The following is a 57,671-nucleotide window of genomic DNA, read 5'->3' on the forward strand; positions in this document are numbered from 1 at the left end:
TGACCCGGCCAGCATCGTCTGGTACTCCCGCGTGCATGTGCTGTCCTGCGTGGCCTTGTTGCTGATGCTGGTGATGCACATCGGTGCCGTGGTTATGCACGAGCGCCGGGGCAAGCGGGTGATGGTGCGGATGTCGTTCTAGGGCGCTGCGCCTCAAGCCGAGGCCAGCGGCGGCAATTTCGCCAACTTCAACGCCACCAGCAACGCGCCGAGCAACAGCGCGACGATAAACCCGCCAATCCCGTTCCACCCGGCCAAATGCCAGAAGAACCCCCCCGTGGTGCCGGCGACGCTTGACCCCGCGTAGTAGCAGAACAGGTACAGCGACGACGCTTGCCCCTTGGCTTTCACCGCGCGACGGCCGATCCAGCTGCTGGCCACCGAGTGCGCGCCGAAGAAGCCGAAGGTGAACACCAGCATGCCGGGTATCACCAGCCACAGCGGAGTGAACAGGGTCAGGCCGATGCCGCCAAGCATCCACACGATGGTGGCCCACAGCACACGGCGGCGGCCGAGGCGGTCGGCCAGCGCGCCGATTTTCGCCGAGCTGTAGATGCCCGAGAGGTACACCAGCGACAACAGGCCGACCACGGCCTGGCTCAGGTCATACGGGTCGGCCAGCAGGCGATAGCCGATGTAGTTGAACATCGTCACGAACGCGCCCATCAGCAGGAAGGCTTCGAGGAACAACCACGGTAGGCCCGCGTCCTTGAAGTGCATGACGAAGCCGTCCACCAGGCTGCGCGGCTTGAGGCTGCTGGCGCGGAAGTTGCGCGATTCGGGGAGGATTTTCCAGAACACCGTCGCGGCGATCAGGGCCAGGGCGCCGATGATCAGCACGGCGGTGTGCCAGCTGACGAAGTCGATCAATACGCCGATGATCAGGCGCCCGCTCATGCCGCCGATGGCGTTACCGCCGATGTACAGGCCCATGGCCAGGCCGATGTGCTGCGGGTGGATCTCTTCGCTCAGGTAGGTCATCGCCACGGCGGCCAGGCCACTCAGCGACAGCCCCAGCAGCGCGCGCATCAGCAGAATCCCTTCCCAACTTGGCATCAGGCCGCTGGCGATGGTGGACAGGGCGGCACAGAACAACGCGGCGACCATCACCGGCTTGCGCCCCAGGGTGTCGGAAATCGGCCCGGTGATCAGCAGGCCCAGGGCGAGCATCGCCGTGGACACCGACAGCACCAGGCTGCTTTGCGCCGCGTTGATGGAAAATTCGTGGGACAACGCCGGCATCATCGGCTGCACGCAATACAGCAGGGCAAACGTCGCGAAGCCGCCGCAGAACAGCGCCAGCACGGTCCGCATGAACATCGGTGTGCCTTTTTCGATGTACGTGTCAGTGAGCTGCTCCACCCTCTTATCCAGGGCAGTCGGCGGGACTTCTTGAGCGAATGGAGCGACAGCAGATTTCACGGGGACCTCGGGGAGGAAAAGCCTGCCAGGACCGGCAATGCAAAAAAGAATATAGCTGCCTAATGATTCTTTCCAATATATTATTCGACCTGTTTGATAGCTTTAACGACCTAATGAGGCTGCTATGGAATTACGTCACCTGCGGTACTTCATCGCCGTCGCCGAAGAGCTGCATTTTGGCCGGGCCGCGCAGGTGCTGGGCATCTCGCAACCGCCTCTGAGCCAGCAGATCCAGGCGCTGGAGCACGAGGTGGGCGCGCGTTTGTTCGAGCGGACCAACCGTCGGGTCGAACTGAGCGAAGCCGGGCGCTTGTTCCTGCACGAGGCGCGACTGGTGCTGGCGCAAGTCGATAAGGCCGCGGATGTGGCACGCCGGGCGCAGTTGGGTGAGCTGGGCGAACTGAAGATCGGCTTCACGTCGTCGGCGCCGTTCAATTCGAGCATCCCCCAGGCGATCTTTGCGTTTCGCCAGGCGTTCCCGGCGGTCCACCTGAGTTTGCAGGAAATGAGCAGCACCGAGGTGGCCGAGTCGCTGGTGGATGAGTCGATCCAGGTCGGCTTGATGCGCCCGTTGCCGTTGCCGGACTCGCTGAGTGTGGTGGAGTTGATGCGCGAACCTTTGGTGGCGGTGCTCAACGCCGATCATCCCTTGGTGCAAGGCAGCGAGCGGGGCTTGCACCTGGCGCAGTTGGCCGAGGAGCCGTTCGTGTTTTTCCCGCGCAGCTACGGCAGCGGTCTCTACGCGCAACTGCTCAACCTGGCCCGCGACGCCGGCTTCAGCCCGCGCTTTGCCCAGGAGGCCGGGGAGGCGATGACGATCATCGGGTTGGTCGCGGCGGGGTTGGGCGTGTCGGTGCTGCCGGCGTCCTACCAGCGCATCCGCATCGATGGCGTGGTCTATCGCACCCTGCTCGACCAGGAGGCGGTGACGGCGGTGTGGCTGGTGCAGCGCAAGGGCGCGCAAACGCCGATGGCGCAGGCGTTCGTGGAGTTGTTGACGCGTAAGGCGGCGGTTCGCAGCGCGCTAGGGGTGCGGTGAGTTCAGCTGCGTTTTGTCAGCGCTTGCAGAGCCAGGCAGGACGCGGCGATGACAAGCCCAGCGGTTTGTGAAGAGGGCGCCGAACGGCGCCCTTTGTCGTTTCCGGGGTTACTGCATCCCCGCCGAACGCAACCCCGCCATGATGTCCCGATCCAGCATGCTCACCCAACGGTTGTAGTTGCGATGGATCTTGCCGTCCTTGTAGCCCAGGTCGCGGCTGTCGCGGTAGGTGATGGCGTAGCTGTTGCGGGTGTAGCGGATGTCGATGGCGGCGTAGAACTGATTGCGCACGGTGATCTCAGCCTGCACCAGTTGCGGGCTCAGGCGTTGCACGGTCCATTCGCGTTTTTGCAGGGCGGTGACGATCACCTGTTTGACTTGTTCTTCGCTGACCTGGGCACCCGCCGGCAAGTCGTGCTGGGTGTTGAGCACCGGTTTGCTGGTGCAACCGGCGCCGGTCAGCAGGGCCAGGGTGATCAGGGTGGCGCGTAGCAAGGAAGACATTCCGTTTTCTCCAATCGATGTAAAAAGTCAGGACCAGCGGCGGAAGATCAACGAGGTGTTGACGCCGCCGAAGGCAAAATTGTTGTTCATCACGTAGTCGTGGTGCATCTCGCGAAACTCACCTTGCAGGTAATCCAGCTCGCCGCACTGCGGGTCGACGGAATCCAGGTTGAAGGTGTGTACGTACTGGTCGCGGTTCATCATCTCGATGCTGAACCACGACTCCAGCGCCCCGCACGCACCCAGGGTATGGCCGAGGAAGCTCTTCTGCGAACTAATGGGCATGCGGCTGCCGAACAGGCTGTTGGTGGCCAGGGTTTCGGCGATGTCGCCCTGGTCGGTGGCGGTGCCATGGCCGTTCACGTAGCCGATGACCGAGGGCTCGAGCCCGGCGTCTTCCAGGGCCAGCTCCATGGCGCGGCGCATGGTTTTCTGTTCCGGGCGCGTGGTGTGCTGGCCGTCGGCGTTGCTGCCGAAACCGACAATTTCGGCGTGGATATGCGCGCCACGGGCCAGGGCGTGTTCCAGTTCTTCGAGCACCAGCATGCCGCCGCCTTCGCCGATCACCAGGCCGTCGCGGCCGCTGTCGTAGGGGCGCGGGCTGGTCTGTGGCGCATCGTTCTTCAGGCTGGTGGCGTAGAGCGCGTCAAACACCATGGCTTCGGTGGGGCACAGCTCTTCGGCGCCGCCGGCAAGCATCAGCGGCAGGCGTCCGAACTTGATCGCCTCATAGGCATAGCCGATGCCCTGGCTGCCGCTGGTGCAAGCGCTGGACGTGGGAATCAAGCGCCCGGTGAGGCCAAAGAAGATGCTGATATTCGCCGCCGTGGTGTGGGGCATCATGCGGACATAGGAGTTGGCGTTCAGCCCCTCGGCCACCGAGTTGAGCAGCATGTTGCCGAACGCCTTGATCTCGTCGGTGCTGCCGGTGGACGAGCCGCAGGCCACGCCCATGCGCCCGTCCTTGATCGACTCGTCACCGAGCAAGCCGGCGTCTTTCAGCGCCTGCTCCGCCGCCCACACCGCCAGGCGCGATACGCGGCCCATGCTGCGCAGTTGCTTGCGGGTCCAGTGCGCGGGCACGACGAAGTCGTCGATCGGCCCGGCCAGGCGCGTGTTCAATTCGCTGAAACGGTCCCACTCGTCCATGCGCCGGATGCCGCTGCGGTTGGCGCGAAAGTTGGCGGCGATGGTGTTCCAGTCGCTGCCCAGGGAGGTGATGCCGGCCATGCCGGTTACGACCACGCGCTTCATCAACACAGACCTCCGTTCACGGCCAAGACCTGGCGGGTGATATAGCCGGCTTCGGCCGACATCAGGAAATTCACCGCGCCGGCCACTTCTTCCGGCGTGCCCATGCGCTGCGCCGGGATCATTTTCATCAGCTCTTCGACCGGCACGTTTTCATCGAGCATCGCGGTGTCGATCAGGCCCGGTGCGACGCAGTTGACGGTGATCTTGCGCTTGCCCAGCTCGATGGCCAGGGCCTTGGCCGCGCCGATCAGGCCGGCCTTGGAGGCGCTGTAGTTGACCTGGCCGCGATTGCCGATCAGCCCGGACACCGAGGTGATGCACACGATACGCCCGGCCGCGCGACGACGGATCATCGGCATCATCACCGGGTGCAGCACGTTGTAGAAACCGTCGAGGTTGGTACGCATCACCACGTCCCAGTCGTCTTCCGACAAGGCCGGGAACGCGCCGTCGCGGGTCAGGCCGGCGTTGAGCACCACGCCGTAATACGCGCCGTGTCGTTCCACGTCGGCTTCGAGGATTGCCTTGCACTCGGCCCGCTCGGAAACGTCGAATTGCAGCACCCGCGCCTTGCGGCCCAGGGCTTCGATCTCGACCTGCACCGCGTCGGCTTCTGCTCGACCGCTGCGGCAATGCAACACGATGTCGTGCCCGGCCTGCGCCAGGCGCAGGGCAATGGCGCGGCCGATGCCACGGCTGGAGCCGGTGACCAGTACGGATTCAGTCATGGCGTTTCGTCCTTCGATTCATCTAAATAGGTGGCCGCCTGGGGCGGTCGAAATACGTTCAAGCGGGCGCTGGCGTGGATACCGTCGCCGGTCAGGTGGCATTCGAACACACCCATGCCGTTGTCGTCTTCCAGGGAGCGCAGGCCGTGGATGGTCAACTCGGCACCGGCCGGGAAGTGCTCCACGTTGCACTCGAACTTACGCGTGCCCAACAGGAAGCCCAGCTCCACCGCCTGGCCGTTCTGGCGCGCGCGGCAACCGGCATAGGCGGCGACGCTTTGCGCCATCAGCTCGATGCCGACCCAGGCCGGCAGGCTGCCGTCGGGGCGGTTGAACAAGCCACCGGGCTTGACGGTGAGGCGGGTGTGAATCTGCTCTTCGTCGAACGACAGCACCTGGTCGATCAGGATCATGTCGCCCGCGTGGGGCAGCAGTGCGGCGAGTGGCCAATCGATCATGGGGCCTCTGCGATAATCAGGCTGACATTATTGCCGCCGAAGGCAAACGAGTTGCTCATCAGGCAGCGTTTTTTCAAGGCGTCACCACGGCGTGCCCACTGCAAGGCGGGCAGCGCCGGGTCGGCCTGGCCGTCCCATACGTGGGGCGGCAGCCGGCCGTGGGCCAGGCTCAGCCAGCAGAACGCCGCTTCCAGCGCGCCGGCCGCGCCCAGGGTGTGGCCGCTCATCGGTTTGGTCGATGAACAGGCCACGCCGTCGGGGAACAGGTTGGCGACGGCCAGGCTTTCCATGGCGTCGTTGTGTTGGGTGGCGGTGCCGTGCAGGTTCAGGTAGCCGATCTGCTCCGGCTTCAAGCGCGCGCTGGCCAGGGCCTTGCGCATCGCCAGCAACGCGCCTTTGCCAGTGGGCTCCGGCGCGGAAATATGGTGTGCATCGCAACTCGCGCCACTGCCCAGCAGCGCGATGGGGGCGGGCTCGCGAGTCATCAAAAACAACACCGCCGCTTCGCCGATGTTGATGCCGTTGCGGTTCACCGAAAACGGGTTGCAACGCTCGCTCGAGACCGCCTCCAGCGCGGTAAAGCCGTTAAGCGTCAGCTTGCACAGGCTGTCGACGCCGCCGCAGATCACCGCATCGCACAGGCCCAGCTCCAGCAGGCGCCGGGCACTCATCAACGCGCGGGCACTGGAGGTGCAGGCGGTGGAAATCACATAGGCCGGGCCGCTCAGTTGCAGCCAGTCGGCGAGGAAGTTCGCCGGGGCGCTGAGTTCCTGTTGCTGGTAGTCGTAGTCGTCGGGGAAGCGGTGATCGCTCAGGTAACGGGCAATGCCGCGACTGGCTTCGTCGATGCCCGAGGTGCTGGTGCCGAGCACAATGCCGACCCGCGCCGCGCCGTAGCGTTGGATCGCCTGGCGGATCTCGCCGTCGATCTGCAACGCGGCTTCGAGCAGCAACTGGTTATTGCGGCTGCTTTGCTGGCCCAGCTCGGGCGGGATGGTCGCCAGTGCGCCCGGTACGCCGGCAACCGGCAACACCCGCTCCGGCACCCAGCCGCTTTCGGCGCGCATGCCGGAGCAGTCGCCGGCAAACAGGCTGCGGCTGACGTCGGCCTGGCCGCGCCCGAGAGCGCAGATCACGCCGAGGGCATTCAGATACGCGGTCATCGCGCCATTCCCAGCGGGGTGATGCGATAGCTCAGCGGTTGCCCGCGCATGTTCACGCTGAACACCTCGGATGACTGATAGACGATTTGCCAATGGCCCGGCAGGGTGCGTGTCAGGTCCATCGCTTGGGCGTTCGGGTACAGCGCGCGGAGGTCATCCGCCGAAGTCAGTGCAAACAGCAACGCGGCGAACAGCTCGCGCGCCTGGGGATTGGGCGGCAGCAACCCGTCGGCCTGCCACTGGCCGTCGATCAGCTTCTGCCGGGCCTGGGGGATGCCCAGCGGGTCCATCATCGACCAGCGGATCGCGTTGCCTTCGTGCTGGATCACCAGCAACCAGTCCTGGCTCTGGCCGTCCGCCAGACGCTGCACATGCAGTTGCATCGGCAAGGCCAGGGCCGGGTTTTTTGCCGGCAAGGGCGGTTGGCTGGCGCAGGCGCTCAGCAGCAACAGGCAGCCGATCAGCAGCGCACGCATCATGGTGCCGCGCTCGCCAGGGGTTTGCGTGCCACGCAGTTGACCAGGGTTTCTTCGCGCTGGCCCACCGGCGGTGCCTTGCGCAGGCCCCAGCGTTCCAGCAGGCCGAAATCGCTGGCCCGGCTCCACCACAAGTATGGGTAGGAGACGTTCTGCGCGCCGAATTCAAAGCCCTGCTCGTGCAGCATCTGCAGGTACTCTTCGGCGCTTTTCTGCACCTGCATGGGGTGGCGGAACAGCCAGCGAATCACCCAGGTGTCGATATAGGCTTCGGTGGACTCGGCAAACAGCAGATAGCCGCCGGGCTTGAGTACCCGGTAGAACTCTTTCAATGCACGGTGCTGCTCAACCAGATGATGGAAGGTCTGGTGGCAGAACAGGATATCGACGCTGGCGTCGGCGACGTCGAGGGTGGCGCAGTCGCTGCCGATCAGCTCGACGTCCAGCCCTTGGTGCGCGGCTTCCGCCTTGCTCAGCTCAAGGCTGTGCGGGTCGGCGTCCAGCCCGATCAGGCGGGACGGCGCAAACACTTGCTGCAACAGCTTGAAGGATTTGCCCTGGCCGCAGCCGGCGTCCAGCAGTACCGGCGCCACCGGCAACGGTTCGCTGAACAGGCTGCGCAGGTCGTTGATCGCCACGCGCAACACATGGTGCTGCCAGGTGTGGCTGCGCAGGAACCAGAAGCCGAACTTGGTTTCTTCGACGTAGTTCTTACTCAAGTACTGACTGCTCACACGGCATCCCCTGCACAAATTTCCGACAACATCCGCAACCGCCGCTTGGGCTCGCTGACAAACGGGTTGCGCTCGTCCCAGGCGTAGCCGGCGAGGATCGAACTGATCATCCGGCGAATCTCCGGCGAGCTGCCGGCGTGAAAAATAACATCCTGGAACGTCCCGGCGTACCAGCCTTCGACGTAGCAGCGGAAGGTATCGACGCCGCGCTTCAACGGCTCGGCAAACTCGCGCTGCCAGTCCACGGTTTCGCCGTTGAGCTGACGATGCAGCACGCTCGCGGCCATGCTCGCCGAGCGCATGGCGATGGTCACGCCGGAGGAGAACACCGGGTCGAGGAATTCTGCCGCATTGCCCAGCAGCGCAAAGCCCGGGCCGTGCAAGGTTTTGACGTTGGCCGAGTAGCCGCCGATGGTACGCGCGGGGGTGTCCCACACGGCGTTCTGCAGCACGCTGCTGAGGCTTGGGGTTTCGTCGATGAACCCGCGCAGGCACGCGTCCAGGTCGTTGTCGCGGCCGGCGAAATGTTCCTTGGCCGCCACTACGCCCACGGAGCAGCGGCCGTTGCTGAACGGGATGGTCCAGAACCAGATGTCGCGCTGGGTCGGGTGGGTCGTCACGAGGATCTTGGTGCGGTCGAAGCCTGGGTGTTCGATGCGGTCCTCGACATGGCTGAACACCGCCTGGCGCAACGGGAAATCCGACGGCGCTTCCAGGTCCAGCAGGCGCGGCAGGACGCGGCCGTAGCCGCTGGCGTCGAGCACGAACTTGGCTTTGATGTGGTACTCGCTGCCGTTCTCCCGGCGCACATGCAGGTAGTGGGTTTCACCGCTGAAATCCACGCCGACGATGGTTTCGCCGTAACGGATGTCGACGCCTTGCAGCGCCGCCTGATCGGCCAGCAACTTGTCGAACTCGCCGCGCTGCACCTGGAAGGTGGTCGGTTTGCCGTGGCTGAACGTATCGCCGAAATCAAACGCACTGTAGCGCTCGCCCCAGGCGAATGCGGCACCGGTTTTCACCTGGAAACCCGCCGCCTGCACGGCGTCGAGCATGCCGGCCTCTTCGATAAAGTCGATGCAGTGCGACAGCAGGCTTTCACCGATCGAAAAGCGTGGGAAATGCTGGCGCTCGATAATCAATACATCATGCCCTTTACGCTTTAACAGCGCGGCAGCGATGGCACCGGACGGGCCGGCACCGATCACCACCACCTGGCGACGTTCCATTTCAACTATGGGCACGAGGGCTCCTTGCCGCTTTGGCGATAATCACATTCATGAGGCGTGCTTCTGTCGGCCGGCCCAGGGCGCCAGCATAAAGCTGAAGGCCAGGCCCAGGCTGACCGACAGGCCGAAATTACTCACCGCGGGTGTACTCGACAGCGCCAGCAGGCCGAACGACAACCAGGTCGTCAGTGCCGCCAGCAGTGTTCCTAATAAGCTGACCGCAGGCCCGCCGATCTGTTCACGCATCAGGATCGCGTAGTCGACGCTGATGGCGGTGACCAGCAGCAGGCCGAACAGGCTGAACAGCGTCAGCGGCTGGCCCAGCCAACCGAGGCTGGCCAGGCTGCACAGCGCGGCCAGCAACGGCAGGGCGACGATGCGCAGCGCGCCACCAAAGCCGAAGGGCACGATCAGCAACAGCACGATCAGCCCGCACGACATCAACTTCAATTCAGCCGCGCTGATCTGCGTGGCGGCGAACACCCGGTTCAACTCCCCCAGGCGATCCACCAGTTGCACCCCCGGCAAATCCACGGCCTGCACCTGCAGCAGCGCCGGGTCGCTCAAGCCTTGCAGGCTGATCATGGCTGCCACACCGCCGTCGACCGGGCCCAGCCACAGCGTGCGCCAGGGTTCGGCCAGCGGCCCGAGCAGTGCAGCGTCGATGTCTTGGGTAGGCAGCGCTTGCAGTTGAGCGACTTCAGCTTGCAGCGCGCCGACGGGCACGCCGAGGTCCAGCAGCGGTTGCCAGTGCGCGGGAAGTGCATTCAGCGCCCCGCGCAGTTGTTGTTGCTCGGCGGGCAGGTTGACCAGCTGGTTCAGCGCCAGATAACCCTGGAGCTTGTCCATATTCACCAACTGTTCCAGGCGCTGGCCCAGGGCGGCCTGGCGCTCCAGCAACTGCTGCTGATTGTCGGCGCGCACCAGGAAGAACTGGCTGGTGGGTTGGAACCCGGTGATCCGCGCCACCGCCTGGGCTTCCTGCAGTAATTGTGGCGGGGCGCCGATCCACTGGCGCAGATCGTTTTTACTGTTCAACTGCCACAAGCCGCCGGCGCAAAACAGCAGCACCCACACCAGCAGCACCGCGCTCGGCACGCGCTTGATCAACCCGGAACGCATCAGCCACAGGCGCTCGGCGATGTGCAACGGCCATTGCGCCGGGCGCAGGTCGACACCCTGGAGCAGCGCCGGCAACAGGCACACGGCCGACAGGTACGCACCGACCAGGCCGGCAGCGGAGAATACGGCGATCTGGGTCAGCGCCGGGAACGGCGTCCAGGCCAGCGCCAGGTAACCGATGCAACTGGTCGCCAGGCTCAGGCTCAGGCCCGGCAGGGTCAGGCGCAACGCCGGCCAACTGCGCCACGGCTGCAGGCTCCAGCTTTTCGACAAATAGTGCAGCGGGTAGTCCACTGCCACGCCGATCAGGCTGGAGCCGAGCACCAGCGTCATCACATGCATATGCCCGAACAGCGCCACACAGGCCACCGCGCCGAACAGCATGCCCACCAGCACCGGCACGAAGGCCAGCAGCACGCGCCAGCGGCGGAACGCCAGGAGCAACAGCAGCAGAATGCCGAGGGTGGCGCCGCCGCCGACCCAGGTGATTTCGCGGCTGGCTTGCTGTTGCCCGCTGGCAGCGTAGAGCAAACCGCTGGCCGCGAGCAGTTGCGCGCCGTGCTCGGTGGCTTGGGCGCGACTGGCCTGGAGCAGGTCCGCGACCTGCAGCGGCAGTTTCATATCGAAGGCATTGCCGGTGGTGCGCGCACGCAACAGCACCCAGCTCTTGCCGTCGGCATCGGCGATCAATGCGCCGCTGCCGATATCCAATTGCACCGCGCCGCTCTGCGGCTGGCTGTTCTGAATGCGTCCGGTCAGGCCCAGCCAGTCGTCCTGGCTCGGCACCAGGCTGAACCCGGTGAACGGGTCGAACAACGCTTGCACGCGCTGCTGGATGAAGGCGTCGGGGTGGTCGATCAGTTGCTCGCGGTCCTTGGCCGCGAGCATCGACAAGCGCCCGCGCAACAATTGCGCGCGCAGTGCTGGCAGGTCGGCTTGCAGGTTCCATTGGACCTTTTCAAACAGGCCGCTGGCTTGCCAGCGCGCGCCCAGTTGCTCGGCCACGTTGACCGCCTGCTGGCGGTCGGCGTGCCCCACGAGGACCAGGATTTCGCGGTTCAACGGTTCCTGCATGCGCTGTTCGGCTTGCAGTTCGAGGGCGTCCGGCGTGTTGCCCGGCACCAGTTCCATCAGGTTGGCCGACAACGGCGCGCCATGGCGCCATTGCCAGCCGGCCAGGGCCAGCACGGCCACCAGCAGGGTCAGGAACAGGCGCGGCATTAAACGCTCACTGGGCAAAGTCGTGTTGCTCCGCATCGCTCAGGGGAAGGTCGGCGCTGCTGTCCTGCATGCGCAGCACAGTGCTGTCGCCCTGGGTTTCCAGCAGTTCGATGCTGTGGACCAGCGTGCCGCCGTCGATATTGATCTGCTTGAACACTTGCTTGAGCAGCAGCGAGCGCGGGGTCAGCGTCAACTGCCACTGCTCGGCTTCACCCTGCAGTTGCAGGTCGAAGTCACGCTGCAAGCCGCTGCTGTCGCCCTGCAGCACGGCGAGGAACAGGCGGTTCTGCTCGGCCCCGGCGCTCTTGTTCGGCAGCGTCTGCCAGCCGTTGGCGTCACGCCGCGCAATGCCTTGGGTACTGATGCGGTAATCCTGTTGCAGCGGGGTTTTGAGCAGCCACAGCAGGCCGTGGTCTTTGGCCAGGACGAAGGTGCCTTTGCTGACCAAGGGCTGCGGCAGGGCGCGCAGGTGTTTTTCCTGGATGAAGCTGCCGTGGATCACGCTGGGTTTGGCCAACTGATCGCTCAGTTGCTGTAAGTCGAACCCATGGGCCGCCGCCGAAAAACCAAACAACGCGAACACTGTAGGAGCGAGCTTGCTCGCGAAAAACCTGAGGGCGCCGCGGGGTGTCAGGTGGTCAGCGTTATCGTTGACGATCTTCGCGAGCAAGCTCGCTCCTACAGGGGTCAGCATTTCAGGGCCCTTTCGACCGCGTCGATGAAGACGGTAGGGGACGCCAGTTGCATCTCGCGGCTGGCGATTTGTACCGCTACTTGTACCGTGCTGGCACGGGTCAGGCGTTCGCCGCTGGTGCGGTCGGTGATCAGGTAGTTGACCTTCAAACGGTTCTCCCACTCCACCAGGCTGGCGCGCACGTTGAGCGTCTGGCCGAAGGTGGCGCCGCGCACATAGCGCAGTTGCATGTCGATCACCGGCCAGGCGTAGCCCGACTCGAGCATCGCCGCGTAGTTATGGCCGATCTTGTCGAGCAGGGCGCAGCGGGCGATTTCCAGGTACTTCACGTAGTGCCCGTGCCAGACCACGTTCATGGTGTCGATGTCGAAAAACGGCACGAGGATTTCAGTGTCGCAATGCAACACGCCCGGGCTACGCATGCAGCCTCCAGTGTTGCTCGGCGATGCGTTTGAGGCACAGGCGCAGCTCGCCTTCGAGGGCGCGGTCTTCGATCACCGGCGGGAAGTCCTTGGCCAGTTCGCTGTGCATCGCTGCCAACGCCGGCGGCAACGGGCGCGCCTCGGCGGCCTGGGCGCGCAGCCACACGCCCTGGTTGGCGGCGAGCAGGGTGGCGGCGGCGACCTGTTCGGTCAGCTCCAGCACACGGATCGCATCGCGGGCGGCGATGGTGCCCATGCTCACTTTGTCCTGGTTGTGGCACTCGGTGGAGCGTGAAAACACGCTGGCCGGCATGGTGTTCTTCAGCGCTTCGGCGGTCCAGGCGCTGGTGCCGATCTGCACTGCCTTGAAGCCGTGGTTGATCATCGCGCGGTCGGCCGGGGCGCCGGACAGGTTGCTCGGCAGGCCGTGGTTGTAACGCACGTCCACCAGCAGGGCGAGCTGGCGGTCGAGCAGGTCGGCGACGTTGGCCACCAGGGTCTTGAGGCTGTCCATGGCGAAGGCGATGTGCCCGCCGTAGAAGTGCCCGCCGTGCAGCACGCGCTCTGCTTCGGCGTCGATGATCGGGTTGTCGTTGGCGCTGTTGAGTTCGATCTCGATGAACGAGCGCAGCCAGTTCAGGCTGTCGGCCAGCACGCCGAGAACATGGGGCGCGCAACGCAGCGAGTAGCGGTCCTGCAAACGGTGCAGCGGCGCAGTCGGCGCATCGATGGCCAGGTCTTGGCGCAACCACGCGGCGACTTGCATCTGCCCCGGGTGCGGTTTGGCGGCGAACAGGCGCTCGTCGAAGTGTTCCGGGTTGCCTTGCAGCGCCACCACGTTCAGCGCGGTGATGCGCGTGGCCAATTGCAGCAGGTAATCGGCGCGGGCGAAGGCCAGGCAGGCGAGGCCGGTCATCACGGCGGTGCCGTTCATCAGTGCGAGGGCTTCCTTGGGCCGCAGGACCAGCGGCTCCCAGCCCAGTTCGCGGTGGACGTCGATGGCCTGGCGGCGTTCGCCGCGGAACAGCACGTCGCGTTCGCCGGAGAGCGTCGCGGCCACGTAGGACAGCGGCGTCAGGTCGCCGCTGGCGCCCACTGAGCCTTCTTCCGGGATCAGCGGCAGCACGTCGTGTTCGAGGAACGCGTGCAGGCGTTCGAGCAGTTCCACGCGCACCCCGGACACGCCGTGGCACAGCGACTGCAAACGCGCCGCGAGCACGGCGCGGGTGGCTTGCGCGTCGAGCAACTTGCCCAGGCCGCAACCGTGGAAGGTGTACAGGTGTCGCGGCAGGGCTTCGACGTGCTGTAACGGCACCGCCACCACGCACGAGTCGCCATAGCCGGTGGTCACGCCGTAGATCACGCCTTCCTTGTCCAGCAGCGAGTCGAGGAACTGCGCGCCCTTGGCGATGCGCTGGCGATACGCGGCATCATCCTGCAAGTGCGTGGGCGCCTGACGATTGGCCAGGGCCAATACGTCTTCAATGCGCAAAGCGCGTTCGCCAAACGTTACTGGCTCAAGATGCGTCGTCATCGGTCTTCCAGAAAGGGTAAAAGTTGAACCATTGTTGGGGCGCTTCCAGGCAGAACTGGCCCAGGCGTGCGGCGTAGCGTGCGGTCCACAGGGCGATGACCTGCTCGCGGGTGCTGCGTTTCCATTCGATCAGTTGGGCAAACGGTTCGATGCTCAGGCGATAGCGGCCCTGGTGCTTGAGGCACATCAGCAGGTTGACCGGGCATTTCAGCAGGCCGGCCAGCAGCCACGGGCCCTGGGGGAAGGCGGCGTCATGGCCGAGGAACTCCACGCGCACCGTGCGCCCGCCGTGCAGTGGCACGCGGTCGCCGGCAATCGCCAGCCATTCGCCGTCGTCCAGGCGCTGGCTGAGCAGCAGCATGGTGGCCGGGTCCAGCTCGCTGACCTGGATCAGGCGCAAATGGGTCGCGCCGGCTTCGCCCAGCAGGCGGTTGAAGCGTTCGGCGTGCTTGGTGTGGACCAGCACGTTCATGGTGACTTTTTCGCCGATCTCCGCGAGCGCGCGGCACACTTCGAGGTTGCCCAGGTGCGCGCCCACCAGCATCTGCCCGCGCTCGCCGCGCAGTTGGCCGCGCAATTGCGCCGGGTCGTGGATTTCGATCTGCTCGATGCGCAGCTTGCCGTTCCACACGTCGAGCTTGTCCAGCAGCGCATCGGCAAATGCCATGAACTGGCCGAAGACTTTGCGCAGGGTCGGGCGCAGCTCATCGCGGCCGCTCCATTGCGCCAGACGCTGCTGGTATTGCCAGGTGCTCTGGCGCGCGGTGCGGCCGAACAGGAAGAAGTACAGCACGATGCCGTACAGCAGCGGGCTCAACAGCCGGCGCCCGAGCAGCCTGGCGGCGACTGCGGTGAGTTTCATCAGCCAGAAACTGCCACGCTCTTCGCGGTCGGCCCAGTGTTTGCTGCTGTCGCTCATGCCTGCCACCGTCGCCACAGAATCATCGGTGCGCGCACCAACATGCCGAAGAACAGCCGGGTGTGCATGGCCGAGATACGCACGTTGTCGCGGAACAGGCGGAAGTGCGACAGGCCGTCGGCGGGGTAATGCACCTTCGTCGGCAGCCAGCGCATCGGCTGGTTGCGCCAGGCCAGGCGCACCAGGATGTCCGAGTCGAAATCCATGTGGGTGCCGATGTAGGCCGAGTCCATCAGGGCCAGGGTCGGCCCCAGCGGGTACACGCGAAAGCCGCACATCGAATCGCGAATCTGCAGCGACAGGGTGTTGATCCACACCCACACGTGGGTCAGGTAGCGTGCGTACAGGCGGCCCTTGGGCACGCTGTCGTCGTATTCGGGGTAGCCGCAGATCACCGCCGTGGGGTGTCGGCGCGAGGTGTCGATGAAGCTCTCGACTTCGCGCAGGTCATGTTGGCCGTCGGCGTCCACTTGCAGGGCATGGGTGAAGCCCAGGCGCGCCGCTTCGCGAAAGCCGGCCATCACCGCGCTGCCCTTGCCTTGGTTGTTCGGCAGGGTGAGCAGGCTGACGTTGTCGAGGGTCGCCAATTGCGCCAGCACCGCCGCGCACGCCGGGCTGCTGCCATCGTCCACCAACAGGCATGGCAGGCCGCTGTCGAGCAGGCTGTGGACCACGGTCGGCACGGCGGTTTCATGGTTGTAGACCGGGATCAGGGCGCAGGGGTTATGCATGCGCAGGCTCCAGTTGAATCCGGCCACTGGAGCAGGCTGCGACGCCGTTGCGGTAGGCGAAATACAACTTGCTGCGTTGCGGGTCGAAGCGCAGGTGCAGTTCGACGTGGTCGCCGGGGCGCACCAGTTGCTGGAACTTGAGCACTTCCATGCCGGCAAAGGTCGCTGGCAGGTCGAGCAGTTGCTGGCCGAGGTTGAACGCCCACTCGACCTGCACCACGCCCGGCAGCACCGGCGTCACCGGGAAGTGACCGCTGAAGTAGGCCAGGTCCGGCGGGATGCTCAGTTGCAAGGTCCATTCGCCATCGGCTTCGACTTGCTCCAGCACCTCCGGGGCTTTCGGCCGGGGCGCCAGCAGCAGCGCTTCGATCTCGGCCTGGGGCAGCTTGCCTTGGCTGTTCAGCGGCAACTGTCGCAGTAAACGCCAGCGACGCGGCAAGGCCAGGGCTTCGCAGTGCTGGCTCAGGTGTTGGCGCAGGGTTTGCGTGACGGTACGCCGGCCCTGGTTGCGCAGGGCATGCAGGCCGTCGGCGCTCAGCACCACGAGAGCGCCGAGGCTGGCGCGGTTTTCCTGGACCACTCCCAGGCGCGTTTCGGCGACCCAGGGGTGCGCCATCAGGGCCTGTTCGAGCATGGGCAGGGAGATACGTTTTTCTTCCAGTTTGACGATGCGATCCAGGCGCCCGAGCAGTTCGAAGCGGCCGTCGGCATGCAGGCGGGCGGCGTCGGCGGTCTGTTCGATATGCCCGGCGGGCAGGTACGGCGAGGCAATGCGCAGGGCACCGTCGGCGTCCTGGCTCAGTTCTACCCCGGCGAACGGCTGCCACGGCTGCGCGCCTTGGCGCCAGGCAATGCCGCCGGTTTCCGAGCTGCCGAGGATTTCCGTCGGCCATTGTTGCAAGCGTTCGTACAGGCTGGCGGCCGCGTCGATGGGCAGGGCGCCGCCGGAGGAGAACACCCGCGACACTCGGCTCAGGGCCGGCCAGTCGAGGTTGTCACCCATCCGCTTGAGCAGCGCCGGGCTGGCAACCCAGGCGAACCGTGGGTGCTCGCGGCTGGCGCGCTGCAAGTCCTCCGGGAAGGCCAGCTGGCGGCGCACGAAGCTGCGGCCGGCGCACAACGGCCACAGCACGCGGAACAACAAGCCGTAGATGTGTTGGGTGGCGACGCTGCCGATGATGCAGGCGTCGTTGAGGTCCGCGCCCCACAGCGTTTCCAGGGCCTGCACCTCGTTGGCCAGCTGGCGCAGGGTCTTGTCGATGCGCTTGGGTTCGCCGCTGGAGCCGGAGGTACACAGGCTCAATTGGCACGCATCCAGGTCGAGGGCTGCAGGGCTCAACGGCGCCTGATACAACGCGTCCAGGTCCGCGGCGTCGGTCAGCCAGGTGTCGACGGCGTCGGCCCAGCGTTGGCGAGTCTGCGGTTGCAGGTCGGCGGGCAGCAACACGCCGACCCCGGCGCGCCAGGCCCCCAGCAGGGCGATCGCCAGCAGGCCGGCGTCTTCCAGATGCACCGCCACGCGCTGGATACCGCGCGCGTGCAGGCCTGCCGCCAGGCGCAGAGATTGCTCCCACAGCTGGGCGTGATTCATCGCAGGCTCGGTGGTGACCAAGCGCTGTTCCAACGGCTCAAGCAGCAGGTGCTCAAGTTTCAACCCATTCATACGCGGCCTCGAACCCTTTGTCGTACCAGCCATTCCACGGCAAACAACAGCCCCATCAGCCCGTAGGCGATCAGGCCGTTGTACAACGTCCACCAGCTCAGCGGCGCCCACAGGGTGAGGGCGGCGGCCAGCAGGCCATTACACAGAAAAAACACGCTCCACACCACGGTGACCTGGCGCGTATACACAATGGCTTTCGGCGGCAGTTGCGGGTCGGTCATGCGTGCCAGGCGCTCAACCATCGGCGGGCCGTATTTCAGGCTCAGGCCGAACAGCGCCAACATGAACGCGCTGACCAGGCTCGGGTACCAGCGCAGCAGGTGCGGGTTGTCGAACCAGGCCAGGGCCAAGCAGAACAGGATGATCGCCACCGCCATCCAGCGGCTGCCGGGGCGCCGCGCACCCGTGAGCGCGCGCAGCAACCACAGGCTGCCGAGCAGCAGGCCGAATTGCCACGGTGCAAAGTGCTCGGTGCCGTAATACACCGCGAAAGGGTACAGCAACCCCGCCAGCAACAGGCCAAGGCCGATCAGCCGGCTCATGCGGCCGGTTGGACCAGACGGTACACCGCCTCAACCACGTCGTTCACGGTACGCACAGCCTTGAACTCTTCGGCGGCGATTTTTTTGCCGGTCTGGCGTTTGATGTGGTCGATCAGGTCCACGGCGTCGATGCTGTCGATTTCCAGGTCCTGGTACAGGTTGGCTTCGAGGGTGATGCGTTCAGGTTCCAGTTCAAACAGTTCCACCAAGGCAGCGCGCAGGGTGTTGAAAATATCGTCACGAGTTTGCATGGTACGGTCTCAAGCTGCCTGTTTGGCCGTGACGAACGCCGCAAGGCTGGCCACGTTGGTGAAGTGATTGCGGGTGTCCTTGGCGTCGGCATCGATCTTGATGCCGTACTTTTTCTGGATCGCCAGGCCCAGTTCCAGGGCGTCGACTGAGTCCAGGCCGAGGCCTTCGCCAAACAGGGTTTGGTCGCTGTTGATGTCGTCGACGCTGATGTCTTCCAGGCCCAGGGCCTCGATGATCAGCGTCTTTATGTCGTGCTCAAGGCTGTTTGAGTTGCTCATCTTCGGCGAGCTCCTTAATAAAATAGTGATGCAGGTAATCGTTGAGCTTGCGTGAGGCCTGGGGCGCGGGGCCGAGTGCGGCGAACGCTTGTGGTTCTATATCGGCACCCACCCGTAAACTGAAGTGAAAGCGGCGTTTGGGAATGCGATACCAGGGTTCGGCCTTGGTCAGGGTGGTCGGGCTGACCTTGATTACCACGGGGGTGATGATTGTCGCACCACGCAACGCAATCGCGGCGCCGCCGCGATGAAAGGCAGGCGCCGCGCCGGGTGTGGTGCGGGTGCCTTCTGGAAAGATGATCAGGGTCTGACCTTCGCGCAGCGCATCGGCGGCGGCGTCGAGCATGTCCGCGCTGCCGTCATTGCTGATGTAGCCGGCATCGCGCACCGGCCCACGGGTGAACGGGTTTTGAAACAGGCTCTGCTTGACTACGCAGTTGGTCTGGCGCATCAGGCCGATCAGGAACACCACGTCGATCAGTGACGGGTGGTTGGCGACGATCATCTGGCCGGGGCGCCCGAGTTTGTCGGCACCGTCGACGCTGAACGTGAGAATGCCCAGGCGCTGCATCCACCGAATGAACAACCAGAACAGGCGACTGATGGTATGCCGCGCGCGCCGTTGGTGCTGCTTGGCAGTCCCCGGCAGGCAATTGAGCAACGGAAACACCAGTAAGCGCAGGCACAGCCCGCCGACGCCAAACAGCGCGAAGCTGGCGGCGGTGGCGAACAGGCGCCAGTAGTAGGCGTCCCGTGGCTTGTCGTTCAGGGCTTGCGTTGCCAGTTCCATACGCGGTTCTTCCAGGCGTGTTGGCAGGCGCCCTGTTCGGTCAACAGGGTGCGTAGCAGGTTCAGGGCATGAGGCCACTGGGTGTGAGTGTGTTGGACAGTGCCGGTGCGCAGTTCCAGTTGCCACTCGTCGCCCGGCGTCAGTAACAGGCCGAGGGCGTAGGGGAAGGGCACGTCGTGGATCCAGTTGGCGTAGGCCTCGGGTGGCTGTTCCTCGCTGATCACCAGCAATACCGCCGGGGCGCCTTCGTTGAGCAGGGCCGCCGCTTCGAGCATGCCGTGTTCCAGGCCATCGCCGGCGGCGGCGAGGGCGGTCATTTCGCTGGTTTCATTGCGCAGGATCGACCACAGGCCAATCACCGCGTTATGCACCGACAGGCTGAACTGGGTCGGCGACAGCGGCTGGTCGTTGGCCAGGTCGCTGAGGATGTCGAGGGTGCGCGGGGTTTCGCCGTGGCGGGAAACGAACACCAGCGGCAGGTCTTGCAGGCCCTCGGCCAGCGGCCAGCCCACGCTGAAAGCCATGCGCGCCAGACGGCTCAGGCGGCGGCGCTGCATGGCCGGTAAAAACGAGACGTCGGGGGAGGCTTCGCTGGCGGGTAGCAACACTGGCGCCTGGCACCAGGCGCGCCAGTCGTCCGCACTTTCGAGGCCCGGAGCCCAGGCGCGCCATTGGCTGATATTGAAATTGATCACTGAGAAGATATCCCGCCCCTGCGGGCTTCCATGCGCGGCCACTGGCCCCGAATACCGGGACAGGGAGCAGCAGCCGAGTGGCGCGCATTATCCCGGTGCTGTGGGGTTCTAGCAAACTTTGGTAAATATTTGTTCACGGCCGATTACAATTTGCTGGGGAAGATTTACAGATTGTCCTTCACTGAGAACCGAGCTGGATTGTCGGACTGTTCCTTTTCATTTGTACGTTAGATGCTAGCCCGGACCATTAATGCAGCAGTGCATGGATGAACGAGGTAGCTAACCGGCGCTTTTGCCCTCTACACTCGGGCATTCATTGGTACACGGAGGTTTTTCCATGCGGCGCGTGGTGTTCAATCAAAAAGGCGGGGTTGGCAAGTCCAGCATCGCCTGCAACCTGGCGGCGGTCAGCGCCAGTGAAGGTTATCGAACCCTGTTGGTGGACCTCGATGCACAAGCCAACTCTACTCAGTACCTCACCGGGCTGACCGGCGACGATATACCGATGGGTATTGCCGAGTTCTTCAAGCAAACCCTGTCTTCCGGGCCGTTCGCCAAGAAAAACCGGGTGGATATCTACGAAACGCCCTTCGACAACCTGCACGTGATCACCGCCACCGCTGAGCTGGCGGACTTGCAGCCCAAGCTCGAAGCCAAGCACAAGATCAACAAGCTGCGAAAGCTGCTGGATGAACTGAGCGAAGACTACGACCGGATTTACCTGGATACCCCGCCAGCGTTGAATTTTTATGCGGTTTCGGCGCTGATTGCTGCTGATCGTGTGTTGATCCCCTTCGATTGCGACAGTTTCTCGCGCCAGGCGCTGTATGGCCTGCTGGCGGAAATCGAAGAATTGAAGGAAGACCACAACGAAGGCCTGGAAGTCGAAGGCATCGTGGTCAACCAGTTCCAGGCGCGGGCGAGCTTGCCGCAGCAGATGCTCGATGAGTTGATTGCCGAAGGCTTGCCGGTGCTGCCGGTGTATCTGGCGAGTTCGGTACGCATGCGTGAGTCGCACCAGCAGAACAAGCCGCTGATCCACCTGGACCCACGGCACAAGCTGACGCAGCAGTTTGTGGAGTTGCATAACCTGCTGGAAAACGCCTGACCTAAAGCACTACACAAAACCGATGTGGGAAGGGACTTGCTCCCGATGGCGGTGGGTCAGGCGCAACATAAGCTGATTGATACACCGTCATCGGGAGCGAGCTCCCTCCCACACTAGACCCCTTGGCTGCGCAACCAGCTCATCAACTGCGGCAACGGAAACGCCCCACTCTGACGCGCCACTTCGCGGCCGTTCTTGAACAGAATCAAACTGGGAATCGAGCGAATCCCCAACTGCGCCGACAACTGCTGATTGGCCTCGCTGTCGAGCTTGGCCAGCCGGCACTTGCCTTCCAGCTGCGCGGCGGCCTGTTCGAAGATGGGCGCGAACGACTTACACGGCCCGCACCAATCGGCCCACACATCCACCAGCAACGGCAGGTCGCCCTTGATCTGGCTGGTGTAGTCGCCCTGTTTCAGTTCAAAAGGTTTGTTCAGCAGCACCGGCTGCTTGCAGCGCCCGCACTTCGGCGCATCGCCCAGGCGTTCGCCGGGGATGCGATTGAGGCCGTTGCAGTGCGGGCAGGGAATGACGAGAGGGTTGGACATGGTGGCGCTCCTTTGAGACTGGCCAATAGATCCTATTTGGAGTCAGGTCTGGGGTTTATCAAGGCGTGGGAGCGGTGACTCATCCGTTCACAGTTTCTGCCATGTCGATGTGAAGCCGCTTATCTAGGCTGTTGGAGCGCGTTCTGTTTCCCGCCATCTGTCTGTTTGCGGTTATAGCAAATTGCGATAGTTTGAGTTCGGGTTTAACCTTCATAGCAAGATGCGATAAGGATGTTGCATGCGAGTGATTAGTGAGAAAAGGATCTGGGAAGCAAAGGAAAAGTGCCGCGCTCAGCGAGTGCTTTGGATGAGTGGTACCGACGGATAAAGCGCAATAGCCCAGGAGATTTCGCGTCAATGAAAGGCATTTTTCCTGCGACGGATAAAGTCGGGCAGTTCCATGTGTTCGACATAGGTGGCAATAAACTGAGGTTAATTGCTTTTGTGCGGTACCCAGCACAACGAATTTACATCAAGCATCTGCTCGATCACCGCGAATACGAACAAGACAAGTGGAAGGAGACAATCAGATGAGCGCACTCATTCAGCTCGCCGCTGAACATTGGCAATTTGTTTCACCGTTACTGCGCAAGCCAAAAAACGAGGCGGATTACGATGCACTGGTTACTGCCCTCGACGAGTTGCTGGATTTGGTCGGGGAGGACGAATCAAATCCGCTTATGAGTTTGGTGGATATTCTCAGTGACTGGATCGAAGCCTACGATCACGAGCATCGTCCGATGCCCATCGTCAGTGGTGTTGACGTGTTGCGCGCGATGATGCGCGAACACGGCTTGAATCAAAGTGATCTGCCAGGCTTAGGCACACAGTCAGTCGTTTCCGAGATTCTGAGCGGTAAGCGTAAGCTCAATCTGCGACAGATTAAATGGTTGGCCGAACGCTTTGGGGTTTCCGTGGAGACGTTCATCTAGCCGACTCTACGAAGAACAACTGATCTCCAAATGCTTGCCCCAATCCGGCGGCCGCTGCGCGTACTGCTCCATCCCGGCCTGCTCCTCGAACGGTTTGCGCAACACCTCGTGCAGCCGCCGCACTTCGCTGTAATCCCCCGACTCGGCGGCGCTGATGGCGTTCTGTGCGAGGTAGTTGCGCAGGATGTACAGCGGGTTGACCGCATGCATCCGCGCTCGGCGCTGTTCTTCGCTGTACTCGCCATCGCGCGCCACGCGGGCCTTGTACGCGTCTGCCCAGGCATCGAAGCCGTTCCTGTCGACAAACTCGTCACGCAACCGCGCCACTGCGAGCGCCGCCGGTTCATCGCCCAGGCGGCGGAAGAACAGCGTGTAGTCCACGCCGCTGTTCTGCATCAATTGCAGCAGGCGCTCCAGCAGTTTCTGGTCATCGTCTTCGGCGCTGGTCAGCCCCAACCGGCGGCGCATCAGGTCCAGGTAGTGCGCCTGGTACAGCGGCAGGTACAGACCGAGGGTTTCCTTCAAGGCGTCGACGCTGATAAACGGTGTGAGCGCCTGCGCCAGCGCGCTGAGGTTCCACTGCCCGATCGGCACCTGATTGCTGAAGGAGTAGCGCCCTTCATGATCGGAATGGTTGCAGACGAAGTGCGCGTCAAAATCGTCGAGAAACGCAAACGGCCCGAAATCGAAGGTGATGCCGAGGATCGACATGTTGTCGGTGTTCATCACCCCGTGGCAGAAGCCATAGGCCTGCCATTTGGCGATCAGTGCGGCGTTGCGTTCGACGACTTCGCGGAACATCGCCAGGTACGGTTCGGGCTGTTCCCGGCACTCGGGGAAGTGCAGCTTCAACACATGCTCGGCCAGTGCCGCCTGCTGCTCGGGCTTCTGGGTGTAGTAGAAGTATTCGAAATGGCCGAAGCGGACATGGCTACGGGCCAGGCGCAACACCATCGCCCCGCGTTCCTGCTTCTCGCGCCAAACCGGCGTGCTTGAGCCGATCACACACAGCGCCCGGCTGCTAGGGATGTTCAATGCGTGCAGGGCTTCTGATGCCAGAAACTCCCGAATCGAAGAGCGCAGCACGGCGCGGCCATCGCCCATCCGCGAGTACGGCGTCTGCCCGGCGCCCTTGAGGTGCAAGTCCCAGTGTTCGCCGGCGCGGTTATACACCTCGCCGAGCAGCAAGCCACGGCCATCGCCCAACTGCGGGTTGTAGGAGCCGAACTGATGCCCGGAATACACCATCGCCCGCGGTTCGGCTTCGGCCCACAGCTTGTGGCCGCCGAACAGTTCGGCGAACACTGGCGTTTCGGCCACGGCTGGGTCGAGGTCGAGCAGGGCCATGGCGGCGTCGCTCGCCACGACCAGGCGCGGTTCGTCGAGGGGCTCGGGCAGGACGTGGGTTGAGAACGCGTCGCCCAGGCGTGCGAAGCGATTGTCGAAGGTCAGTTCGTCGAGGGCTTTCACCGGCCATCTCCAGCAGAATGTCCGAGCATTCTGCTGGGGATAGGCGTTTTAGTCGAGCTTGGAGGGTGGCGGCTCGGGGGCGTCCACCACTTTGCCCGGCGGCGGTTCCGGTGCGTCGTGCGTCTCGGCCGGGTTGGCGATGGTGCGTTTTTCGTCTTCTACCGGCACCAGCTTGTACTCCTGGCCGTGCAGGTTTTTCAGGTAAACCTCCATCTGCCGGAACGAGATGTTGATGTGGTTGTTCTTGAACTCGCGGTTGATAAAACGGTTCACCTCGTCGATCACCGGGTTGCGGTCACCGAGGTCGCGCACGTGCATGCGCAGTTCGTGGTCGAGGGTGCTTTCGCCGAAGTTGAGGAAGTACACGTGGGGTTCGGGTTCTTTCAGCACCCGCGGGTTTTCGCGCGCGGCCTGGAGCAGCAGGGCTTTCACCAGGTCGAGGTCGGAGCCGTAGTCCACGCCGAGCTTGAGGGTGACCCGAGTGATGGTGTCGGTCAGCGACCAGTTGATCAGTTGCCCGGTGATGAACGTCTTGTTCGGGACAATGATGTCCTTGCGGTCGAAGTCGGTGATGGTGGTGGCGCGGATGCGGATCTTGCTCACCGTGCCCGACAGGTTGCCGATGGTGATGGTGTCGCCGATCCGCACCGGGCGCTCGAACAGGATCATGATGCCGGAGATAAAGTTGGCGAAGATCTCCTGCATACCGAAGCCCAGGCCCACCGATAGCGCCGCCACCAGCCATTGCAACTTGTCCCAGCTCACGCCGAGGGTCGATAGGGTCGCCACAAACCCCACGCCGGCAATCACGTAGGACAGCAACGTGGTGGTGGCGTAGGCGCTGCCCTGGGCCAGGTCCAGCTTGGACAGCACCAGCACTTCCAGCAAGCCGGGCAGGTTGCGCGCCAGGGCGAAGGTGATGCCGATGATGATCAGCGCGCCGAGCATGTCGCCGATGCTGATCGGCACCATGCTGATATTGGCCCCGGTGCCGCTGGTGTATTCGTAGAGGGTGACGTTGTCGAGGTAGGAGAACACCGAGATCAGGTCCGACCACACCCAGTACAGCGCCGCGATGAAGCCGCCGAGCAGGGCCAGGCGGATCAGGCGCATGGATTGTTCGTTGACCTGTTCGATGTCCAGGGTCGGCTCTTCGATCACCGCTTCGCCTTCGCCGGCTTCCTTGGCGGCCTGGCGTTTTGCCAATGCCCGCGAATAGGCCAGGCGCCGGGCGGCGACGCCCAGGCCGCGGGCGAATGTGGCTTCGATCACCAGCCAGAACATCAACAGGTACAGGGTGTTGATCAACCGGTCGCTGAGCTTCAGCGCGGTGTAGTAATAGCCGAAGCACACGGCGATAAACAGTGCGATGGGCAGCGCGGTAAACAACAGGCCCGCGGTTTTGCGGAACAGTGAGGCTTTCTCGTGGGTCGTGCTGTGCAACAGCAGACGACCCAGCAGCCAGGCCATCAGCGCATAGCAGGTCAGCACCACGCCGATGCCCAGCACGTCGTCGGCCAGGGCTGCCGGCTGGTGCTCGGCAATGGCCACCACGGCCACCAGCGCCAGCACCACCAGCCCGAGCTTGCGTACCCAACCTTGCAGGAATGCGACCTGCGGTCGTTCCCAGCGGAAGTGCAATTCGGCGACGCCGCCTGGCGCGAGGATTCGGTAGGCGGTGTAGAACACCAACCACGCCTGAGCGATCTGCAACAGCGCGGCACCCAGGTTGGCGTTTTGCCCGCGGGCGTCGATCTGCAACGCATAACCGCATAACGCCAGGCCCAAGGCCACGGGCATGGCCAGCAGGATATTCACCAGGATCGCCTGGGGCGTGTGCCATTGGCTGTCACGCTTGAAGTGGCCGATGTCCATGTGAACCTTTTTCAGCCGCGCGTACAAGGCATTGCGCCGCCACAACAGTGCGCCGATCAACAGCAGCAACGGCAAGAACAGCAGCGGGCGCTGGGTCAGGCCGTCGTACAGTTCGCTGACGCTGGAGGCCCAGGGCAGGGAGGTGACTTGCTTGCTCAGGTGATCCGGGACGGTTTCCAGCCACTCGGTGTCCAGCGGCTTGTTGCTGGGAATCCAGAACATCTGCTCATCGAGGGTCGCACGCAGGGTGGTGGCGGTGCTCAGCAGTTGTTTCTGGTTCAGTTGCAGGGTGATCGATTCATTGAGCAGCGCGCTCAGCTCGCGGCTCAGGCGCTCGAGCAGGTCGCTGCGGGTGATCGCCAGTTCCAGCAGAGTGCGCCGCAATTGCGGGGTGACCTCATCCGGCGGCTGGTTGGCCAGCAGGTTATCCACATAGGTGCTGGGCGAGCTGATCAGTTCGCGCTGCTGGTTGACCTCGAACTGGTACAGGCGAATGTTGGCGATGTCGTCGGCGAGGTTGCGGTCGACCGTGAGGCGCGGCAAGGCCTGTTTCTGTTTGTACAGAATCTTCGACAGCAGCAGGCTGCCCTTGAGCACGTTGATCTGTTCGTCCAGCGCCGAGTCGCTCTGGGTCACGGTGTCCAGTTGCTGCTTGGTCTGCAGGTTCTTCTGGGTCAGGTCGTTGAGGCGGTCGGTGCTTTTGAGCAGGTAGTCGGACAGCTTCAGGTTGGCCGCGCTTTCCGTGGCCAACAGGCTGCTGCTGCCGGCTTTCTGCGCTTCGATGGACTGTTGGGTCACCGTCTGCTGGGACTGGGCCAGGCGTTTCTGGTTGATCAGGGTTTGCAGGTCCTGGATCTCTTGTTCCAAGCGCGCGGTTTTTTCCACCACCAGGTCATGCTGGCTGTTGCCCAGGTCTTGCAGTTGGCTGTTGCCGGCCAGTTCCTGGCGGCGCAGTGGGATCAGTGCATTCAGTGACGCCAGTTCGGCGTTCAACTGGTTGCGCTGGTCGGCGCTGAGGGTTTTGCCATTGTCCTTGCCGGCCTTGAGGGTCGCGTTGATCTGTTGGATGCGCGTCTGGCTGCTGCTGATTTCGGTCTGCGCGCGTTCGGGGCGGGTCTGGGCGGCGATGGTCAGGCTGTTGGCGTCGGCCAGGTCTTTTTGCAGGTCGCCTTGCTGGGTGGTGCGCTGCACCAGCAGTTGTTCCAGTTGCGGCACCGGCAAGGTGGCGTAGCGCTGGGCCACCGGGACGACTTTGGTGGCCTTGAGCCGGGTCAGTTCGCGCTGGTTTTCGCTGGTCTGGCGCGGGGCGTCTTGCAGCTGGCGCTTGAGATCGGCCAGGCGCTGCTCGTAATCCTGCTTGTTGCCCAGGTGGGTCAGCGTCTGCTGCAGGATCGCCTGCAGCGCCTTCATGTCGGCGTCGGGTAGCTTGCGGTCGGGCAGCTTGTCCAGGGTTTGCTGGATAGCGTCGGCGCTGGGCGGGTCGGCGGCGTATACGCTGCCGACACAAAGGGTCAGGCCCAGCAGGGCAGTGGCGAGAAAAGTGCGCAGGGTTGGCATAGAGACCGGTCGAGCAAGGTGAAGAATCGGGGCAGTATTGCCCCGCAGTTTAGAGGAAGAGTCCGGGGCCCGGGCGACTTCCTTCGGGGAATCTGACGCCGACTTTGCCAATCTTGTTCCCGTCCATGACTGCGACGGTCCAGATCGTGTTGTTCCACTCCACCTGGTCGCCGACCACCGGCGCGCCGCCGACTTTCTGGGTGATGAAGTGGCTCAAAGGCATGTCCGGGTCGATGCCTTCGAGCTGCAGGCCGTACAGCGCCGAGACCGCGCCCAGCTGGGCGTCGCCTTCGAGGACGAAGTCGCCGAAGAAGCGCAAATCCAAACCGCGTTGCGGCGCTTGGCTGAACAGTTTGCCCAGGGCCGGCAGGTTGTGTTCGTGACCGATCACGCAGAGCAGATCGTCGGCTTCCAGCACCGTACTACCCGACGGATGGAGCAGTTGTTGGCCACGGAACAGCGCCGCGATACGTGTGCCTTCGGGCATTTTCAGCTCGCGCAGGGCTGCGCCGATGCACCATTTTTCCGCGCCCAGGCGGTAGACGAACAGCTCCCATTCACTGGTGACGTGAACTTCCAGGGCGGCGCGGGAAATCGGTGCCGGCTCCGGTGGCACGGTCACTTTCAGCAGCTTGGCCACCCACGGCAGGCTGGTGCCTTGCACCAGCAGCGAGACCAGCACGATAAAGAACGCCAGGTTGAAGTACAGCTGTGCATGGGGCAGGCCGGCCATCAGCGGGAACACCGCAAGAATGATCGGCACCGCGCCGCGCAGGCCGACCCAGGCGATAAAGGCTTTTTCGCGGCCGTGGAACGCCTTGAACGGCAGCAGGCCGACCATCACCGACAGCGGCCGCGCAAACAGGATCATCCACAGCGCCAGGCCCAGGGCGGGCAGCGCAATCGGCAGCAGGTCGTGGGGCGTGACCAGCAGGCCGAGCACCAGGAACATGCCGATCTGGGCGAGCCAGGCCATGCCGTCGAGCATATGCAAAATGCCATGACGGCTGCGCACCGGGCGGTTGCCGATCACCAGCCCGCACAGGTACACGGCGAGGAAGCCGCTGCCGTGCAGGGCGTTGGTCAGGGCGAAGACGAACAGGCCGCCGGCGATCACCAGGATCGGGTACAGGCCGTTGGCCAGGTTGATGCGGTTGACCATCTGCAGCATCAGCCAGCCGCCGCCGAGGCCGATAAGGCCGCCGATGCCGAACTCGCGCACCAGGTGCAACAGCAGGTTCCAGTGCAGGCCGGTCTGGCCGCTGGCGAGCATGTCGATCAGGGTGACGGTGAGGAACACCGCCATCGGGTCGTTGCTGCCGGATTCGATTTCCAGGCTGGCGGAGACCCGTTCGTTGAGCCCTTTGCCGCCGAGCAGCGAGAACACCGCGGCGGCGTCGGTGGAGCCGACAATCGCGCCGATCAGCAAGCCTTGAATGATGTTGAGGTCAAACAGCCAGGCCGCGGCCATGCCAGTGAGGCCGGTGGTAATCAACACCCCCACCGTGGCCAGCGACAACGCCGGCCAGAGTGCCACGCGAAAACTCGCCACCCGGGTGCGCAAGCCGCCGTCGAGCAGGATCACGGCCAGGGCGAGGTTGCCCACCAGGTAGGCGGTCGGGTAGTTATCGAAGATGATGCCGCCGCCGTCGACGCCGGCGACCATGCCCACGGCCAGGATGATCACCAGGATCGGAATGCCCAGGCGGGACGAAAGAGAGCTCACCAGAATGCTCGCACTCACCAGCAACGCGCCGATCAAGAACAGGCTGTTGATGGTGGTCGCATTCAAAGGCAGTACTCCATGGGCAAAATAAGACGGACGCATTCTGACCATGCAGTCTGCGTGCCAGCGATTCTAACCTGTTGAATTGCCGCGCTGTCAAAAAGGTTTTAGCGACGGGCGCCGATCTAAATGTGGGAGGGGCTTGCCCCCGATTGCGATTTGTCAGCTAGCTTATCTACAGCTGACCCACCGCTATCGGGGGCAAGTCGAATCGTCGCACCGCCCCTCCCACATTCTTAGAGGCGAAACCGCCCGACCATCCCGTTCAAGTCCACCGCCAGGCGCGACAACTCGCTGCTCGCGGCACTGGTCTGGCCGGCGCCGGTTGCCGATTGCACCGACAGATCACGAATGTTCACCAGGTTGCGGTCCACTTCCCGTGCCACCTGCGCTTGTTCCTCCGCCGCGCTGGCGATCACCAGGTTGCGTTCATTGATCTCGACAATCGCCGTGTTGATCGTATCCAGCGACATCCCCGCGCCTTTGGCGATGTTCAGCGTCGATTCCGCGCGCTCGGTGCTGTTGCGCATCGAATCCACGGCATGCTCGGTGCCGGCCTGGATACTGCCGATCATCCGTTCGATCTCGCTGGTCGACTGCTGGGTGCGATGCGCCAGCGCACGCACTTCGTCGGCCACTACGGCAAAGCCACGGCCGGCTTCCCCGGCACGCGCCGCTTCAATCGCCGCGTTCAGGGCCAGCAGGTTGGTCTGGTCGGCGAGGCCGCGAATCACGTCGAGCACCTTGCCGATGTCGCGGGACTCATTGGCCAGGTCGCCGATCAGCGTCGCGGTGGCTTGCACGTCGCCGCTCATGCGCTCGATGGCGCTGACGGTTTCCTGCACCAGGTCGCGGCCGTCACCGGCGGAGGTGGTGGCGTTGCGCGAGGCCTCGGAGGTGCTCACCGCATTGCGCGCGACTTCCTCGACGGCGCTGGTCATCTCGTTGACCGCGGTGGCGGCCTGTTCGATTTCGTTGTTTTGTTGGGTCAGGCCACGGGCGCTTTCGTCGGTCACGGCGTTGAGCTCTTCGGCGGCAGAAGCCAACTGAGTGGCCGAGCCGGCGATGCGTTGCAGGGTGTCACGCAGCTTGTCCTGCATCTTGGCCATGGCGGCCAGCAGACGGCCGGCTTCGTCGTCGCCATCGACCTTGATCGGGCGTGTCAGGTTGCCTTCGGCGATTTCTTCAGCCGCGTCCAGGGCCTGGGCGATCGGCAGGGTGATGCTGCGGGTCAGCAGCCAGGCGAACAACAGGGTCAGCGTCGTGGCGATGACCAGCAGCCCAACCACCAGGTCGAAGGCCAGGTTGTATTGGTCTTTGGCCTGCTGATTGGTGGCCAGGGCCATCTTGTTATTGATGTCCGCCAGGCGCGCGAGCACGGCGTTGATCTGCTCGGCGTTGCTCAGCAACTCGCTGTTGAGCAACTCGCGCAGCTCGTCGACCTGATTGGCCCGCGACATGCTCTTCATGCGCTCTTCGATCTGATGGTACTGGGCTAGCAGGCGCACGTATTCGTCGTAGGCCGCGCGATATTCATACTACGAAGAGACATGCGGGAGTCCTGGGGAGAAGCGCGATCCATGCGGCTATGAGACAGGGTGAGTATTACCTATCGGCAGTACGACTAAAGTCTATAGTGGCGTGTGTTTTTATCGCATCGGACGAGGGGCCGGGCCGATTCAGGAACCAGATGGGGGAAATGCAGTCACTAAGGCTCGAAAGTGCGGCCCGGCCCTTAACAATCGGGCTGCGCGCCGGGGATAACCCTGGCATCCGAGGTGAATTTTCTTTATCGTCACCGCCCTTTTAAAAAGCCCAGGAAATCAAAATGTTAGAAGCATCCCTCAGCCAACTGGAACAACTGGTCAGCGACCTGGTACAGCAGAATCAAGACCTGTTGGGCACCAATGAATCCCTCAAGGCGCAATTGGCCCGCGCCAAGGATGAGAATGACAGCCTGCAATTGAACCTGATGGAACAGGAAGAAAAGAACGGCGCGACCGCTGCGCGTATCCAGGCGTTGGTTGAGCGTGTGAGCGCAGGGCCTGTCAGCGCATGAACGAAGGGATAAAGGTCGTTTCGATTCTCGGAGAGGATTACTCGATCAAGGCTCCGGCCGGGGAAGATCAAACCCTGATGCACGCCGTGACCCTGCTCAAGGCCTCCCTGGCCACCACCAAGAAAAAGTACCCGACCCTGATCGGTGACAAGCTATTGGTACTGGCCGCGCTGAACCTGTGCGCCGAGCAGATCGAAATGCAACAGCGTCACCAGCAGGAACTCGACCGTTACCAAGAGCAAGTCAGCGCCACGGTCGAGGTGATTTCCAAGGCTATCGGACAGCCTTAGAACCACTCATCCTGCATGCCGAGGCACGTATCGTCGCGGACCTCCAGTATTGCCAGTTCATGATGGCAGCCCGGTACTTCCCAGGTCAGGAAGTAGCGGGCCGCCTGGAGCTTGCCTTTATAGAACGCGGTGTCCGCCGCATTGCCCTTGGCCAGGCCTTCTTCGGCGCGAATCGCCTGCTCCAGCCAGCGCCAGCCAATCACCGTGTGCCCGAACACCTTCAGGTACAGCGCCGAATTCGCCAGGCTGCTGTTGACCTTGCCTTGGGCGAGATCCGTCAGCAGGCCGATCGTCACGCTTTGCAGGCGTGCCACCAACTGTTCCAGCGGTTCTCTCATGGCCTTCAGCGATGGATATTGCTGCGCCCGTGCGCCTGTTTCGGCGATCAACCGAATCAGTTGCTTCAGGCCCGCGCCGCCGTTCTGCGCGAGCTTGCGCCCCAGCAGGTCCAGGGACTGGATACCGTGGGTGCCTTCATGGATCGGGTTGAGGCGGTTGTCGCGGTAATACTGTTCCACCGGGTATTCGCGGGTGTAGCCGTGGCCGCCGAGGATCTGGATCGCCAGCTCGTTGGCCTTGAGGCAGAACTCCGAGGGCCAGGATTTGACGATCGGCGTCAGCAGGTCGAGCAGTTCGTGAGCGCGCTTGCGCTCGACGTCGGTTGCCAGGGTGGTGGTGTCGTCGAACAGGCGCGCGGCAAACAGGCCGAGGTCGAAGGCGCCTTCGACGTAGGCTTTCTGGGTCAGCAACATGCGCTTGATATCGGCGTGCTGGATGATCGACACCGGCGCGGTACTCGGGTCTTTGCTGTCCGGCAGGCGGCCTTGCGGGCGTTCGCGGGCGTATTCCAGGGAATACAGGTAGCCGGCGTAACCGAGCATCACCGCGCCCATGCCGACGCCGATGCGCGCTTCGTTCATCATCTGGAACATGCAGCTCAGGCCCTGATGCGGTTTGCCCACCAGATAGCCGACACAGTGCCCGTTATCGCCGAAATTCAGCGCCGTGGACGTGGTGCCACGCCAACCCATCTTGTGAAACAGCCCGGCCAGCAACACATCGTTGCGCTCACCCAGGCTGCCATCGTCGTTGACCAGGAATTTGGGCACGATAAACAGCGAAATGCCCTTCACCCCGGCCGGCGCGTCCGGCAGCTTGGCCAGCACCATATGCACGATGTTTTCCGACAGCGGGTGGTCGCCGCCGGAGATAAAGATCTTGTTGCCCTTGAGCCGATAGCTGCCATCCGGTGCAGGCTCTGCGCGGGTACGAATGTCCGACAGCGACGAGCCGGCATGCGGCTCGGTCAGGGCCATGGTGCCGAAGAAGCGCCCCTCGATCATCGGCTGCAGGAAGCGTTGCTTCTGCTCCTCGGTGCCGAAACTTTCGATCAGGTTGGCGGCGCCCATGGTCAGGAACGGGTAGGACGTTGACGCCGCGTTGGCCGCCTGGAAGTGCGCGAAGCAGGCTTGGGACAGCAATGTCGGCAACTGCATGCCGCCGGCTTCGAAACTGCGCGCAGCATTGAGGAAGCCGGCTTCCAGGAAGGCGTCCACGGCCGGTTTGACTTCCGGGATCAGGATGGCCTTGCCGTCCTCGTAGCGCGGTTCGTTTTCGTCGTTTTTGCGGTTATGCGGTGCGAAGTACTTTTCGGCGATGGTGCGGGCGGTACTGATGGCCGCGTCGAAGGTTTCGCGATTATGTTCGGCAAACCGCTCGCGCTGGGTCAGGCCCTCGGCATCGAGGACTTCGTACAGCTCGAAAGCCAGATTGCGGGAACTGAGGAGCGTCTCGGACATGGCGGCTTACCTGTGTGGGAAGGAGCCTGAGTCTAAGTGCGCGAATAGAGGCTGGATAGCAAGATTGATCTGGGTGATGGAGGGGCAGAACGCGGACGAGGAATTGAAATACAGCCAAAATGTGGGAGGGGGCTTGCCCCCGATTGCAGTGTGTCAGTCAGTTCAGCTGTTACTGATCCACCGCCATCGGGGGCAAGCCCCCTCCCACATGTTTACCGCGTTCCGGCAGTTAGCCGATGGTCATCAGGCTGGCGTTACCGCCCGCCGCTGCGGTGTTGACGCTCAGCGCACGCTCGATCACCAGACGCTCCAGGGCAATTGCTGTCTCGCCTTGGGACAAACCATGTACCCCGACGATCGCCCCGCCACGCTGGGCCACTTGCTGGCAAACCGCGCGCAGTTGATCGGAATCGCCGTGGTGCAGGACTGCGTCGAACAGCACATCGTCCTTGGTCCAGTCGGCCACGCGCTTGATCTTCGCCTGAATCTCTTTCGGCAGGCGTGGGAACAAGGCTTTGGTCAGCTCGGTTTCCGGCCATACCGCCGAACCGCCGACGGCCAATACCGCCGCCAGTTGGGTCAGCAGGTCACCTTCTACTTCTGCCAGGCACAGTACGTGCTCGCGGGGCAGGATGGCGTAGCTGTTGCGCTCGCCGGTCGGGCCGGCCAACAGGCGGGTGATACCGCTTTGCGATTGCGTGGCGAACCGGCTGCACAGCGCGCTCAGGTCGCTGAGCGTGTGGCTGTCGGCCCAGGCTTTCAAAGCGGTCAGCGGTTGGCTCATGGCGTCGCGCAGGCGCACGTCCGGTGCGGACAATGCATCGCCGCGAACGAAGGACTGCTCGATCGCATCGGTAGGACGCGTCGACAGCAGGCGGTACAGGTACAGCGGACCACCGGCTTTCGGGCCGGTGCCCGACAAACCTTCGCCGCCAAACGGCTGCACGCCGACCACCGCCCCGACAATGTTGCGGTTGACGTAGACGTTGCCGGCATGAACGTTGTCGATCACCTTGGCGATGGTCTCGTCGATGCGCGTGTGTACGCCCAGGGTCAGGCCGTAGCCGGAAGCGTTGATCTGGCCGATCAACTGGTCGATCTCCTTGCGCTTGTAGCGCACCACGTGCAGCACCGGGCCGAAGATCTCCCGTTGCAGCTCGTCGAAGCTTTCCAGCTCGATCAGGGTGGGCATCACGAAGGTGCCGCGCTTGATCTCTTCGCCGTCGGCGATCGCCACTTGGTACACCGCGCGGCCTTTGTCGCGCATGGCCTGGATGTGTTTCTCGATGCCGGCCTTGGCTTCGGCGTCGATCACCGGGCCGATATCCACCGACAGGCGCTCCGGGTTGCCCAAACGGCATTCAGCCATGGCGCCCTTGAGCATTTCGATGACGCGGTCTGCAGAATCTTCCTGTAGGCACAGTACACGCAGGGCCGAGCAACGCTGGCCGGCGCTGTCGAAGGCCGACGACACCACGTCGATGACCACTTGTTCGGTCAGGGCCGAGGAGTCGACGATCATCGCGTTCTGGCCACCGGTTTCGGCGATCAGCGGGATCGGTCGGCCCTGGGCATCCAGGCGCCCGGCGACATTGCGTTGCAGCAGGCGCGCGACTTCGGTGGAACCGGTGAACATCACGCCTTTGACGCGATCATCGCCGACCAGGCGCGCACCAACGGTTTCGCCCTGGCCCGGCAGCAGTTGCAGCACGCCTTCCGGAATACCGGCTTCGAGCAGGATACGTACCGCTTGTGCGGCTACCAGCGGGGTTTGCTCGGCAGGCTTGGCCAATACCGGGTTACCGGCGGCCAGTGCGGCGGCGACTTGCCCACTGAAAATCGCCAGCGGGAAGTTCCACGGGCTGATGCAGACCACCGGGCCCAATGGGCGGTGGGCGTCGTTGGTGAAATCGTGACGCGCCTGCACCGCGTAGTAACGCAGGAAGTCCACGGCTTCGCGCACTTCGGCGATGGCGTTGGCGAAGGTCTTGCCGGCTTCGCGGGCCAGCAGGCCCATCAGCGGCTGGATCTCGCCTTCCATCAGGTCGGCGGCGCGTTCAAGGATCGCGGCGCGCTCGGCGGGCGGGGTCGCCTGCCAGATCGGGCCGGCGTTGATGGCGCACTGGATCGCGTTGTCGACGTCATCGACGGTCGCTTCCTGTACGTGGCCGACCACATCACGCAGGTCGGACGGGTTCAGCACCGGCGTCGCAGCTTCATTACTGGCGGCGCAACCCAACATCGGCGCGGCTTTCCAGTGGTTGTGCGCGGTGGCCAGCAGAGCGCAGGACAGCGACGCCAAACGGTGTTCGTTGGCCAGGTCGATACCGGCCGAGTTGGCGCGGTCGCTGCCGTACAGATCGCGTGGCAAGGGAATACGCGGGTGCGGCAGGCCGAAGCCGCCTTCCAGCGTCGCCATTTGCTCGATGCTGGCCACTGGATCGGCCACCAGCTCCTGGATCGAGATGGACTGGTCGGCGATACGGTTGACGAACGAGGTGTTGGCGCCGTTTTCCAACAGGCGACGTACCAGGTAGGCCAACAGGGTTTCGTGGGTGCCGACCGGGGCGTACACGCGGCACGGACGGTTCAGCTTGCCCTCGGCCACTTTGCCGACGACCTGTTCGTAGAGCGGTTCGCCCATGCCGTGCAGGCACTGGAACTCGTACTGGCCGGGGTAATAGTTCTGACCGGCGATATGGTAGATAGCCGACAGGGTGTGGGCGTTATGCGTGGCGAACTGCGGGTAGATGACTTCCGGCACCGACAGCAGTTTGCGTGCGCAGGCGATGTAGGACACGTCGGTGTACACCTTGCGGGTATAGACCGGGTAGCCTTCCAGGCCTTCGACCTGGGCGCGCTTGATTTCGCTGTCCCAGTACGCGCCTTTTACCAGGCGGATCATCAGGCGGTGGCGGCTGCGGCGCGCCAGGTCGATGACGTAGTCGATCACATACGGGCAGCGCTTCTGGTAGGCCTGGATCACGAAACCGATGCCGTTCCAGCCGCTCAGTTGCGGCTCGAAGCACAGGCGTTCGAGCAGATCCAGGGACAGTTCCAGGCGGTCGGCTTCTTCGGCATCGATGTTCAGGCCGATGTCGTATTGCTTGGCCAGCAGGGTCAGGGACAGCAAGCGCGGGTACAACTCGTCCATCACCCGTTCGTACTGGGCACGGCTGTAACGTGGGTGCAGGGCCGACAGCTTGATGGAAATGCCCGGGCCTTCATAAATCCCACGGCCGTTCGAGGCTTTGCCGATGGAATGAATGGCTTGTTCGTAAGAGGCGAGGTACTTCTGCGCATCGTGTTCGGTGAGTGCGGCTTCACCGAGCATGTCGTAGGAATAGCGGAAACCCTTGGCTTCGAACTTGCTCGCATTGGCCAGGGCTTCGGCGATGGTTTCGCCGGTGACGAACTGCTCGCCCATCAGGCGCATGGCCATGTCGACGCCCTTGCGGATCATCGGCTCGCCGCTCTTGCCGATGATGCGGCTCAGGGATGAGGTCAGGCCTGCTTCGTTGTGGGTGGCGACCAGTTTGCCGGTCAGCAACAGGCCCCAGGTAGCCGCGTTGACGAACAGCGACGGGCTGTTGCCCAGGTGCGGTTGCCAGTTGCCGGTGCTGATCTTGTCGCGGATCAGTGCGTCGCGGGTGCCTTTGTCGGGGATGCGCAGCAGCGCTTCGGCCAGGCACATCAGTGCCACACCTTCCTGGGATGACAGGGAGAATTCCTGCAGCAAACCCTGGACGATGCCGGCACGGCCGCCGGCGCTCTTCTGATTGCGCAGTTTTTCTGCAATCGACGCAGCCAGCTTATTCGTGGCTTCGGCCATCTGGGCCGGCAGGCGAGCCTGTTCGATCAGCATCGGCACCACTTCCGGCTCCGGGCGGCGGTAAGCGGCGGTGATCGAGGCGCGCAGTACGGATTGCGGCAGGATGCTCTCGGCGAACTCGAGGAAGCACTGATGGGCGTGGTCGGCCTGGACCTCGCCGGCGTCGTCGGCCTCCTTGCTGCTCAAGCCATTGAGCTCGGTCAGGGTTGCACCACCCTCGAGTTTCTCCAGGTAATTGAAAATCGCCTGCTTGATCAGCCAGTGCGGCGTGCGATCAATGGAGGTCGCGGCCGCCTTCAGGCGCTCGCGGGTCGGGTCGTCGAGTTTGACCCCAAGGGTGGTTGTAGCCATTTTCTTATCCTCATGGGTGCCACTACCGAGTGGCATCAGTTGGCGGCAAGATTAGCTTCGGTCTGGAAGAGGTGCAACCGGGTGCAACCCTTTTTATGCATGAAATTTTCGAGGTTCAATCGGAAAAAATCCCGGTCTCGACCGATTCTGCTTCTAGTTGGTGCATTTGCTTCTGAGTTCGGCTGTTCTTGCTCCGAAAAGGAGCAAAAACGCGGTGTTTTCTGTAAAATACATCAAGGTGCAACTTATTCGCGAGAAACTGGTTGCACCTTATTTGCTTTGTTGAATAGCATTCGCAGCCAAGGTGCAACCACCCGCATGGTGTGGTTCATCGGCTGACGGCTTTCCTGGGGAAACGTCAGTCATAAATGCGCGCGATGCAGCTACGTTTACTCACTGGATCAGTGGGTGGCCGTCTGACAGACCGCCGCTACATAAAAACAAAGCCAGGGCGTCACTTCTATGAGCGTTAGTAATCCAACCCTGATCACGTTCGTGATCTACATCGCAGCAATGGTGCTGATCGGCTTCATGGCCTATCGCTCCACCAACAACCTTTCCGATTACATCCTGGGCGGTCGCAGCCTCGGTAGCGTGGTGACTGCCTTGTCAGCCGGTGCTTCCGACATGAGCGGCTGGTTGTTGATGGGCCTGCCGGGCGCGATCTACATGTCCGGCCTGTCGGAAAGCTGGATCGCCGTCGGCCTGATCGTCGGTGCGTACCTCAACTGGCTGTTCGTGGCCGGTCGCCTGCGCGTGCAGACCGAGCACAACGGTGACGCCCTGACGCTGCCGGATTACTTTTCCAGCCGTTTCGAAGATAAAAGCGGCCTGCTGCGGATCATCTCCGCAGTAGTGATCCTGGTGTTCTTCACCATTTATTGCGCTTCCGGCATCGTGGCCGGTGCCCGCCTGTTCGAAAGCACCTTCGGCATGTCCTACGAGACTGCGCTGTGGGCCGGCGCGGCGGCGACGATTGCCTACACCTTCGTCGGTGGTTTCCTGGCAGTGAGCTGGACCGACACCGTACAAGCCACCCTGATGATCTTCGCGCTGATCCTGACGCCGATCATCGTGCTGCTGGCCACCGGCGGTATCGATACCACGTTCCTGGCGATCGAAGCGAAGAACCCCGACAACTTCAACATGCTGAAAAACACCAGCTTCATCGGCATCATCTCGCTGATGGGCTGGGGCCTGGGTTACTTCGGCCAGCCGCACATCCTCGCGCGCTTCATGGCGGCGGATTCGGTGAAGTCGATCGCCAAGGCGCGTCGCATCTCCATGACCTGGATGATCCTGTGCCTGGGCGGCACCGTGGCCGTGGGCTTCTTCGGCATCGCCTACTTCTCGGCGCACCCGGAAGTGGCCGGCCCCGTGACCGAGAACCACGAGCGCGTGTTTATCGAGCTGGCCAAGCTGCTGTTCAACCCATGGATTGCTGGCGTTCTGCTGTCGGCGATTCTGGCGGCGGTCATGAGCACCTTGAGCTGCCAATTGCTGGTGTGCTCCAGCGCCCTGACCGAGGACTTCTACAAGACCTTCCTGCGCAAGAACGCTTCCCAGGTTGAGCTGGTGTGGGTCGGTCGTGTCATGGTGCTGCTGGTGGCGTTGATCGCCATCGCTATGGCCGCCAACCCGAATAACCGCGTGTTGGGCCTGGTGAGCTACGCCTGGGCCGGTTTCGGCGCCGCGTTCGGCCCTGTGGTACTGATCTCGGTGATCTGGAAGCAGATGACCCGCAACGGCGCACTGGCTGGCATTCTGGTCGGCGCGATCACCGTGATCGTGTGGAAGCATTTCGAATTGCTGGGCCTGTACGAAATCATCCCAGGCTTCATCTTCGCCAGCCTGGCGATCTACATCGTCAGCAAGCTGGGCGCGCCGACTGCGGGTATGGTTGAGCGCTTTGATGCTGCCGAGAAAGACTACAACCTCAACAAATAAAGCCTCGGGCGTTATGCGCCCGATGTGTTGAAGAAAACGGCTCGCTATCTTTTGGATAGCGGGCCGTTTTTTTCCTCAACTGGTCAGTCAAAGTAAATGACGATCAGACCTATCAATCCGGCTGCGCCAATAAGCGCCGTGCCATGAAGCATGAGCTTTGTGCTGCGCGGAAAGGCTTGTACCTGCGGGAGGTCAATGACTCCCCGTCTTGCATTTAGCCTGGGTAGTGCGACGGCCACATACACTGCGCAAAGCCTCATCATCCTTTCGCGCGGTGAGTTTCCCCAGTAGCTGCTGTGGAAGGCGACCAGGCGGCACTTGTTCAAGAGCGCTTCCATGGGTTCAAGTTTTCGGTAACACAAGAAGAGCCCGATGATGGTGGTGATGATGACTGCGGATGCAGAGCTGATGGCAATCAAGGAAGTAGCAGGGAGATTCAAGAAGTCATCAATACTCATACAAAAGCTCTCCTACCTTCTCGCCGCCTTCCCCACCTAAGTACCCACCGGCCGCACCTCCGGCTCCCCCGGCGAATAGCATGCAAGCTAAGGATACCGGACCAGTGGTAGGGGCCAATATGGCAAAGCATAGGAGTGATCCGGCAGCGCCGCCCACCACGCCGCCTGACACACCTAACGTCAGTTTCCCAAGTTCCACATATTTTGCTCTTCTGCATTGTTCTTCCCTCCCGGTAGAACACGCCTCCTTGATCTCCAACGCCGTTGCAGTCGTACTCAACGCGATGCCCAGCGGCGTGCCTTTTTTCAGCAGTTTTGCCGTCTTCGAAACCCGCGCAATCGTTTCGCTGTACTTCTTTATCTCTCCGCTATGCAAATAACTCTTGGTCGAGATCCCTAGCATTTTCTTGATCGAACCTTCATTGCGTAGCCCTGTGCCATAACGCGCAAAACTACGCATTTGCGCGTCCAGTTTGGCAAACAGGGTTTGGCGTCGAGCGAGGAAATCATCTCGCGCAGCACCGCCACCCCGGCGCAGGAATTGTTTGTGCAGTGCATCAATTTCTTCGAGGGTCTTTGCAATGTTTTGCAAGTGTCGACTCCAGGCATCACCCGCCGTGCCTATCCCCAGCGAAGCGTAGCCCAGCAACTTTTTCAGCAAGTCATAGTTGTGCAGTGCAAAAGCATCCCCGCCTTCGGCCATCACGCTATGCCGAATATCCCAGGCGGCTCGCATCAAGTGTGACTCTTGCGGGGTGCAGATCGCAGTGGTTTCGTCACCGATGATCACTAACTGTCCCGGCAGTACGACAACATTGCGAATGTGGGTATTGAGGGTGTCGAACTTGGCTTCGGCATATGGGCTCAAGCGCAAACTTGCCTTGAGCTCCACCGAGGTTTGTTGGCGGTCATTGATGAAGGCATAGGGCTGAGGCATTAGCGACTCCCCAACCATGGTGATCGGTTCGAAGGGAGGTCATTGCTTGCCATGGAAACAGTCCTTTTTGAATGAGCATGGCTGCGCAATTTAAATAGCGGTTCGAGCGGTGTCGTGGTTTTGGCGGGGGATTTTTCGGTGGTTTTTTGCTTTTGGGAAAAGGGCTACTGAGTTGAGCCAGGTTTCCGACAGAGGCGTGAATTTTCACGGCCTTTACGCCGACGACCTTGCGGCACAAGGTCGCCTGCTTCACGCGCCATGCAGATGTTAGCCATGGCGCGCGGGTCGCTTATCTGGCCTCAGGCGTGCGTTGCAGCCAGCGCCTGTTGCAGATCTTCGATCAAATCTTCAATCGCCTCGATCCCCACCGACAGGCGAATCATCTCCGGCTTCACGCCGGCCTTGGCCTGTTCCTGCTCGTTCATCTGCCGATGGGTGGTGGACGCCGGGTGGCAGGCCAGGGATTTGGCGTCGCCGATGTTCACCAGGCGTTTGAAGATTTGCAGGGCGTCGTAGAAGCGTACACCGGCTTCGTAACCGCCCTTCAGACCAAACGACAGGATCGCCGACGGTTTGCCCTGCATGTATTTCTGCGCGAGTGCGTGGTGCGGATGATCGGGCAGCCCGGCGTAGCTGACCCATTCGACTTCGGCGTGATCTTGCAGGAACTGCGCGACCTTCAAGGCATTCTCGGTGTGGCGTTCCATGCGCAGGGCCAGGGTTTCCAGGCCTTGCAGCAGCAGGAAGGCGTTCATCGGCGCCAGCGCTGCGCCGGTGTTGCGCAGCGGTACGGTGCGGGCGCGGGCGATGAAGGCGGCGGGGCCGAATTTTTCGGTGTAGACCACGCCGTGGTAAGCCGGTTCGGGCTGGTTGAGGCCGGGGAATTTTTCCGCGTATTTCGCCCACGGGAACGTGCCGCTGTCGACAATCACGCCGCCCAGGGAGTTGCCATGGCCGCCGACGTATTTGGTCACCGAATGCACCACGATATCGGCACCGAACTGGATCGGTTTGCACAGGATCGGCGTGGCCACGGTGTTGTCCACCATCAGCGGTACGCCACGGGCGTGGGCCACGTCGGCGAGGGCTTGCAGGTCGATGATGTTGCCCGCCGGGTTGCCGATGCTCTCGCAGTAGACCAGTTTGGTGTTGTCGTCGATCAGTTCGGCGATGGCGGCGGCGGAATCGTCGCGGGCGAAGCGCACATCGACGCCAAAGCTCGGCAGCAGGTGGGCGAACAGGGTGTAGGTGCCGCCATAGAGCTGCGGCGTGGTGACGATGTTGTCACCGGCGCGGGTCAGGGTCTGGATCGCATAGTGGATCGCTGCGCTGCCGGCGGACACGGCCAGCGCGGCGATACCGCCTTCGAGCGCGGCCATGCGTTGCTCCAGCACATCGTTGGTCGGGTTCATGATCCGCGTGTAGATATTGCCGGGTACGTCCAGGTTGAACAGGTCGGCACCGTGCTGGGCGTTATCGAATTCGAAGGCGACGTTCTGGTAGATCGGCACCGCGACGGCTTTGGTGGTCGGGTCGGACTTGAAGCCGTGGTGCAGGGCGATGGTGGCGTCTTTCATGGTTATTGTTGACCTCCTTGGTTTTTAAGGGCGCCCCCGGGCAGGGTGGGAGGCGGCTTGGCTGCGATGGCATCATCGCGGTGTGCAGGTAATACCGCGTCGCTTGTGTCGCGGGCAAGCCCGCACATGCTGTAAGGATTAGATTGTTTTCACAAGGACGCCTGTCTTTGCGGCATAAGCACCGCCCGGCATGCGGCCCTGCACCTTTGCCCGTGTAGCAGGTAAACTTCGCCCCCTGCGCAGGAGCAACCATGAATTATCGTCACGCCTTTCACGCCGGCAACCACGCCGATGTCTTCAAACACCTGACCTTGACCCGCCTCATCGCCTTGATGTCGCGCAAGGAGCAGCCGTTCGCCTACCTCGATACCCATGCCGGTATCGGTCTGTACGACCTGCAGGGCGATCAGGCCAACCGCACCGGTGAATACCTGGAAGGCATCGCCCGTCTGTGGGGCAAGAGCGATCTGCCGCCATTGACCGCCGACTACATGCGCGTGCTGCACGAGATGAACCCGGATGGCCAGTTGCGCTACTACCCCGGTTCGCCGGAACTGGCACGCCGCCTGACCCGCCCCCAGGACCGCGTGCTGCTCAATGAAAAGCACCCGGAAGACGGCGTGCTGCTCAAGGACAACATGAAGGGCGATCGTCGGGTCAAGGTTCACCTGGGCGAAGGCTGGCATGTGCCACGCGCGTTGCTGCCGGTGCCGGAAAAGCGTGCGCTGATGCTGATTGACCCGCCGTTTGAACAGCTCGACGAAATGCAGCGCTGCGCGGCGTCGCTCAAAGAGGCGGTCGGCCGCATGCGCCAGACGGTCGCAGCGATCTGGTACCCGGTGAAGGACCAGCGCATGTTGCGCCGTTTCTACCAGGACCTGGCCGGCACCGGTGCGCCGAAGCTGCTGCGCGTCGAATTGCTGGTGCATCCGTTGGACACGCCCAACACCCTGACCGGCTCGGGCCTGGCGATTGCCAACCCGCCGTGGGGCTTGGAGGAGGAATTGCGTGAGCTGCTGCCGTGGCTGTCCAAGCAACTGGGCCAGACCCAGGGCGGGTGGCAGATGGATTGGCTGATTGCCGAGTAACCGAGTCTGGCGCAACACCAATGTGGGAGGGGGCTTGCCCCCGATAACGGTGTGTCAGTCCATACATCTGTACCTGATACATTGCTATCGGGGGCAAGTCGAACCGTCGCACCGCCCCTCCCACATTTTTTTAGATCGGGCAGGTCACGCCTGTACCGCCAATCCCGCAATAGCCCTGCGGATTCTTCGCCAGGTACTGCTGGTGATACGCCTCGGCGAAGTACACCGTCGGGGCCTCGTCGATTTCCGTGGTGATGGGGCCCAGGCCAGCCTTGGTCAGCTCTTGCTGATACGCCTGCGCACTGGCCTGCGCCGCCGCCAATTGCTCCGGCGTGGTGGCATAGATCACTGAACGATACTGGCTGCCGATGTCGTTGCCCTGGCGCATGCCCTGGGTCGGGTTGTGCAGTTCCCAGAACATCTTCAGCAAGTCTTCGTATTTCACCTTGGCCTGGTCATACACCACCAGCACCACTTCGCTATGGCCGGTCAGGCCCGAGCAGACTTCTTCGTAGGTCGGGTTCGGCGTGTAGCCGCCGGCATAACCGACCACGGTGCTGACCACGCCATCGCGCTGCCAGAATTTGCGTTCTGCGCCCCAGAAGCAGCCCAGGCCGAAGATCGCGAAGCCGACGTCGTCGAGGAACGGGCCGAGCAGCGGGTTGCCGTTGACGAAGTGCGTCTCCGGCAGTGTCATCGGGGTTTCACGGCCAGGCAAAGCTTGTTCTGCAGTAGGAAGCACGTTTTTGTTCACCAGAATTTCCGAGCGCAAGACCATGAGCAGTCCTCTCGTCAGGTTGAGTTAACAGTAAAGAATCAGACAACCAGTGTGCCCGAGTGTTACAGCGCTGTCAGGCGATTGGCCCGCGTGGGTAGCGTTTAAGCTTCTCGAGCAGCTCTGAACCGGGGATGGGCCGGTCGAACAGATAGCCCTGGCCGACGTCGCAACGATGCCGACGCAGGAACGCCAACTGCTCGGCGGTCTCGATGCCTTCGGCCACGACCTTGAGCTTGAGGTTGTGGGCCATGGCGATCACGGCGGAGGTGATTTCCATGTCGTCCTGGTTGTCCGGGATTTCGTGGATAAAGCTGCGATCGATCTTGATGATGTCGATCGGGAATTTTTTCAAGTAGCTCAGCGACGAGTAACCGGTGCCGAAGTCGTCCATGGCCAGGGTCAGGCCCAGGCTTTTCAACTGGTCCAGTTGCAGACGGGTGTCCTCGGTGGCCTCGAGCAGCAGGCCTTCGGTCAACTCAAGTTCGAGCAGGTTGGCCGGCAGTTCTTCTTCCTTGAGGATCGAGGCAATCGAGGCCACCAGGTCCGGGTCGGAGAACTGTTTGGGCGACAGGTTGATCGCCACCTGCAGGTTGCCCAGGCCGGCGGCGCTCAGTTGCTTGCTCATGCGGCAGGCCTGGCGGGCGATCCATTTGCCGATGGGGATGATCAGGCCGGTTTCTTCGGCCACGCTGATGAACTGGTCGGGGCGGATCATGCCCTTTTCCGGGTGGTTCCAGCGCAGCAGCGCCTCCATGCCCAGCAAGCGGCCACTGCGCAGGCACAGCTTGGGCTGGTAGAACACGTCCAGCTCGTTCTGGGTCAGGGCGCGGCGCAGGTTGTTTTCCACGAACAGTTTGTAGCTGGCCTCGGCGTTCAACGCTTCGGTAAACACTTGTACCTGGTGTTTGCCGTTGGCTTTGGCCTTGTGCAGGGCCAAGCCGGCGTTGCGCATCAGGGTTTGCGGGTCGCGGCCATGCAGCGGCGCGCAGGCCAGGCCCACGGAGCCGGTGACGCTGATCAATTGGTTGTCGACGAACATCGGCTTGTCGAGGGTCGCCAACAGTTGGCTGGCAACGAGCTGGCCGCTCTCCAGGTCGGTGTCGTCGAGCAATACCGCAAATTCGTTACTGGCAAAGCGCGCCAGGCTGCCGCCGGCGCTGAGGCTGTTGCGCAGGCGCCGGGCCAGGCTGATCAGCAGCTTGTCGCCGGTCTGGTGGCCGAGGCTGTCGTTGATCCGCTTGAAGTTGTCGATGTCCACCAGCAACAGGCAGATCGGGCTGTCGCTGTCGCGGGCAAAGCGTTCGTCGAGGTTGCGGATAAACGCCGGACGGTTGCCCAGGTTGGTCAGGTTGTCGGTATAGGCCAGGCGCTCGATGCGCTGTTGGGCCAGCTTGGTCTGGGTGATGTCTTCGTAGATGCCGATATAGTGGGTCAGCTCGCGATTGTCGCCATAGACCTTGGAGATCGACAGCTGGCCCCAATAGGGTTCCAGGTTCTTGCGTCGGCTCTTGAACTCGCCCTGCCAGCTGTTGCTCTTGGCCAGGCTCGACGGTGCGTCGAACAGCAATTCGCTGAGGTTTTCCAGCGCGGGCAATTGCGCCAGGCGATGGCCGTGGACCTCTTCGGTACTGTACTGGGTGATCGCGGTGAAACTGGGGTTGACGTACTCCACCACGCCATCGCAATTGACCAGCAGGAAGGCGTTGGCGCTTTGTTCCACCGCGCGCTGAAACAGGTGCAGGGCGCTGGTGGCGGTACGACGGTTGTGATTGTTGATCACTTGCGCGAACTGATCCGCCAGCTCGCCGGCAAAGGCGATCTCGTCGGACTGCCAGGCGCGCGTGCAGCCGTTTTGTTCCAGGCACAACACGCCAACGACCTGGCCATCGACACGGATACTCGCGTCGAGCATCGCATGCACGTCGTTGGCCTGCAGCGATTCGGCCATTTCGCGGGTGCGTGGGTCGCGCATGACGTTGGTAGCATCGATCGCCCGGCTGGTCTGCAGGGCTTCGAGGTAGTCCGGAAAGCCACTGGCATCAATCGGCTCGGGCAAGTGGTGGCGCTGATCGGCGCGCTGGTACGCCGAGATCGGTACCAGGCGCTGGCCTTCGAGGTTCCAGATGCTGGCGCAATCGATCTGGTAGATATCGCAGGCGCTGCGGGTGATCAGCTCGGCGGCTTCCTGCAGCGAATTATTCGTGGTGTAGCGCTGGCGTGCGAGCAGCAGGATCAGCTCTTGCTGGGCGCGTACCCGTTCCAGGTGCAGCAACTGTTCCTGTTGCGCGCGCTGGTTGAGTTCCAGGGCGATCTGCAGGCGGCTGTTCTGGTTTTCCAGGTCTGCTGTCGGCGCCGTCGACGGGATCTCGCTGAACAGGCCGTCGACCACCATCAGGTAGCCCCGCAGCAGGTGGCGATTGTGTTGTTTGTAGGCTTCGCCCAGTTCCAGCAGGCTTAGAGGGCCGTCGTTGGTGTGCAGGGTGTAGCGCACCAGGTAATGAGGGCTCTCGGCCAGTTGCTGCTGGATGGCATCGTGCAGTTGATAGCGCGCCTGCGGCTCCATCAGGCTGGCGTAGGGCGAGCCGATCAAAGCGCACAGTTCAACCGCCGGCAGGCCGAATTGGCGCTCGCAATTGGGGTCGAGGTAGAGCAGGGCCCAGCTTGCCTCATTCAGCCGCTCGAAACGCAGCATACCGAGGCGCGAAGGCACCGGTAATTGCGTCACTACCTCGGCCGCCGTCCGGGCGACATCGGGTTGGCTTTTCATGGGGAAGCTCACTTGAAAAAACGCACTCGGCGCCGGGCTCACGCCCTCTTTACTGTTGCCTGCAGCAAGGTTGCATCATGCAGCCCAGGCTGACAAGAGAGGATGAAGGCTAAGTGCTATAAGGGTTATATCGGCTGCGCGGTCGATTTCTGCAATCGGGGTGATAGGAGGTGTACAACCCTGTTTTTACTGTCCAAGAAACGCGCAAAAAAAGCCCCGCCAAGTGGCGGGGTTGAGGTACGAGCGTGGCGCTCGGAAATCGATGCAATCGGGCCTCCCTCGTGCAAGGGAGGCCCGTCGCGGCTTACAGCAAGATGGTGCGGATGTCGTTCAGCAGTTGGCTCAGGCGCTGGGTGAAGCGTGCCGCCGCGGCGCCGTTGATCACGCGGTGATCGTAGGACAGCGACAGTGGCAACATCAGCTTCGGCTGGAAGGCTTTACCGTCCCAGACCGGCTGGATAGTCGCCTTGGAAACGCCCAGGATCGCCACTTCCGGCGCATTGACGATTGGCGTGAAGCCAGTGCCGCCAATGTGACCGAGGCTGGAGATGGTGAAGCATGCGCCCTGCATGTCGTCCGCGGTGAGCTTCTTGTCGCGGGCCTTGGCAGCCAGCGCAGCGGCTTCGGCAGCCAGTTGCAGCAGGCTCTTCTGGTCGACGTTCTTGATGACCGGTACCAGCAGGCCATCCGGGGTGTCGACGGCAAAGCCGATGTGAACGTACTTCTTGCGAATGATCGCCTTGCCGCTTGGCGCCAGTGAACTGTTGAAGTCCGGCAGCTCCTTGAGCAGGTGCGCGCAGGCCTTGAGCAACAGTGGCAGCACGGTCAGTTTCACGCCGGCCTTCTCGGCCACGGCTTTCTGCGCAACGCGGAAAGCTTCCAGGTCGGTGATGTCGGCCTGGTCGAACTGGGTCACGTGCGGGATGTTCAGCCAGCTGCGGTGCAGGCTCGACGCGCCGATTTGCATCAGGCGGGTCATCTGCACTTCTTCGGTTTCGCCGAAGCGGCTGAAGTCCACGACCGGGATCGGCGGAATGCCAGCACCACCGGTAGCATTGCCGGCAGCCGGGGCTTCCTTGGCTTTCTGCATCATGGATTTGACGTAAACCTGCACGTCTTCCTTGAGCACGCGACCGTGCGGGCCGGTGGCCGTGACGGCGTTCAGCTCGACGCCGAACTCGCGGGCCAGTTGGCGCACGGCAGGACCGGCGTGAACCTTGGCACCGCTTCGTGCCGGTGCCGCCGCCGGGGCCGGTGCGGCCTCGGCGTTTGCGGCAGGGGCTGGAGCCGCGGCGGCCGGTGCGGCTTCAGCCTTGGCAGCCGGCGCAGCGGCCGGTGCCGGGGCAGCAGCCGACGCAGCGCCTTGGACTTTCAGCTTGAGGATGAAGTCGCCAGTGCCGACTTCGTCTTCCAGCTTGACCGCGATGCTTTCCACCACGCCGGCAGCCGGCGAAGGGATTTCCATGGAGGCCTTGTCGGACTCCAGGGTGATCAGCGACTGGTCGGCTTCGACGGTGTCGCCGACCTTGACCAGCAGTTCGATGATCTTGGCCTTGCCCGACGAGCCGATGTCCGGGACATGAATGTCCTGGATGGTGGCTGCGGCCGGTGCGGCAGCCGGGGCCGCAGGGGCCTCGGCAGCGGCAGCAGGCTTTTCAGCCGGCGCCGGTGCAGCCGCGGCAGCTGGAGCAGGGGCCGCAGCGGCGGCGCCCTCGATTTCCAGCTCCAGCAGTTCGTCGCCTTCTTTCAGGCGATCGCCCAGCTTCACTTTCAGGCTCTTGACCACGCCGGCCTTGGGAGCAGGGATTTCCATGCTCGCCTTGTCCGATTCCAGGGTCAGGATGCTCTGGTCGGCTTCGACGGTGTCGCCGACCTTCACAAACAGCTCGATTACTTCACCTTCACCGCTGCCGATGTCAGGTACGCGAATGAGTTCGCTCACAAAAAGTCTCCTCAGCAGTCCAGTGGGTTGCGTTTTTCCGGGTTGATCCCGAACTTGACGATGGCGTCAGCCACCACCTTGGGTTCGATCTCACCGCGGTCAGCCAAGGCTTCCAGGGCTGCCAACACCACGAAGTGACGGTCGACTTCGAAGAAGTGACGCAGCTTCTTGCGGCTGTCACTGCGGCCGAAACCGTCGGTGCCCAGGACTTTGAATTCCTTGGACGGGACCCACTGGCGAATTTGTTCAGCAAACAGTTTCATGTAGTCGGTGGATGCGATCACCGGACCTTTACGGCCAGTCAGGCATTCTTCGACGTAGCTCACTTCAGGCTTCTGACCTGGGTGCAGGCGGTTGTTGCGTTCTACGGCCAGGCCGTCGCGACGCAGTTCGTTGAAGCTGGTCACGCTCCACACGTCGGCGCCGACGTTGAATTCGTCACGCAGGATCTTCGCCGCTTCACGCACTTCGCGCAGGATGGTGCCGGAGCCCATCAGTTGCACGTGATGCGCTGCTTCCTTGGTGTCTTCTTCGAGCAGGTACATGCCCTTGATGATGCCTTCCTCGACACCGGCCGGCATGGCAGGTTGCTGGTAGGACTCGTTCATCACGGTGATGTAGTAGAAAACGTCCTGCTGCTCCTGGGTCATCTTCTTCATGCCGTCCTGGATGATCACCGCCAGCTCATAGCCGTAGGTTGGATCAAAGGTGCGGCAGTTCGGAATGGTGGCCGCCAGGATGTGGCTGTGACCGTCTTCGTGTTGCAGGCCTTCGCCGTTCAGCGTGGTGCGGCCGGCGGTGCCGCCGATCAGGAAGCCACGGGTACGGCTGTCGCCTGCTGCCCAGGCCAGGTCGCCGATACGCTGGAAGCCGAACATCGAGTAGAAGATGTAGAACGGCAGCATCGGCTGGTTGTGGCAGGAGTACGACGTACCGGCCGCGATGAAGGAACTCATGGCGCCCGCTTCGTTGATGCCTTCTTCGAGGATCTGGCCCTTCTTGTCTTCCTTGTAGAACATCACCTGGTCTTTATCGACTGGCTCGTAGAGCTGGCCGACGGAGGAGTAGATGCCCAACTGACGGAACATGCCTTCCATACCGAAGGTACGGGCTTCGTCCGGGATGATCGGCACGATGCGCGAACCGACTTCCTTGTCCTTGACCAACTGCGCGAGGATTCGCACGAAGGCCATGGTGGTGGAGATTTCACGGTCGCCCGAGCCGTCGAGGATGGCCTTGAGGGTATCCAGCGCCGGTGTTGGGATGTTGACGCTCTTGGCACGGCGTTGTGGCACGAAACCGCCCAGTGCGGCACGACGCTCGCTCAGGTAGCGGGCTTCGGCGCTGTTCGGCTCTGGCTTGAAGAACGGCAGGTTTTCCAGCTCTTCGTCCTTGACCGGGATGTCGAAGCGGTCGCGGAACAACTTCAGGCTGCCGACGTCGACTTTCTTGGTGTTGTGCGCAGTGTTCTTCGCTTCGCCGGCACCGGTGCCATAACCCTTGATGGTCTTGGCCAGGATGACGGTCGGTTGTTCTTTGTGGTTGACCGCTTCGTGGTACGCCGCGTAGACCTTGTACGGGTCGTGGCCGCCACGGTTGAGTTTCCAGATCTCGTCGTCGGACAGGTCGGCAACCATCGCCTTGAGTTCAGGCGTGTTGAAGAAGTGTTCACGCACGAACGCGCCGTCTTTGGCCTTGTAGTTCTGGTACTCGCCGTCGATGACTTCGTCCATGCGACGTTGCAGGATACCGTCGACGTCCTTGGCCAGCAGTGGGTCCCAGAAACGGCCCCAGATGACTTTGGTCACGTTCCACTGAGCACCGCGGAACACGCCTTCGAGTTCCTGGATGATCTTGCCGTTGCCGCGAACCGGGCCGTCGAGGCGCTGCAGGTTGCAGTTGATGACGAAGATCAGGTTGTCCAGCTTCTCGCGGCCGGCCAGGGAGATGGCACCCAGGGATTCCGGCTCGTCGCACTCGCCGTCGCCCAGGAAGCACCAGACTTTCTGCTTGCCTTCGGGGATGAAACCACGGGCTTCCATGTACTTCATGAAGCGCGCCTGGTAGATCGCCTGGATCGGGCCCAGACCCATGGAAACGGTCGGGAACTGCCAGAAGTCAGGCATCAGCCAAGGGTGCGGGTAGGACGACAGGCCCTGACCGTCGACTTCCTGGCGGAAGTTGTTCATCTGTTCTTCGCTGATGCGACCTTCCATGAACGCACGGGCGTAGACGCCTGGCGAGGTGTGGCCCTGGAAGTAGATCAGGTCGCCGCCGTGTTCGTCGGTCGGGGCCTGGAAGAAGTAGTTGAAGCCGATGTCATAGAGCGTTGCGCTGGAAGCGAAGCTGGAGATGTGACCGCCCAGGTCAGAATCTTTCAAGTTCGTACGCATTACCATCGCCATGGCGTTCCAACGTACCAGCGAGCGAATGCGGCGTTCCATGAACAGGTCGCCAGGCATGCGTGCTTCGTGGGTAACAGGGATGGTATTGCGATATGGCGTGGTGATGGCGTAGGGCAGTTGCGAGCCGCTGCGGGTCGCGAGTTCGCCCATACGGGTCATCAGATAGTGAGCACGGTCTTCGCCTTCTTTGTCGAGAACCGATTCCAGGGCGTCCAGCCATTCCTGGGTTTCGACGGGATCGAGGTCTTGCATGGCTTGCTCCAGGGCGGAAAGGCTACCAGAATCGGTTGCCTGAAGTTTGCGACTGGCCTTGTGGGCAGACGACATAAATTCTTGGATGGCCGGAGGTTGCTCCGGCGTCCTGTAGTTTTACTACAAATCGTCGGCCATTTCAGCCTTTCGAATGTATATACGAGTAGTAAAACTACACAAGACTGAGCGGATTGCTCGGTCCGTTAGGTGAGCATAATCGTTATTGTTGATCTTTTGCGAAGAAGAAAAGGTAGAAATTTAATGTTACCTGCCAAAATTTATGAATTTTCAGCTATTTCTAACTTTTGTTCGACAGTCATTCATCGCGCCTGCCTCCTGCGTTCACCGCAACAAGCCCTTTACGCGCCGTTCAAGGATAGACCATGAGCCTTCCAACGCTGGCCGAGCTGCCGGCCGTTCTCTTGCCGTTCGCCATTCGGGCCGAACAGTCATTTCGTGACGCAGTGGCCGCGCTGGACGACGATCATGGCCTTTCTGAATGGACGCCGCAACGCTGGGCCGATTTCGTGCGGGTGTGCGCGGCCAGTGATTTCGTGATTGAACAGAGTGTTCGTGAGCCGTTGATGTTGCTCGAACTGGTCGCCTGGGGCGAGTTGGACCGTGGCTTTGCGCCGGGCGAGCTGTGCGGGCAGATCGCCGGTGCCGTGCAACAGGCTGAAACAGAAGATGAGTTGGGCCGCATGCTGCGCCGCCAGCGTACCCGCCAGCAAGTCCGCATCATCTGGCGCGACCTGACCCGCCAGGCGGATCTGGTGCAAACCTGTCGCGACCTCTCCGACATGGCCGACGCCAGCATCGACCAGGCCTACCAGTGGCTGTACCAGCGCCATTGCGCGCAGTTCGGCACGCCGACCGGGCGCCGCAGCGGTGAGCCGCAGCAGATGGTGATCCTCGGCATGGGCAAGCTCGGCGCGGTGGAGCTGAACCTGTCATCCGACATCGACTTGATCTTCGCCTACCCCGAAGGCGGCGAGACGGTGGGGGTGAAGCGCGCCCTGGATAACCAGGAGTTCTTCATTCGCCTGGGGCAAAAACTGATCAAGGCCCTCGACCCGATGACCGTCGACGGTTTTGTCTTCCGTGTCGACATGCGCCTGCGGCCTTACGGTTCGGCGGGCGCGCTGGTGCTCAGCTTCAATGCGTTGGAACAGTATTACCAGGACCAGGGCCGCGACTGGGAGCGCTACGCCATGATCAAGGCGCGCGTGGTAGCCGGCGATCAGGTGGCCGGTGCGCAACTGCTCGACATGCTGCGACCGTTCGTCTACCGCCGTTATTTGGACTTCTCCGCCATCGAAGCGCTGCGCACCATGAAGCAGTTGATCCAGCAGGAAGTGCGGCGCAAGGGCATGGCCGACAACATCAAGCTCGGTTCGGGCGGCATCCGCGAAGTGGAATTTATCGCCCAGGCGTTCCAGCTGATCCATGGCGGGCGCGACCTCAGCCTGCAGCAACGGCCGTTGCTCAAGGTGCTGGGCACCCTGGAAGGCCAGGGCTACCTGCCGCCGACGGTGATCGCCGAGTTGCGCGATGGCTACGAATTCCTGCGTTACACTGAGCATGCGATCCAGGCGATTGCCGACCGCCAGACCCAGATGTTGCCGGACAGCCCCGAAGACCAGGCGCGCATTGCCTTTATGCTTGGCTTCGCCGATTGGGCCGCGTTCCATGAGCGCCTGATGTACTGGCGTGGGCGGGTGGACTGGCACTTCCGCCAGGTGATCGCCGATCCGGATGAAGAAGACGGCGAAGAAAGCGAATTGGTCGTCGGTGGGGAATGGTTGCCACTGTGGGAAGAGTCCCAGGACGAAGACGCGGCCTGCCGCCAACTGGCCGAAGGTGGCTTCACTGACGCGCCCAAAGCGCTCAAAGCCTTGGCCGGCCTGCGCGGCAGCCCGCAATTGCGCGCCATGCAGCGCCTCGGTCGCGAGCGTCTGGATGCGTTTATCCCACGTCTGCTGGCGCAGGCCGTCGAGCACGCCAACCCGGACCTGGTGCTGGAGCGCGTCTTGCCGCTGGTGGAAGCCGTCGCCCGGCGGTCAGCCTACCTGGTGTTGCTCACGGAAAACCCCGACGCCCTGCGGCGCCTGTTGACCTTGTGCGCCGCCAGCCCGTGGATCGCCGAACAGATCACCCGCTTCCCACTGTTGCTCGACGAATTGCTCAACGAAGGCCGCTTGTTCAAGCCGCCGTTGGCGCCGGAACTCGCCGCCGAACTGCGCGAACGCCTCACGCGTATCCCCGAAGACGACCTTGAGCAGCAAATGGAAGCGCTGCGGCACTTCAAGCTGGCTCACCGCTTGCGGGTGGCCGCCTCGGAAATCGCCGGCAGCCTGCCGCTGATGAAAGTCAGCGACTACCTGACCTGGCTCGCCGAAGCCATCCTCGAACAAGTGCTGGCCCTGGCCTGGCGCCAGACCGTCGCCCGCCACGGCGCGCCGCAGCGGTTGGATGGCAGCGTGTGCGATCCTGGATTCATCATTGTCGGTTATGGGAAAGTCGGCGGCATCGAATTGGGGCATGGTTCGGACCTGGACCTGGTGTTTATCCATGACGGCGACCCGCAGGCCGAAACCGATGGCGCCAAGCCGATCGACGGCGCGCAGTTTTTCACGCGCCTGGGCCAGCGGATCATTCACTTGCTGACCACGCAGACCAACTCGGGGCAATTGTATGAAGTGGACATGCGCCTGCGGCCGTCGGGCGCATCCGGTTTGCTGGTGAGTTCCCTCGGCGCCTTTGCGCGCTATCAGGAAAACGAAGCCTGGACCTGGGAACATCAGGCGCTGATCCGCGCGCGGGTGTTGGTGGGCAGCCAGGACGTGGGCCGCGCCTTCGAACAGGTGCGGGCCAAGGTGTTGGGCCGTGAACGCGACTTGACGAAGCTGCGCCAGGAGGTCAGCGAGATGCGCGCCAAGATGCGCGATAACCTCGGGACCCGGGCCACGGCGGCCGGTACCGGCGCGAATGCCTTCGAACCGACGGTGGCGTTCGACCTCAAGCAGGACGCCGGAGGTATCGTCGATATTGAATTTATGGTGCAATACGCCGCTTTGGCATGGTCTGCGCAACATCCATCGTTGCTGCGCTACACCGACAATATCCGCATTCTGGAGGGCCTGGAGCAGGTCGGGCTGATGCCCGCCGCCGATGCCCATTTACTGCGCGAGGTATATAAGGCCTACCGTTCCGCGGCGCACCGCCAGGCTTTGCAGAACGAAGCCGGTACGGTGGCCGGGGATCAGTTCGCCGACGAACGGCGCCAGGTGATGCGAATCTGGCAGGCGCTGGGGTTAAGCTGACACTCGATTAAATGAGCGACGCCAATCTAATGTGGAAACCGGCTTCATGTGGGAGCAGGCTTGCTCGTGATGCAGGCGCTGCGGTCTGTCTAGCGGACCGCGGTGATGCTATCGCGAGCGAGCCCGCTGCCACACAAAGTGCGATCTACAGTAATCATCGAGGCGGGGAGGCGTAAGCCTCCCCGCATCGTTTGTGGAAACTACATGAATATTCTGATCGTTGGGCCCAGCTGGGTCGGTGACATGGTGATGGCGCAGACACTGTTCCAGTGCCTCAAACAACGTCATCCCGACTGCCAAATCGACGTGCTCGCCCCTGAGTGGAGCCGGCCGATCCTTGAGCGCATGCCGCAAGTGCGCCAGGCCTTGAGCTTCCCGCTCGGCCATGGCGCCCTCGAACTGGCGACCCGCCGTCGCATCGGCAAATCCCTGGCCGGGCAGTACGACCAGGCGATCTTGCTGCCCAACTCGATGAAGTCGGCGCTGGTGCCGTTTTTCGCCGGCATTCCCAAGCGCACCGGCTGGCGCGGCGAGTTTCGCTACGGTCTGCTCAACGACGTGCGCAAGCTCGACAAGGCGCGCTACCCGCTGATGATCGAACGCTTCATGGCCCTGGCCTACGCGCCGGGTGCCGAGTTGCCGACGCCGTATCCGCGCCCGAGCCTGCAGATCGACCCGATCACCCGCGACGCGGCCCTGGCCAAGTTCAGCCTGGCCCTCGACCGTCCGGTGCTCGCGCTGTGCCCCGGTGCCGAGTTTGGCGAGTCCAAGCGCTGGCCGTCGGAGCATTACGCCAAAGTCGCGGAGACGAAGATCCGCGAAGGCTGGCAGGTGTGGCTGTTCGGCTCGAAGAACGACCATGCGGTGGGTGAAGACATCCGCCAGCGCCTGATCCCCGGCCTGCGCGAAGAAGCGGTGAACCTCAGTGGCGACACCTCGCTGGCCGAGGCCATCGACTTGCTGTCCTGCGCGGATGCGGTGGTGTCCAACGACTCCGGGCTGATGCACGTCGCGGCGGCGCTGAACCGCCCGCTGGTCGCGGTGTACGGCTCGACCTCCCCAGGGTTTACCCCGCCGTTGGCCGACAAGGTCGAAGTGGTGCGCCTGGGCCTGGAATGCAGCCCGTGTTTTGACCGCACCTGCCGTTTCGGCCACTACAACTGCCTGCGCCAGTTGTTGCCGCAACCGGTCAACGAAGCCTTGCAGCGGTTGCAGGGCTCTGTGGTCGAGGTTCACTGAGTTGCGGGTACTGGTAATCAAGACCTCATCCCTGGGCGACGTGATCCATGCGTTGCCGGCACTGACCGATGCGGCGCGGGCGATCCCGGGCATTCGATTCGACTGGGTGGTGGAAGAAGGCTTTGCCGAGATCCCCACCTGGCACCCGGCGGTGGACAAGGTGATCCCGGTGGCGATTCGCCGCTGGCGCAAGAACCTCTGGCAAACCTTCAAAAGTGGCGAATGGCGGCGCTTCAAGCAGCGTATCCAGTCAACCAAATACGACCTGGTGATCGACGCCCAGGGCCTGCTCAAAAGCGCCTGGCTGACCCGCTACGTGCGCGCCCCGGTGGCCGGGTTTGACAAAAACTCGGCGCGTGAACCGATCGCGGCGCGCTTTTATTCGCGGCGCCTGGCCGTGGCCCGCGGGCAGCACGCGGTGGAGCGCTTGCGCCAGCTGTTCGCCGTGGCCCTCGGTTATGACTTGCCCAAGGCGCTGGGCGACTACGGCCTGAGCGTCGACAAGCTGCTTGGCCTGCCGCCGAAAAAGCCGTTTGTGTTGTTGCTGCACGGCACCACCTGGGACACCAAGCACTGGCCCGAAGCCTACTGGCGCGAGCTGGCCGAGCGCATGGGCCGCCTGGGCGTGGACGTGAAGTTGCCATGGGGCAATGCCGCCGAAAAGGCCCGCGCCGAACGCCTGGCCCAGGGCCTGGACAACGCCGAGGTGCTGCCCAAACTGAACCTGGCCGGGGTCGCCCGCGTGCTCGCCGGCGCCCGCGCCTGCGTTGCGGTGGACACCGGCCTCGGGCACCTGGCCGCAGCCCTGGACGTGCCGACCATTTCGCTGTTCGGCCCCACCAACCCCGGCCTGACCGGCGCCTACGGCAAGAGCCAGATTCACCTGGCCAGCGACTTCCCGTGTGCGCCCTGCCTGCTGAAACAGTGTACCTATCAACCCACGGCCGACGATCTGCGTCGGTTCGACATCAAGCGCGAATCGCCCCTGTGCTTCACGCGGCTGAACCCTGAGCGTGTGGCGAGCCGGCTGAGCACGTTGTTACTGGCCGAGGAGATGCACTGATGCAACTGGCGTTTGTTCTGTACAAGTATTTCCCGTTCGGTGGCTTGCAGCGCGACTTCATGCGTATCGCCCTGGAGTGCCAGCAGCGCGGTCATCAGATCCGTGTCTACACCCTGATCTGGGAGGGTGATGTGCCGCCCGGCTTCGAAGTGCTGGTGGCGCCGGTCAAGGCGCTGTTCAACCATCGCCGCAACGAAAAACTCTACGCTTGGATTCAGGCCGACCTGGCCAAGCGCCCGGTGGATCGTGTGGTCGGGTTCAATAAAATGCCCGGGCTGGACCTGTACTTCGCCGCCGATGGCGTGTTTGAAGACAAGGCGCAAACCCTGCGCAACCCGATGTACCGCTGGTTCGGCCGCTACAAACACTTTGCCGAGTACGAGCGCGCCGTTTTCGAACAGAGCGCCAAGACCCAGAT

46 protein-coding genes and 2 pseudogenes (2 of these 48 cut by a window edge) are annotated in these 57,671 nt (G+C 62.7%); 13 read left to right on the top strand and 35 right to left on the bottom strand.

Translation table 11 applies throughout. The features are described 5' to 3' along the window. Positions 1 to 142 carry the end of a cytochrome b/b6 domain-containing protein gene (locus tag RGV59_RS07955; RefSeq protein WP_017849852.1) on the top strand. Its footprint begins 368 nt before the window's first position, so the window shows 142 of its 510 coding nt (coding positions 369-510); the start codon falls outside the window, past its left edge; its stop codon occupies positions 140 to 142. A gap of 11 nt (positions 143 to 153) precedes the next feature. Here RGV59_RS07955 and RGV59_RS07960 read toward each other — a convergent pair whose 3' ends face one another. After that, entirely contained in the window at positions 154 to 1,422 is a 1,269-nt protein-coding gene (locus RGV59_RS07960) for an MFS transporter (RefSeq protein WP_126585350.1), read from the bottom strand. Between the two features lie 124 nt (positions 1,423 to 1,546). On the opposite strand from RGV59_RS07960, the gene RGV59_RS07965 reads away from it, so the two are divergent. Beyond that, positions 1,547 to 2,461 carry a LysR family transcriptional regulator gene (locus tag RGV59_RS07965; protein ID WP_102617209.1) on the top strand — a complete coding sequence of 305 codons (915 nt, stop codon included), beginning with the start codon at positions 1,547 to 1,549 and terminating at the stop codon, positions 2,459 to 2,461. Positions 2,462 to 2,569: 108 nt separating this feature from the next. On the opposite strand, the gene RGV59_RS07970 is transcribed toward RGV59_RS07965, so the two are convergent. The 20 genes from RGV59_RS07970 to RGV59_RS08065 are packed head-to-tail and all read right to left on the bottom strand — an operon-like array spanning position 2,570 to position 19,870. After that, complete coding sequence (locus tag RGV59_RS07970; protein WP_017849849.1) at positions 2,570 to 2,965, bottom strand: hypothetical protein; 396 nt, start codon at positions 2,963 to 2,965, stop codon at positions 2,570 to 2,572. A gap of 27 nt (positions 2,966 to 2,992) precedes the next feature. Continuing rightward, positions 2,993 to 4,219, bottom strand: coding sequence for a beta-ketoacyl-ACP synthase (locus RGV59_RS07975; protein WP_046384962.1), 1,227 nt, complete (start codon positions 4,217 to 4,219; stop codon positions 2,993 to 2,995). Further along, positions 4,219 to 4,947 (bottom strand): 3-oxoacyl-ACP reductase FabG, encoded by a 729-nt coding sequence (gene fabG, locus RGV59_RS07980; RefSeq protein ID WP_017849847.1) that lies wholly within the window; start codon positions 4,945 to 4,947, stop codon positions 4,219 to 4,221. The genes RGV59_RS07975 and fabG overlap by 1 nt, the downstream gene beginning before the upstream one ends. Then, positions 4,944 to 5,405 carry a hotdog family protein gene (locus RGV59_RS07985; protein ID WP_017849846.1) on the bottom strand — a complete coding sequence of 154 codons (462 nt, stop codon included), beginning with the start codon at positions 5,403 to 5,405 and terminating at the stop codon, positions 4,944 to 4,946. Before RGV59_RS07985 ends, fabG begins: the two co-directional genes overlap by 4 nt. Then, positions 5,402 to 6,568, bottom strand: a complete 1,167-nt coding sequence (locus RGV59_RS07990) for a beta-ketoacyl-[acyl-carrier-protein] synthase family protein (RefSeq protein ID WP_126585351.1) — start codon at positions 6,566 to 6,568, stop codon at positions 5,402 to 5,404. Before RGV59_RS07990 ends, RGV59_RS07985 begins: the two co-directional genes overlap by 4 nt. Next, entirely contained in the window at positions 6,565 to 7,047 is a 483-nt protein-coding gene (locus RGV59_RS07995) for a hypothetical protein (RefSeq protein ID WP_126585352.1), read from the bottom strand. Before RGV59_RS07995 ends, RGV59_RS07990 begins: the two co-directional genes overlap by 4 nt. Further along, positions 7,044 to 7,778, bottom strand: coding sequence for a class I SAM-dependent methyltransferase (locus tag RGV59_RS08000; protein ID WP_017849843.1), 735 nt, complete (start codon positions 7,776 to 7,778; stop codon positions 7,044 to 7,046). The genes RGV59_RS07995 and RGV59_RS08000 overlap by 4 nt, the downstream gene beginning before the upstream one ends. Beyond that, a complete protein-coding gene (locus RGV59_RS08005) occupies positions 7,775 to 9,022 on the bottom strand; it encodes an NAD(P)/FAD-dependent oxidoreductase (RefSeq protein ID WP_126585353.1) in 1,248 nt (415 codons plus the stop codon). The genes RGV59_RS08000 and RGV59_RS08005 overlap by 4 nt, the downstream gene beginning before the upstream one ends. A gap of 33 nt (positions 9,023 to 9,055) precedes the next feature. Beyond that, a complete protein-coding gene (locus RGV59_RS08010) occupies positions 9,056 to 11,386 on the bottom strand; it encodes an MMPL family transporter (RefSeq protein WP_126585354.1) in 2,331 nt (776 codons plus the stop codon). Next, complete coding sequence (locus RGV59_RS08015) at positions 11,358 to 12,044, bottom strand: outer membrane lipoprotein carrier protein LolA (protein WP_126585355.1); 687 nt, start codon at positions 12,042 to 12,044, stop codon at positions 11,358 to 11,360. Before RGV59_RS08015 ends, RGV59_RS08010 begins: the two co-directional genes overlap by 29 nt. After that, positions 12,038 to 12,466 (bottom strand): acyl-CoA thioesterase, encoded by a 429-nt coding sequence (locus RGV59_RS08020; RefSeq protein ID WP_046384955.1) that lies wholly within the window; start codon positions 12,464 to 12,466, stop codon positions 12,038 to 12,040. Before RGV59_RS08020 ends, RGV59_RS08015 begins: the two co-directional genes overlap by 7 nt. Then, the gene (locus RGV59_RS08025; protein ID WP_126585356.1) at positions 12,459 to 14,000 is read right to left on the bottom strand and encodes an HAL/PAL/TAL family ammonia-lyase; all 1,542 of its coding nucleotides are present in this window, start codon (positions 13,998 to 14,000) and stop codon (positions 12,459 to 12,461) included. Before RGV59_RS08025 ends, RGV59_RS08020 begins: the two co-directional genes overlap by 8 nt. Beyond that, the gene (locus RGV59_RS08030; protein WP_102617203.1) at positions 13,984 to 14,919 is read right to left on the bottom strand and encodes a glycosyl transferase; all 936 of its coding nucleotides are present in this window, start codon (positions 14,917 to 14,919) and stop codon (positions 13,984 to 13,986) included. Before RGV59_RS08030 ends, RGV59_RS08025 begins: the two co-directional genes overlap by 17 nt. Next, positions 14,916 to 15,650, bottom strand: a complete 735-nt coding sequence (locus RGV59_RS08035; RefSeq protein WP_102617202.1) for a glycosyltransferase family 2 protein — start codon at positions 15,648 to 15,650, stop codon at positions 14,916 to 14,918. The genes RGV59_RS08030 and RGV59_RS08035 overlap by 4 nt, the downstream gene beginning before the upstream one ends. Further along, on the bottom strand, positions 15,643 to 17,313 hold the full coding sequence (locus RGV59_RS08040) for an acyl-CoA synthetase family protein (protein ID WP_046490791.1): 1,671 nt from the start codon (positions 17,311 to 17,313) through the stop codon (positions 15,643 to 15,645). Before RGV59_RS08040 ends, RGV59_RS08035 begins: the two co-directional genes overlap by 8 nt. After that, positions 17,310 to 17,855, bottom strand: a complete 546-nt coding sequence (locus RGV59_RS08045; protein WP_017849834.1) for a membrane protein — start codon at positions 17,853 to 17,855, stop codon at positions 17,310 to 17,312. The genes RGV59_RS08040 and RGV59_RS08045 overlap by 4 nt, the downstream gene beginning before the upstream one ends. Further along, positions 17,852 to 18,106: an acyl carrier protein gene (locus RGV59_RS08050; RefSeq protein ID WP_017849833.1), complete on the bottom strand. Its 255-nt coding sequence runs from the start codon at positions 18,104 to 18,106 to the stop codon at positions 17,852 to 17,854. Before RGV59_RS08050 ends, RGV59_RS08045 begins: the two co-directional genes overlap by 4 nt. A gap of 9 nt (positions 18,107 to 18,115) precedes the next feature. Continuing rightward, on the bottom strand, positions 18,116 to 18,385 hold the full coding sequence (locus RGV59_RS08055) for a phosphopantetheine-binding protein (protein ID WP_102617199.1): 270 nt from the start codon (positions 18,383 to 18,385) through the stop codon (positions 18,116 to 18,118). After that, positions 18,363 to 19,175: a lysophospholipid acyltransferase family protein gene (locus RGV59_RS08060; RefSeq protein WP_017849831.1), complete on the bottom strand. Its 813-nt coding sequence runs from the start codon at positions 19,173 to 19,175 to the stop codon at positions 18,363 to 18,365. The genes RGV59_RS08055 and RGV59_RS08060 overlap by 23 nt, the downstream gene beginning before the upstream one ends. After that, the gene (locus RGV59_RS08065; protein ID WP_046384950.1) at positions 19,151 to 19,870 is read right to left on the bottom strand and encodes a beta-ketoacyl synthase chain length factor; all 720 of its coding nucleotides are present in this window, start codon (positions 19,868 to 19,870) and stop codon (positions 19,151 to 19,153) included. The genes RGV59_RS08060 and RGV59_RS08065 overlap by 25 nt, the downstream gene beginning before the upstream one ends. Before the next feature lie 337 nt (positions 19,871 to 20,207). Between RGV59_RS08065 and RGV59_RS08070 the strand changes: the two genes are divergently transcribed. Next, a complete protein-coding gene (locus RGV59_RS08070; RefSeq protein WP_017849829.1) occupies positions 20,208 to 20,978 on the top strand; it encodes a ParA family protein in 771 nt (256 codons plus the stop codon). 113 nt (positions 20,979 to 21,091) lie between these two features. On the opposite strand, the gene trxC is transcribed toward RGV59_RS08070, so the two are convergent. Further along, on the bottom strand, positions 21,092 to 21,526 hold the full coding sequence (gene trxC, locus RGV59_RS08075) for a thioredoxin TrxC (RefSeq protein ID WP_126585357.1): 435 nt from the start codon (positions 21,524 to 21,526) through the stop codon (positions 21,092 to 21,094). 238 nt (positions 21,527 to 21,764) lie between these two features. On the opposite strand from trxC, the pseudogene RGV59_RS08080 reads away from it, so the two are divergent. Continuing rightward, a pseudogene (locus RGV59_RS08080) lies at positions 21,765 to 22,060 on the top strand (type II toxin-antitoxin system HigB family toxin). Further along, a complete protein-coding gene (locus RGV59_RS08085) occupies positions 22,057 to 22,458 on the top strand; it encodes a helix-turn-helix domain-containing protein (RefSeq protein WP_126585358.1) in 402 nt (133 codons plus the stop codon). The pseudogene RGV59_RS08080 and the gene RGV59_RS08085 overlap by 4 nt, the downstream one beginning before the upstream one ends. A 6-nt stretch (positions 22,459 to 22,464) precedes the next feature. Here RGV59_RS08085 and selO read toward each other — a convergent pair whose 3' ends face one another. From selO to RGV59_RS08105, 4 genes and pseudogenes are all read right to left on the bottom strand, one after another. Beyond that, complete coding sequence (gene selO, locus RGV59_RS08090) at positions 22,465 to 23,928, bottom strand: protein adenylyltransferase SelO (RefSeq protein WP_046490784.1); 1,464 nt, start codon at positions 23,926 to 23,928, stop codon at positions 22,465 to 22,467. Between the two features lie 48 nt (positions 23,929 to 23,976). Continuing rightward, positions 23,977 to 27,360 carry a mechanosensitive channel MscK gene (gene mscK, locus RGV59_RS08095; protein ID WP_017849824.1) on the bottom strand — a complete coding sequence of 1,128 codons (3,384 nt, stop codon included), beginning with the start codon at positions 27,358 to 27,360 and terminating at the stop codon, positions 23,977 to 23,979. A 49-nt stretch (positions 27,361 to 27,409) separates the two neighbouring features. Further along, positions 27,410 to 29,152 carry a potassium/proton antiporter gene (locus tag RGV59_RS08100; RefSeq protein ID WP_017849823.1) on the bottom strand — a complete coding sequence of 581 codons (1,743 nt, stop codon included), beginning with the start codon at positions 29,150 to 29,152 and terminating at the stop codon, positions 27,410 to 27,412. Positions 29,153 to 29,382: 230 nt separating this feature from the next. Then, a pseudogene (locus RGV59_RS08105) lies at positions 29,383 to 30,675 on the bottom strand (methyl-accepting chemotaxis protein); the annotation flags it as partial. A gap of 299 nt (positions 30,676 to 30,974) precedes the next feature. Between RGV59_RS08105 and RGV59_RS08110 the strand changes: the two are divergent. Next, positions 30,975 to 31,205: a hypothetical protein gene (locus tag RGV59_RS08110; RefSeq protein ID WP_017849821.1), complete on the top strand. Its 231-nt coding sequence runs from the start codon at positions 30,975 to 30,977 to the stop codon at positions 31,203 to 31,205. Then, the gene (locus RGV59_RS08115; protein WP_017849820.1) at positions 31,202 to 31,495 is read left to right on the top strand and encodes a cell division protein ZapA; all 294 of its coding nucleotides are present in this window, start codon (positions 31,202 to 31,204) and stop codon (positions 31,493 to 31,495) included. Before RGV59_RS08110 ends, RGV59_RS08115 begins: the two co-directional genes overlap by 4 nt. On the opposite strand, the gene RGV59_RS08120 is transcribed toward RGV59_RS08115, so the two are convergent. Both RGV59_RS08120 and putA read right to left on the bottom strand, forming a co-directional pair. After that, a complete protein-coding gene (locus tag RGV59_RS08120) occupies positions 31,492 to 33,294 on the bottom strand; it encodes an acyl-CoA dehydrogenase (protein WP_126585359.1) in 1,803 nt (600 codons plus the stop codon). The genes RGV59_RS08115 and RGV59_RS08120 overlap by 4 nt on opposite strands. 229 nt (positions 33,295 to 33,523) lie before the next feature. Continuing rightward, positions 33,524 to 37,477: a trifunctional transcriptional regulator/proline dehydrogenase/L-glutamate gamma-semialdehyde dehydrogenase gene (gene putA / locus RGV59_RS08125; protein WP_017849817.1), complete on the bottom strand. Its 3,954-nt coding sequence runs from the start codon at positions 37,475 to 37,477 to the stop codon at positions 33,524 to 33,526. Positions 37,478 to 37,939: 462 nt separating this feature from the next. Here putA and putP point away from each other — a divergent pair, with 462 nt between their 5' ends. Then, the gene (gene putP / locus RGV59_RS08130; protein WP_017849816.1) at positions 37,940 to 39,424 is read left to right on the top strand and encodes a sodium/proline symporter PutP; all 1,485 of its coding nucleotides are present in this window, start codon (positions 37,940 to 37,942) and stop codon (positions 39,422 to 39,424) included. Positions 39,425 to 39,507: 83 nt separating this feature from the next. Here putP and RGV59_RS08135 read toward each other — a convergent pair whose 3' ends face one another. The 3 genes from RGV59_RS08135 to RGV59_RS08145 form a co-directional block, all read right to left on the bottom strand. After that, entirely contained in the window at positions 39,508 to 39,882 is a 375-nt protein-coding gene (locus RGV59_RS08135; RefSeq protein ID WP_126585360.1) for a hypothetical protein, read from the bottom strand. Then, the gene (locus RGV59_RS08140) at positions 39,872 to 40,819 is read right to left on the bottom strand and encodes a hypothetical protein (RefSeq protein ID WP_126585361.1); all 948 of its coding nucleotides are present in this window, start codon (positions 40,817 to 40,819) and stop codon (positions 39,872 to 39,874) included. The genes RGV59_RS08135 and RGV59_RS08140 overlap by 11 nt, the downstream gene beginning before the upstream one ends. A gap of 299 nt (positions 40,820 to 41,118) precedes the next feature. Next, entirely contained in the window at positions 41,119 to 42,396 is a 1,278-nt protein-coding gene (locus RGV59_RS08145) for an O-acetylhomoserine aminocarboxypropyltransferase/cysteine synthase family protein (RefSeq protein WP_017849813.1), read from the bottom strand. Positions 42,397 to 42,647: 251 nt separating this feature from the next. Between RGV59_RS08145 and RGV59_RS08150 the strand changes: the two genes are divergently transcribed. Then, complete coding sequence (locus RGV59_RS08150; protein ID WP_017849812.1) at positions 42,648 to 43,484, top strand: 23S rRNA (adenine(2030)-N(6))-methyltransferase RlmJ; 837 nt, start codon at positions 42,648 to 42,650, stop codon at positions 43,482 to 43,484. Positions 43,485 to 43,614: 130 nt separating this feature from the next. Here RGV59_RS08150 and msrA read toward each other — a convergent pair whose 3' ends face one another. From msrA to aceE, 4 genes are all read right to left on the bottom strand, one after another. Next, positions 43,615 to 44,262 (bottom strand): peptide-methionine (S)-S-oxide reductase MsrA, encoded by a 648-nt coding sequence (gene msrA / locus RGV59_RS08155; protein WP_017849811.1) that lies wholly within the window; start codon positions 44,260 to 44,262, stop codon positions 43,615 to 43,617. Positions 44,263 to 44,335: 73 nt separating this feature from the next. Then, on the bottom strand, positions 44,336 to 47,029 hold the full coding sequence (locus RGV59_RS08160; RefSeq protein WP_046490774.1) for a putative bifunctional diguanylate cyclase/phosphodiesterase: 2,694 nt from the start codon (positions 47,027 to 47,029) through the stop codon (positions 44,336 to 44,338). Positions 47,030 to 47,333: 304 nt separating this feature from the next. Then, complete coding sequence (gene aceF / locus RGV59_RS08165; RefSeq protein ID WP_126585362.1) at positions 47,334 to 48,971, bottom strand: dihydrolipoyllysine-residue acetyltransferase; 1,638 nt, start codon at positions 48,969 to 48,971, stop codon at positions 47,334 to 47,336. A gap of 11 nt (positions 48,972 to 48,982) precedes the next feature. Continuing rightward, on the bottom strand, positions 48,983 to 51,628 hold the full coding sequence (gene aceE / locus RGV59_RS08170; protein ID WP_017849808.1) for a pyruvate dehydrogenase (acetyl-transferring), homodimeric type: 2,646 nt from the start codon (positions 51,626 to 51,628) through the stop codon (positions 48,983 to 48,985). Between the two features lie 383 nt (positions 51,629 to 52,011). On the opposite strand from aceE, the gene glnE reads away from it, so the two are divergent. From glnE to RGV59_RS08190, 4 genes are all read left to right on the top strand, one after another. After that, positions 52,012 to 54,951: a bifunctional [glutamate--ammonia ligase]-adenylyl-L-tyrosine phosphorylase/[glutamate--ammonia-ligase] adenylyltransferase gene (gene glnE, locus RGV59_RS08175; RefSeq protein WP_126585363.1), complete on the top strand. Its 2,940-nt coding sequence runs from the start codon at positions 52,012 to 52,014 to the stop codon at positions 54,949 to 54,951. Between the two features lie 204 nt (positions 54,952 to 55,155). Beyond that, complete coding sequence (gene waaF, locus RGV59_RS08180; protein WP_108526071.1) at positions 55,156 to 56,190, top strand: lipopolysaccharide heptosyltransferase II; 1,035 nt, start codon at positions 55,156 to 55,158, stop codon at positions 56,188 to 56,190. 1 nt (position 56,191) lies between these two features. Beyond that, the gene (gene waaC / locus RGV59_RS08185; protein WP_046384936.1) at positions 56,192 to 57,253 is read left to right on the top strand and encodes a lipopolysaccharide heptosyltransferase I; all 1,062 of its coding nucleotides are present in this window, start codon (positions 56,192 to 56,194) and stop codon (positions 57,251 to 57,253) included. Continuing rightward, positions 57,253 to 57,671, top strand: partial view of a glycosyltransferase family 4 protein gene (locus RGV59_RS08190; RefSeq protein WP_102617191.1) — the 5' portion only. The gene runs 706 nt beyond the window's last position; 419 of the gene's 1,125 nt are visible here — the first part of the coding sequence; its start codon is at positions 57,253 to 57,255; the stop codon falls past the right edge of the window. Before waaC ends, RGV59_RS08190 begins: the two co-directional genes overlap by 1 nt.

Source organism: Pseudomonas sp. FG1 (genome assembly GCF_034313875.1).
In the GTDB taxonomy this organism is placed as follows: Bacteria; Pseudomonadota; Gammaproteobacteria; order Pseudomonadales; family Pseudomonadaceae; genus Aquipseudomonas; species Aquipseudomonas veronii.

Bases quoted from the DNA above. Each gene is read 5' to 3' on its own strand.
- RGV59_RS08040 (WP_046490791.1), bottom strand. From the start codon at position 17,313: ATGAATGGGTTGAAACTTGAGCACCTGCTGCTTGAGCCGTTGGAACAG.
- waaF (WP_108526071.1), top strand. From the start codon at position 55,156: ATGAATATTCTGATCGTTGGGCCCAGCTGGGTCGGTGACATGGTGATG.
- RGV59_RS08055 (WP_102617199.1), bottom strand. From the start codon at position 18,385: ATGAGCAACTCAAACAGCCTTGAGCACGACATAAAGACGCTGATCATC.
- putP (WP_017849816.1), top strand. From the start codon at position 37,940: ATGAGCGTTAGTAATCCAACCCTGATCACGTTCGTGATCTACATCGCA.
- RGV59_RS07970 (WP_017849849.1), bottom strand. From the start codon at position 2,965: ATGTCTTCCTTGCTACGCGCCACCCTGATCACCCTGGCCCTGCTGACC.
- fabG (WP_017849847.1), bottom strand. From the start codon at position 4,947: ATGACTGAATCCGTACTGGTCACCGGCTCCAGCCGTGGCATCGGCCGC.
- RGV59_RS08070 (WP_017849829.1), top strand. From the start codon at position 20,208: ATGCGGCGCGTGGTGTTCAATCAAAAAGGCGGGGTTGGCAAGTCCAGC.
- RGV59_RS08020 (WP_046384955.1), bottom strand. From the start codon at position 12,466: ATGCGTAGCCCGGGCGTGTTGCATTGCGACACTGAAATCCTCGTGCCG.
- RGV59_RS08060 (WP_017849831.1), bottom strand. From the start codon at position 19,175: ATGGAACTGGCAACGCAAGCCCTGAACGACAAGCCACGGGACGCCTAC.
- RGV59_RS07965 (WP_102617209.1), top strand. From the start codon at position 1,547: ATGGAATTACGTCACCTGCGGTACTTCATCGCCGTCGCCGAAGAGCTG.
- RGV59_RS08120 (WP_126585359.1), bottom strand. From the start codon at position 33,294: ATGTCCGAGACGCTCCTCAGTTCCCGCAATCTGGCTTTCGAGCTGTAC.
- RGV59_RS08160 (WP_046490774.1), bottom strand. From the start codon at position 47,029: ATGAAAAGCCAACCCGATGTCGCCCGGACGGCGGCCGAGGTAGTGACG.
- RGV59_RS08015 (WP_126585355.1), bottom strand. From the start codon at position 12,044: ATGCTGACCCCTGTAGGAGCGAGCTTGCTCGCGAAGATCGTCAACGAT.
- mscK (WP_017849824.1), bottom strand. From the start codon at position 27,360: ATGCCAACCCTGCGCACTTTTCTCGCCACTGCCCTGCTGGGCCTGACC.
- RGV59_RS08110 (WP_017849821.1), top strand. From the start codon at position 30,975: ATGTTAGAAGCATCCCTCAGCCAACTGGAACAACTGGTCAGCGACCTG.
- RGV59_RS08150 (WP_017849812.1), top strand. From the start codon at position 42,648: ATGAATTATCGTCACGCCTTTCACGCCGGCAACCACGCCGATGTCTTC.
- RGV59_RS08035 (WP_102617202.1), bottom strand. From the start codon at position 15,650: ATGCATAACCCCTGCGCCCTGATCCCGGTCTACAACCATGAAACCGCC.
- trxC (WP_126585357.1), bottom strand. From the start codon at position 21,526: ATGTCCAACCCTCTCGTCATTCCCTGCCCGCACTGCAACGGCCTCAAT.
- msrA (WP_017849811.1), bottom strand. From the start codon at position 44,262: ATGGTCTTGCGCTCGGAAATTCTGGTGAACAAAAACGTGCTTCCTACT.
- RGV59_RS07985 (WP_017849846.1), bottom strand. From the start codon at position 5,405: ATGATCGATTGGCCACTCGCCGCACTGCTGCCCCACGCGGGCGACATG.
- RGV59_RS07995 (WP_126585352.1), bottom strand. From the start codon at position 7,047: ATGATGCGTGCGCTGCTGATCGGCTGCCTGTTGCTGCTGAGCGCCTGC.
- RGV59_RS08025 (WP_126585356.1), bottom strand. From the start codon at position 14,000: ATGACGACGCATCTTGAGCCAGTAACGTTTGGCGAACGCGCTTTGCGC.
- RGV59_RS08140 (WP_126585361.1), bottom strand. From the start codon at position 40,819: ATGCCTCAGCCCTATGCCTTCATCAATGACCGCCAACAAACCTCGGTG.
- RGV59_RS08050 (WP_017849833.1), bottom strand. From the start codon at position 18,106: ATGCAAACTCGTGACGATATTTTCAACACCCTGCGCGCTGCCTTGGTG.
- putA (WP_017849817.1), bottom strand. From the start codon at position 37,477: ATGGCTACAACCACCCTTGGGGTCAAACTCGACGACCCGACCCGCGAG.
- RGV59_RS08085 (WP_126585358.1), top strand. From the start codon at position 22,057: ATGAGCGCACTCATTCAGCTCGCCGCTGAACATTGGCAATTTGTTTCA.
- aceE (WP_017849808.1), bottom strand. From the start codon at position 51,628: ATGCAAGACCTCGATCCCGTCGAAACCCAGGAATGGCTGGACGCCCTG.
- RGV59_RS07990 (WP_126585351.1), bottom strand. From the start codon at position 6,568: ATGACCGCGTATCTGAATGCCCTCGGCGTGATCTGCGCTCTCGGGCGC.
- RGV59_RS08045 (WP_017849834.1), bottom strand. From the start codon at position 17,855: ATGAGCCGGCTGATCGGCCTTGGCCTGTTGCTGGCGGGGTTGCTGTAC.
- RGV59_RS08135 (WP_126585360.1), bottom strand. From the start codon at position 39,882: ATGAGTATTGATGACTTCTTGAATCTCCCTGCTACTTCCTTGATTGCC.
- RGV59_RS07975 (WP_046384962.1), bottom strand. From the start codon at position 4,219: ATGAAGCGCGTGGTCGTAACCGGCATGGCCGGCATCACCTCCCTGGGC.
- glnE (WP_126585363.1), top strand. From the start codon at position 52,012: ATGAGCCTTCCAACGCTGGCCGAGCTGCCGGCCGTTCTCTTGCCGTTC.
- RGV59_RS08145 (WP_017849813.1), bottom strand. From the start codon at position 42,396: ATGAAAGACGCCACCATCGCCCTGCACCACGGCTTCAAGTCCGACCCG.
- RGV59_RS08010 (WP_126585354.1), bottom strand. From the start codon at position 11,386: ATGCGGAGCAACACGACTTTGCCCAGTGAGCGTTTAATGCCGCGCCTG.
- RGV59_RS08030 (WP_102617203.1), bottom strand. From the start codon at position 14,919: ATGAGCGACAGCAGCAAACACTGGGCCGACCGCGAAGAGCGTGGCAGT.
- RGV59_RS08115 (WP_017849820.1), top strand. From the start codon at position 31,202: ATGAACGAAGGGATAAAGGTCGTTTCGATTCTCGGAGAGGATTACTCG.